At 49.6% G+C, this 56,858-nt stretch carries 62 protein-coding genes (1 of these 62 cut by a window edge); 57 read left to right on the top strand and 5 right to left on the bottom strand.

Annotated features, from left to right (window positions below):
• The 10 genes from EDC32_RS11155 to spoVM all read left to right on the top strand — a co-directional run.
• Window position 1 carries a 1-nt sliver of a Ger(x)C family spore germination protein gene (locus EDC32_RS11155; protein ID WP_132222269.1) on the top strand. Its footprint begins 1,121 nt before the window's first position, so just 1 of its 1,122 coding nucleotides falls inside the window; its start codon lies off the left edge, out of view; the stop codon is cut by the window's left edge — 1 of its three bases falls inside, at window position 1.
• A gap of 138 nt (window positions 2–139) precedes the next feature.
• Window positions 140–1,183 carry a dual-specificity RNA methyltransferase RlmN gene (gene rlmN / locus EDC32_RS11150; RefSeq protein WP_106341662.1) on the top strand — a complete coding sequence of 348 codons (1,044 nt, stop codon included), beginning with the start codon at window positions 140–142 and terminating at the stop codon, window positions 1,181–1,183.
• On the top strand, window positions 1,176–1,343 hold the full coding sequence (locus tag EDC32_RS16390) for a hypothetical protein (RefSeq protein ID WP_158283344.1): 168 nt from the start codon (window positions 1,176–1,178) through the stop codon (window positions 1,341–1,343). Before rlmN ends, EDC32_RS16390 begins: the two co-directional genes overlap by 8 nt.
• Window positions 1,327–2,073, top strand: coding sequence for a Stp1/IreP family PP2C-type Ser/Thr phosphatase (locus EDC32_RS11145; RefSeq protein WP_083465022.1), 747 nt, complete (start codon window positions 1,327–1,329; stop codon window positions 2,071–2,073). Before EDC32_RS16390 ends, EDC32_RS11145 begins: the two co-directional genes overlap by 17 nt.
• A gap of 33 nt (window positions 2,074–2,106) precedes the next feature.
• The gene (pknB, locus tag EDC32_RS11140) at window positions 2,107–3,795 is read left to right on the top strand and encodes a Stk1 family PASTA domain-containing Ser/Thr kinase (protein WP_246026953.1); all 1,689 of its coding nucleotides are present in this window, start codon (window positions 2,107–2,109) and stop codon (window positions 3,793–3,795) included.
• Window positions 3,796–3,817: 22 nt separating this feature from the next.
• A complete protein-coding gene (gene rsgA / locus EDC32_RS11135) occupies window positions 3,818–4,708 on the top strand; it encodes a ribosome small subunit-dependent GTPase A (protein ID WP_132222265.1) in 891 nt (296 codons plus the stop codon).
• 2 nt (window positions 4,709–4,710) lie between these two features.
• A complete protein-coding gene (gene rpe / locus EDC32_RS11130; RefSeq protein WP_132222263.1) occupies window positions 4,711–5,385 on the top strand; it encodes a ribulose-phosphate 3-epimerase in 675 nt (224 codons plus the stop codon).
• Window positions 5,386–5,450: 65 nt separating this feature from the next.
• Window positions 5,451–6,011 carry an energy-coupled thiamine transporter ThiT gene (thiT, locus tag EDC32_RS11125; protein ID WP_132222261.1) on the top strand — a complete coding sequence of 187 codons (561 nt, stop codon included), beginning with the start codon at window positions 5,451–5,453 and terminating at the stop codon, window positions 6,009–6,011.
• A 3-nt stretch (window positions 6,012–6,014) separates the two neighbouring features.
• On the top strand, window positions 6,015–6,680 hold the full coding sequence (locus EDC32_RS11120) for a thiamine diphosphokinase (RefSeq protein WP_132222259.1): 666 nt from the start codon (window positions 6,015–6,017) through the stop codon (window positions 6,678–6,680).
• Window positions 6,681–6,769: 89 nt separating this feature from the next.
• Complete coding sequence (gene spoVM, locus EDC32_RS11115; protein ID WP_083465010.1) at window positions 6,770–6,859, top strand: stage V sporulation protein SpoVM; 90 nt, start codon at window positions 6,770–6,772, stop codon at window positions 6,857–6,859.
• 64 nt (window positions 6,860–6,923) lie between these two features.
• On the opposite strand, the gene rpmB is transcribed toward spoVM, so the two are convergent.
• On the bottom strand, window positions 6,924–7,112 hold the full coding sequence (gene rpmB, locus EDC32_RS11110; RefSeq protein ID WP_022736392.1) for a 50S ribosomal protein L28: 189 nt from the start codon (window positions 7,110–7,112) through the stop codon (window positions 6,924–6,926).
• Window positions 7,113–7,557: 445 nt separating this feature from the next.
• Between rpmB and EDC32_RS11105 the strand changes: the two genes are divergently transcribed.
• The 10 genes from EDC32_RS11105 to coaD all read left to right on the top strand — a co-directional run bounded on the left by EDC32_RS11105 (window position 7,558) and on the right by coaD (window position 16,665).
• On the top strand, window positions 7,558–7,923 hold the full coding sequence (locus EDC32_RS11105; RefSeq protein WP_022736391.1) for an Asp23/Gls24 family envelope stress response protein: 366 nt from the start codon (window positions 7,558–7,560) through the stop codon (window positions 7,921–7,923).
• Between the two features lie 12 nt (window positions 7,924–7,935).
• On the top strand, window positions 7,936–9,615 hold the full coding sequence (locus EDC32_RS11100) for a DAK2 domain-containing protein (protein WP_170176055.1): 1,680 nt from the start codon (window positions 7,936–7,938) through the stop codon (window positions 9,613–9,615).
• 19 nt (window positions 9,616–9,634) lie between these two features.
• A complete protein-coding gene (locus EDC32_RS11095; RefSeq protein WP_132222257.1) occupies window positions 9,635–10,504 on the top strand; it encodes a DegV family protein in 870 nt (289 codons plus the stop codon).
• Window positions 10,505–10,530: 26 nt separating this feature from the next.
• Window positions 10,531–11,187 (top strand): L-serine ammonia-lyase, iron-sulfur-dependent subunit beta, encoded by a 657-nt coding sequence (gene sdaAB / locus EDC32_RS11090; RefSeq protein WP_054096012.1) that lies wholly within the window; start codon window positions 10,531–10,533, stop codon window positions 11,185–11,187.
• 209 nt (window positions 11,188–11,396) lie between these two features.
• Window positions 11,397–12,290 (top strand): L-serine ammonia-lyase, iron-sulfur-dependent, subunit alpha, encoded by an 894-nt coding sequence (sdaAA, locus tag EDC32_RS11085; RefSeq protein ID WP_029071817.1) that lies wholly within the window; start codon window positions 11,397–11,399, stop codon window positions 12,288–12,290.
• A complete protein-coding gene (gene recG / locus EDC32_RS11080) occupies window positions 12,287–14,335 on the top strand; it encodes an ATP-dependent DNA helicase RecG (RefSeq protein WP_211341926.1) in 2,049 nt (682 codons plus the stop codon). The genes sdaAA and recG overlap by 4 nt, the downstream gene beginning before the upstream one ends.
• 114 nt (window positions 14,336–14,449) lie before the next feature.
• The gene (locus tag EDC32_RS11075; RefSeq protein ID WP_022736385.1) at window positions 14,450–14,752 is read left to right on the top strand and encodes a hypothetical protein; all 303 of its coding nucleotides are present in this window, start codon (window positions 14,450–14,452) and stop codon (window positions 14,750–14,752) included.
• Between the two features lie 105 nt (window positions 14,753–14,857).
• Window positions 14,858–15,340 (top strand): hypothetical protein, encoded by a 483-nt coding sequence (locus EDC32_RS11070; RefSeq protein ID WP_132222253.1) that lies wholly within the window; start codon window positions 14,858–14,860, stop codon window positions 15,338–15,340.
• 273 nt (window positions 15,341–15,613) lie between these two features.
• On the top strand, window positions 15,614–16,186 hold the full coding sequence (gene rsmD, locus EDC32_RS11065; RefSeq protein WP_132222251.1) for a 16S rRNA (guanine(966)-N(2))-methyltransferase RsmD: 573 nt from the start codon (window positions 15,614–15,616) through the stop codon (window positions 16,184–16,186).
• Complete coding sequence (coaD, locus tag EDC32_RS11060; protein ID WP_132222249.1) at window positions 16,183–16,665, top strand: pantetheine-phosphate adenylyltransferase; 483 nt, start codon at window positions 16,183–16,185, stop codon at window positions 16,663–16,665. The genes rsmD and coaD overlap by 4 nt, the downstream gene beginning before the upstream one ends.
• A gap of 203 nt (window positions 16,666–16,868) precedes the next feature.
• Here coaD and ylbJ read toward each other — a convergent pair whose 3' ends face one another.
• The gene (ylbJ, locus tag EDC32_RS11055) at window positions 16,869–18,080 is read right to left on the bottom strand and encodes a sporulation integral membrane protein YlbJ (protein ID WP_246026932.1); all 1,212 of its coding nucleotides are present in this window, start codon (window positions 18,078–18,080) and stop codon (window positions 16,869–16,871) included.
• Between the two features lie 94 nt (window positions 18,081–18,174).
• On the opposite strand from ylbJ, the gene EDC32_RS11050 reads away from it, so the two are divergent.
• The 34 genes from EDC32_RS11050 (at window position 18,175) to EDC32_RS10885 (ending at window position 48,127) form a co-directional block, all read left to right on the top strand.
• Window positions 18,175–18,984, top strand: a complete 810-nt coding sequence (locus EDC32_RS11050) for a patatin-like phospholipase family protein (protein WP_132222247.1) — start codon at window positions 18,175–18,177, stop codon at window positions 18,982–18,984.
• Window positions 18,965–20,053 carry a SepM family pheromone-processing serine protease gene (locus tag EDC32_RS11045; protein WP_132222245.1) on the top strand — a complete coding sequence of 363 codons (1,089 nt, stop codon included), beginning with the start codon at window positions 18,965–18,967 and terminating at the stop codon, window positions 20,051–20,053. Before EDC32_RS11050 ends, EDC32_RS11045 begins: the two co-directional genes overlap by 20 nt.
• A gap of 41 nt (window positions 20,054–20,094) precedes the next feature.
• On the top strand, window positions 20,095–20,613 hold the full coding sequence (locus tag EDC32_RS11040) for a YceD family protein (protein WP_132222243.1): 519 nt from the start codon (window positions 20,095–20,097) through the stop codon (window positions 20,611–20,613).
• 56 nt (window positions 20,614–20,669) lie between these two features.
• Entirely contained in the window at window positions 20,670–20,852 is a 183-nt protein-coding gene (gene rpmF, locus EDC32_RS11035) for a 50S ribosomal protein L32 (RefSeq protein WP_083465011.1), read from the top strand.
• 128 nt (window positions 20,853–20,980) lie between these two features.
• Window positions 20,981–21,553, top strand: a complete 573-nt coding sequence (fapR, locus tag EDC32_RS11030) for a transcription factor FapR (RefSeq protein ID WP_022736377.1) — start codon at window positions 20,981–20,983, stop codon at window positions 21,551–21,553.
• A gap of 12 nt (window positions 21,554–21,565) precedes the next feature.
• Window positions 21,566–22,555: a phosphate acyltransferase PlsX gene (gene plsX, locus EDC32_RS11025; RefSeq protein WP_132222241.1), complete on the top strand. Its 990-nt coding sequence runs from the start codon at window positions 21,566–21,568 to the stop codon at window positions 22,553–22,555.
• Window positions 22,506–23,549, top strand: coding sequence for a beta-ketoacyl-ACP synthase III (locus EDC32_RS11020; RefSeq protein ID WP_132222984.1), 1,044 nt, complete (start codon window positions 22,506–22,508; stop codon window positions 23,547–23,549). Before plsX ends, EDC32_RS11020 begins: the two co-directional genes overlap by 50 nt.
• 21 nt (window positions 23,550–23,570) lie before the next feature.
• Complete coding sequence (gene fabD, locus EDC32_RS11015; RefSeq protein ID WP_132222239.1) at window positions 23,571–24,518, top strand: ACP S-malonyltransferase; 948 nt, start codon at window positions 23,571–23,573, stop codon at window positions 24,516–24,518.
• A gap of 22 nt (window positions 24,519–24,540) precedes the next feature.
• Complete coding sequence (gene fabG, locus EDC32_RS11010; protein WP_132222237.1) at window positions 24,541–25,284, top strand: 3-oxoacyl-[acyl-carrier-protein] reductase; 744 nt, start codon at window positions 24,541–24,543, stop codon at window positions 25,282–25,284.
• Between the two features lie 56 nt (window positions 25,285–25,340).
• On the top strand, window positions 25,341–25,574 hold the full coding sequence (locus EDC32_RS11005; RefSeq protein WP_022736372.1) for an acyl carrier protein: 234 nt from the start codon (window positions 25,341–25,343) through the stop codon (window positions 25,572–25,574).
• A gap of 104 nt (window positions 25,575–25,678) precedes the next feature.
• The gene (gene fabF, locus EDC32_RS11000; protein WP_132222235.1) at window positions 25,679–26,923 is read left to right on the top strand and encodes a beta-ketoacyl-ACP synthase II; all 1,245 of its coding nucleotides are present in this window, start codon (window positions 25,679–25,681) and stop codon (window positions 26,921–26,923) included.
• Between the two features lie 15 nt (window positions 26,924–26,938).
• On the top strand, window positions 26,939–27,628 hold the full coding sequence (rnc, locus tag EDC32_RS10995) for a ribonuclease III (protein WP_375163202.1): 690 nt from the start codon (window positions 26,939–26,941) through the stop codon (window positions 27,626–27,628).
• A 93-nt stretch (window positions 27,629–27,721) separates the two neighbouring features.
• Window positions 27,722–27,925, top strand: coding sequence for a hypothetical protein (locus EDC32_RS10990; RefSeq protein WP_132222233.1), 204 nt, complete (start codon window positions 27,722–27,724; stop codon window positions 27,923–27,925).
• Window positions 27,926–28,189: 264 nt separating this feature from the next.
• Window positions 28,190–28,987: an IucA/IucC family C-terminal-domain containing protein gene (locus EDC32_RS10985; RefSeq protein WP_132222982.1), complete on the top strand. Its 798-nt coding sequence runs from the start codon at window positions 28,190–28,192 to the stop codon at window positions 28,985–28,987.
• Between the two features lie 174 nt (window positions 28,988–29,161).
• Window positions 29,162–29,500 (top strand): tRNA-binding protein, encoded by a 339-nt coding sequence (locus EDC32_RS10980; RefSeq protein ID WP_132222231.1) that lies wholly within the window; start codon window positions 29,162–29,164, stop codon window positions 29,498–29,500.
• Between the two features lie 280 nt (window positions 29,501–29,780).
• Window positions 29,781–33,380 (top strand): chromosome segregation protein SMC, encoded by a 3,600-nt coding sequence (smc, locus tag EDC32_RS10975; protein ID WP_132222229.1) that lies wholly within the window; start codon window positions 29,781–29,783, stop codon window positions 33,378–33,380.
• Window position 33,381: 1 nt separating this feature from the next.
• Complete coding sequence (gene ftsY / locus EDC32_RS10970) at window positions 33,382–34,368, top strand: signal recognition particle-docking protein FtsY (protein ID WP_132222227.1); 987 nt, start codon at window positions 33,382–33,384, stop codon at window positions 34,366–34,368.
• Between the two features lie 152 nt (window positions 34,369–34,520).
• Window positions 34,521–34,853, top strand: a complete 333-nt coding sequence (ylxM, locus tag EDC32_RS10965; RefSeq protein ID WP_132222225.1) for a YlxM family DNA-binding protein — start codon at window positions 34,521–34,523, stop codon at window positions 34,851–34,853.
• A 24-nt stretch (window positions 34,854–34,877) separates the two neighbouring features.
• Window positions 34,878–36,230 (top strand): signal recognition particle protein, encoded by a 1,353-nt coding sequence (gene ffh, locus EDC32_RS10960; protein WP_132222223.1) that lies wholly within the window; start codon window positions 34,878–34,880, stop codon window positions 36,228–36,230.
• A 36-nt stretch (window positions 36,231–36,266) separates the two neighbouring features.
• A complete protein-coding gene (rpsP, locus tag EDC32_RS10955) occupies window positions 36,267–36,524 on the top strand; it encodes a 30S ribosomal protein S16 (protein ID WP_022736362.1) in 258 nt (85 codons plus the stop codon).
• Between the two features lie 44 nt (window positions 36,525–36,568).
• Window positions 36,569–36,796 carry a KH domain-containing protein gene (locus EDC32_RS10950; RefSeq protein WP_132222221.1) on the top strand — a complete coding sequence of 76 codons (228 nt, stop codon included), beginning with the start codon at window positions 36,569–36,571 and terminating at the stop codon, window positions 36,794–36,796.
• 15 nt (window positions 36,797–36,811) lie between these two features.
• Window positions 36,812–37,342, top strand: a complete 531-nt coding sequence (gene rimM / locus EDC32_RS10945) for a ribosome maturation factor RimM (protein WP_022736360.1) — start codon at window positions 36,812–36,814, stop codon at window positions 37,340–37,342.
• 10 nt (window positions 37,343–37,352) lie between these two features.
• Window positions 37,353–38,099, top strand: coding sequence for a tRNA (guanosine(37)-N1)-methyltransferase TrmD (trmD, locus tag EDC32_RS10940; protein ID WP_132222980.1), 747 nt, complete (start codon window positions 37,353–37,355; stop codon window positions 38,097–38,099).
• A 95-nt stretch (window positions 38,100–38,194) separates the two neighbouring features.
• The gene (gene rplS, locus EDC32_RS10935; protein WP_022736358.1) at window positions 38,195–38,542 is read left to right on the top strand and encodes a 50S ribosomal protein L19; all 348 of its coding nucleotides are present in this window, start codon (window positions 38,195–38,197) and stop codon (window positions 38,540–38,542) included.
• Window positions 38,543–38,633: 91 nt separating this feature from the next.
• Window positions 38,634–39,176 carry a signal peptidase I gene (gene lepB / locus EDC32_RS10930; RefSeq protein WP_246026931.1) on the top strand — a complete coding sequence of 181 codons (543 nt, stop codon included), beginning with the start codon at window positions 38,634–38,636 and terminating at the stop codon, window positions 39,174–39,176.
• Between the two features lie 88 nt (window positions 39,177–39,264).
• Window positions 39,265–40,170, top strand: coding sequence for a ribosome biogenesis GTPase YlqF (gene ylqF, locus EDC32_RS10925; RefSeq protein ID WP_246026930.1), 906 nt, complete (start codon window positions 39,265–39,267; stop codon window positions 40,168–40,170).
• On the top strand, window positions 40,145–40,960 hold the full coding sequence (locus EDC32_RS10920) for a ribonuclease HII (RefSeq protein WP_132222217.1): 816 nt from the start codon (window positions 40,145–40,147) through the stop codon (window positions 40,958–40,960). The genes ylqF and EDC32_RS10920 overlap by 26 nt, the downstream gene beginning before the upstream one ends.
• Window positions 40,960–41,325, top strand: coding sequence for a YraN family protein (locus EDC32_RS10915; RefSeq protein WP_132222216.1), 366 nt, complete (start codon window positions 40,960–40,962; stop codon window positions 41,323–41,325). The genes EDC32_RS10920 and EDC32_RS10915 overlap by 1 nt, the downstream gene beginning before the upstream one ends.
• 402 nt (window positions 41,326–41,727) lie before the next feature.
• The gene (locus tag EDC32_RS10910; protein WP_132222215.1) at window positions 41,728–42,582 is read left to right on the top strand and encodes a tyrosine-type recombinase/integrase; all 855 of its coding nucleotides are present in this window, start codon (window positions 41,728–41,730) and stop codon (window positions 42,580–42,582) included.
• 720 nt (window positions 42,583–43,302) lie between these two features.
• A complete protein-coding gene (locus EDC32_RS10905; protein WP_132222213.1) occupies window positions 43,303–44,001 on the top strand; it encodes a thermonuclease family protein in 699 nt (232 codons plus the stop codon).
• A gap of 291 nt (window positions 44,002–44,292) precedes the next feature.
• Window positions 44,293–45,243 carry a YVTN family beta-propeller repeat protein gene (locus EDC32_RS10900; RefSeq protein ID WP_132222211.1) on the top strand — a complete coding sequence of 317 codons (951 nt, stop codon included), beginning with the start codon at window positions 44,293–44,295 and terminating at the stop codon, window positions 45,241–45,243.
• A 635-nt stretch (window positions 45,244–45,878) separates the two neighbouring features.
• Entirely contained in the window at window positions 45,879–46,235 is a 357-nt protein-coding gene (locus tag EDC32_RS10895) for a hypothetical protein (RefSeq protein ID WP_132222210.1), read from the top strand.
• A gap of 222 nt (window positions 46,236–46,457) precedes the next feature.
• Complete coding sequence (locus EDC32_RS10890) at window positions 46,458–47,420, top strand: hypothetical protein (RefSeq protein WP_132222208.1); 963 nt, start codon at window positions 46,458–46,460, stop codon at window positions 47,418–47,420.
• 134 nt (window positions 47,421–47,554) lie between these two features.
• Complete coding sequence (locus EDC32_RS10885) at window positions 47,555–48,127, top strand: SMI1/KNR4 family protein (RefSeq protein WP_132222206.1); 573 nt, start codon at window positions 47,555–47,557, stop codon at window positions 48,125–48,127.
• A 352-nt stretch (window positions 48,128–48,479) separates the two neighbouring features.
• Here the strand turns inward: EDC32_RS10885 and EDC32_RS10880 are convergent, their stop codons facing one another.
• From EDC32_RS10880 to EDC32_RS10870, 3 genes are read right to left on the bottom strand one after another with little or no spacing between them, the layout of a single operon-like run.
• Window positions 48,480–49,745 carry a PTS ascorbate transporter subunit IIC gene (locus EDC32_RS10880; protein WP_022736347.1) on the bottom strand — a complete coding sequence of 422 codons (1,266 nt, stop codon included), beginning with the start codon at window positions 49,743–49,745 and terminating at the stop codon, window positions 48,480–48,482.
• Between the two features lie 32 nt (window positions 49,746–49,777).
• Entirely contained in the window at window positions 49,778–50,044 is a 267-nt protein-coding gene (locus EDC32_RS10875) for a PTS sugar transporter subunit IIB (protein ID WP_132222204.1), read from the bottom strand.
• Entirely contained in the window at window positions 50,041–52,110 is a 2,070-nt protein-coding gene (locus EDC32_RS10870) for a BglG family transcription antiterminator (RefSeq protein WP_158283343.1), read from the bottom strand. The genes EDC32_RS10875 and EDC32_RS10870 overlap by 4 nt, the downstream gene beginning before the upstream one ends.
• 812 nt (window positions 52,111–52,922) lie before the next feature.
• On the opposite strand from EDC32_RS10870, the gene EDC32_RS10865 reads away from it, so the two are divergent.
• The 3 genes from EDC32_RS10865 (at window position 52,923) to EDC32_RS10855 (ending at window position 56,829) form a co-directional block, all read left to right on the top strand.
• Complete coding sequence (locus EDC32_RS10865; protein ID WP_132222200.1) at window positions 52,923–54,449, top strand: YifB family Mg chelatase-like AAA ATPase; 1,527 nt, start codon at window positions 52,923–52,925, stop codon at window positions 54,447–54,449.
• Window positions 54,450–54,684: 235 nt separating this feature from the next.
• Window positions 54,685–56,133: a glutamate--tRNA ligase gene (gltX, locus tag EDC32_RS10860; RefSeq protein WP_132222198.1), complete on the top strand. Its 1,449-nt coding sequence runs from the start codon at window positions 54,685–54,687 to the stop codon at window positions 56,131–56,133.
• Between the two features lie 351 nt (window positions 56,134–56,484).
• Complete coding sequence (locus EDC32_RS10855) at window positions 56,485–56,829, top strand: GNAT family N-acetyltransferase (RefSeq protein WP_132222196.1); 345 nt, start codon at window positions 56,485–56,487, stop codon at window positions 56,827–56,829.
• The last annotated feature ends 29 nt before the right edge of the window (window positions 56,830–56,858 follow it).

The following is a 56,858-nucleotide window of genomic DNA, read 5'->3' as shown; positions in this document are numbered from 1 at the left end:
ATGATGGGGAGAGGAGTGAAAAAATCTTCACGTCCTGTCCCTTTTCATTCCGATGGACTATGATATAATAAGGAAAGTTTTGAATGGGACAGTCTGTTCAAAGCGTCTGGTAGTTTAAAGAAACTGGTGAGAATGAATGATGAAACCTTTTGCATATGATTTGACTTTCCCTGGATGGAAAGAGTGGATGAAAGAAAATCAGCAGCCAGCTTTCCGCGCGAAACAAGTGATGGACTGGCTTTATGTCAAACGGGTGGATGCGTTTGATGAAATGACCAATTTGCCCAAGGATTTGCGGGAGCGGTTGAATGAGACGTTCCGCTTGCAACCGTTGGACGTATTGACCACCCAAGTCTCTTCCGATGGGACAGTGAAGTTTTTGTTTGGTTTGCATGACAAACATGCCATTGAAACGGTGATCATGCGCCACCAATACGGCATCAGCGTCTGCGTGACCACGCAAGTTGGTTGCCGTGTCGGTTGCACGTTTTGCGCCTCCACGCTGGGCGGGTTAAAACGGAACCTGAGCGCAGGCGAAATCGTGGCCCAGGTGGTGCAGGCCCAGAAGTATTTGGATAAAACGGATGAGCGTGTGAAATCCGTCGTGGTGATGGGTTCAGGCGAGCCTTTTGAAAATTACGAACCAACCATGGATTTCATCCGCATCATCAATGATCCCGCCGGTTTACATATTGGACAGCGGCACATCACCGTTTCTACCAGTGGCGTCGTGCCCAACATCTATCGCTTTGCGGATGAGGATTGGCAAGTGGGCTTGGCGATCTCGCTCCATTCACCCAATACCGAGCTACGTTCCAAATTGATGCCGATCAACCGGCGGTATCCGCTGGCTGAATTATTGGACGCCTGTTGGTACTATTTAGAGAAAACGGGGCGTAGACTCACTTTTGAATACGCTTTGATCGGGGGCAAGAATGACCAGCCTGAGCATGCGCACGAGCTGGGCAAACTCTTGAAGGGGATGAATTGCCTGGTCAATCTGATACCCGTCAACTATGTGCCGGAGCGGGATTACACCCGCACGCCGAGAAAACAAGTGTTTGAGTTTAAACGCATCCTCGACTCCTATCGCGTTAACACCACCATCCGCAGAGAGCATGGCCATGATATCGATGCGGCGTGTGGACAATTGAGAGCAAAGCATAGTAATGTAAATGCGTGAGATAGATATTCTCCTGAAACCGGCATTTGCGTTGCATGCCGCGTTTACCGGCGGTTCCGGTAACCATGCAGTGACGCGTTCTCTTTGCATTGATATGGCAAGCGGACAACGAAATAAAGGGAAAGGGGTAACCGGAGATGTTGATGGCACGGCGTACTGACATTGGCCGCGTGCGCGATCTCAACGAAGACAGCACAGGTCTTTTTGTCACCGATTCCGGAACGGTGATCGCCATTGTCGCGGATGGCATGGGCGGTCATCAAGCCGGTGATGTCGCTAGCAGCGAAGCGGTGGACACCATTCAAAACGTGTTAAAGATAGAGAATTTGAACGTCTCCACCGATGAGAAAAGCGAAGTCTTGTTACATGCGGTGGGCAAAGCGAACGAACGAGTCTATACACTCGCCACCGAGAATAGTCATATGCAAGGGATGGGTACGACCACGATCGCGGCGATTGTGGATGAGCATGAAGTGGTTTTGGCCCATGTCGGCGACAGCCGCGCGTATGTGTTGCACAATGATGGGTTGTACCAGTTGACCGAAGATCATTCCTATGTGAACCTCTTGATCAAGCACGGGCAGATCACGGCGGAAGAAGCACGCAATCATCCGCAGCGCAATATGATCGTCCGCGCAGTGGGTACCAGTGAAGATGTGGAAGTGGATTTGGTCAACACGCCGTGGTCGGAGGGAGATTTCCTGCTTTTGTGTTCTGATGGGCTCACCTCCATGGTTAGCGAGCGGGAAATCGGCATCGTGTTGTCATCCACAAGCATGAGTATAGATGAGAAAGCAGATAAGTTGATCCAACTGGCATTGGAAGCTGGTGGAAATGATAACATTTCCTTAATTCTTCTACAACATACAGGAAGGTCGGCTACATCTTAATCGGGTTCAAGGAGGAACGAGGTGACCATGCAGATGGAAGGGAAGAAGCTGGGGGGACGGTACGAGATAGTGAGCCGTGTTGGCGGCGGAGGGATGGCGGTTGTATATAAAGCGAAAGACTTGCTCCTCCATCGTTATGTGGCCATTAAAGTGCTGAGCGAATCCCTTAGCAACGACTCAGAATTCATACGTCGCTTTAGTCGGGAAGCGCAAGCTGCTGCGAGTTTGTCTCACCCCAATGTAGTCAATGTTTATGATGTGGGGAAAGATGGATATACGCACTACATCGTCATGGAATTGGTTGAAGGGCCGACATTGAAGCAATACATTTTGGAGCGTGGGCCGCTGCCGGTGCAAGAGGCTGCCAACATCGCGATGCAGATCTGTGACGGTTTGGCGCACGCGCACGAAAACCAGATTGTGCACCGCGATATCAAACCGCATAATATCTTGCTGGGTTCCAATGGTCGAGCCAAAGTGACCGACTTTGGGATCGCTCGTGCAGCGAGTTCGTCTACGATCACTCAGACGGGTTCGGTGATGGGATCAGTTCATTATTTTTCGCCGGAGCAAGCGCGTGGCGGCGTGATCGGCGAAAAGTCAGACCTTTATTCATTAGGGATCGTGCTGTATGAGATGTTGACGGGGCGCCTGCCGTTTGACGGGGACTCTGCGATTTCCATCGCTTTGAAGCATTTGCAGGAACAGCCGGATGATCCGCGTCGGTTCAACGAGCAGATTCCTGATAACATGGCGGGCATCATCATGAAAGCGCTGGACAAAGATCCGAACAACCGCTTCGCTTCTGCCCGCGATATGATGCACACCCTGCAACAAGCGGTGCAAATGGGGCCACGGATGGAGTCCAATTGGAGCGCTTCGCCCAAGCCTACACAGAAGCAGATGTACCAGACGATTCCGTTGACCGATGACGACAACGACTCGCCTGTGGCCACGATGAGAGAGGAGCGGGAGCCGTCATATCGCTCACCGATCCAGCGGCCGGAGATCCGCTCCAGCACGCAGAAGCAGCCTGGCCTGGGCGACAAGACGCTGGCCAACTTGGAGCGGTTGAAAAACGTGCCCAACGGCGGTGACCAAACGATTTTCCAACGCACCGTCGTCTGGTTGGAAAATGTGCAGGCCAAACTGCCGTGGTGGCAAAAGCTCTTATTCGGACTCTTTACCGTCTTTGTGATTCTCGTCATCAGCGTCTGGGGTTTCAATCAAATCTGGGGCTTGTTTAGCGGTGGCAGTGACGAGCCAAATGTACAACAACAATCGGAATGGATTGTACCTGACAACTTGAATACAAAACAAGACGTGGAAAATTTCGTCAAGGAGAAAGGGTTGCCAGAACCGGAGTTCCGGTATGAAAAAGGCGAAGCGGATAAGGTGTTAGAAATTTCCCCCTCTCCTGGGGAGAAGTTTGATAAAAACACCCAGTTCAAGGTGAAAATAGGTGTCGAGGGCCAGCCTTTGGATAATTTTTTCGGTAAATATGAAACTGGTATGAAAAATATAGCCTATAGTTCGGACTATAAAATCGTGCTTTATCGGTGTCCTGATCCCGAGGGAGCAAGGGCCGGTTATGCCAAGATATATAAACAAGAGCCAAAGGCCGGCACATATGTGAAAAAAGGGGACACAGTAAAAGTTTATTCGTACATTACTCAGATGCCAGAATGCAGAGAAACTCCTTGGAGTCAGGTGAAAGGATAATACGGTAAAAAGGAGGTCCTATATGCCGGCAGGGCAAATCGTCAAAGCGATCAGTGGATTTTACTATGTGCGCTCGGAGACGGGGGAAGTGTTTCAATGCCGGGCGCGCGGCGTGTTCAAATTTGAAAAGAAAAAACTGACTCCGCTGGTGGGCGATTTCGTTGAGTATGACGTGACGGGGTTGGACGAAGGCGTTGTGACCTCCGTCCAACCCCGTTATTCTGAATTGACACGCCCACCCATCGCCAATGTGGATCAGGCGATCGTCGTTTGTTCCCTTCGTGAACCGCATTTTCAACAGATGCCGGTAGACCGGTTTCTGGTGCATGCGGAGCGGGAAGGATTGGACATTGTGATTGTGATGACCAAGCGGGATTTGATTGAAGATGAGAGCGAGATTGAACGAGTGAGAGAGATTTATCATGCAGCTGGATATCCGGTGGTTGCCACCAGCATTCATACCGGCGAAGGGCTGGATGAGGTTCGGGAACGGTTGGCGGGGAAAGTGTCTGTGTTTGCAGGGCAGTCGGGTGTGGGCAAATCCTCTCTGCTCAATCAGCTGTTGCCGGGTCGGCGATTGGAGACAGGTTCGGTGAGCAAGAAGCTGGGGCGGGGCCGCCATACGACGCGACAAGTGGAGCTGTTGCCGCTTGACAGCGGCGGACAGGTGGCCGACACCCCCGGATTCAGCCAATTGGCGTTTCAGGGGATGGAACCCACCGATCTGGGCGCCTGCTTCCCGGAAATGCGCGAACGGGCGGAAGCGTGTCGATTTCGGGGCTGTCTCCATCTGAACGAACCGGGGTGCGAAGTGAAAGAGGCGCTTTTAAACGGGGAGATCCATCCGGATCGTTACCAGCATTACGAAACGTTTATGAATGAGATCAAAGAAGCGCTTTTAAGGAGGTATTGAGCATGATTAAAATAGCCCCATCGATATTGTCGGCCGATTTCGCGCGGCTGGGAGATGAGGTCAGGGAAGCGGAACAGGCTGGCGCCGATTGGATTCATGTCGATGTGATGGATGGCCGGTTTGTGCCCAACATCACCTTGGGTCCGGTGGTGGTGGAGGCAATCCGGCCCCATACTCGCCTGCCACTGGATGTTCATCTGATGATTAACGATCCGGATCACTATATCGAAGCTTTTGTCAAAAGCGGTGCGGATGTGGTGTCAGTGCACCAGGAAGCTTGTCCCCATTTACATCGCACCGTATACCGCATCAAGGAGCTGGGTGCCAAGGCAGGTGTGGTTATCAATCCAGCGACGCCCGTTTCGCTCATCGAGCCGATTCTACCAGATGTGGATTTGGTCTTACTCATGACCGTCAATCCGGGGTTTGGTGGTCAGAAGTTCATCTCCAGCGTGTTGGACAAGATCGGACAAGTCCGCAGATTGCTGGTTGAGCGCAGCTTGTCTCATGTCGATGTGGAAGTGGATGGCGGAATCAATGCACAAACGGCGGCACTCGTCGCTCAAGCGGGTGCCAATGTCTTGGTCGCCGGGTCAGCGGTATTTGGACAAGCGGATCGCCAAGTAGCGATGGTTGCTATCCGGGAGGCGGGCGAGCGGGCGTACAGTCGTGGCTGACGCTTTTTTGTTTGGTTTGAGTAGGATAACCCGTCCTATGGCATAAAGAAGGAGACGGTAACAGCATGAGACAAGGACAACGTTTAGTCAGTATGGTGGAAGTGGCCATCATGGCTGCCATTGCGATTGTCTTCAACCACTTGACGCCGTTTCAATTGTGGCCCAACGGGGGATCGATTACCCTCTCAATGGTGCCCATTGTGGCGGTGGCGTTTCGTCGTGGAGTGAAACCCGGACTGATGTGCGGCCTGTTGACGGGGGCATTGTTGATCGCTTTAGGTGGAACGGTTGTCCACCCAGTGCAGGCCGCGCTCGATTATCCGATTGCGTTTGCCGCCGTTGGCCTGGCCGGGTGGGTGCGGCTTAGCGAGGGGCGTTCCCGCCAACGGCAATTATGGCTGATCGGTTTAGGCGTGTTGGTGGCTGGAGGCATTCGTTATTTGGCCCATGTCGCGTCAGGGGTCGTTTTTTTCAGCGAGTATGCGGGTAACCAGCCGGTGCTGTTGTATTCGCTTGGTTACAACGCCACGTTTATGGTACCGGAAGTGCTGATCACGCTTGCTGTTTGTGGTGGCGTGTATTGGACTGCCCCTCAGCTATTGTGGCGTCGTGAACGGAGGGGATGAGGTTTGTCTCGGCAACCGATGGTTTATGTGGTCGCGGGGGGCGAGGTGACCGAGGAAGAATTGATGGCCATCCAAGTGGAACCGGGATTTGTGATCACGGCAGATGCGGGAGCACAAGCTTTATTGCGGATGGGAATGAAACCACACTTGGCGGTGGGTGATTTTGATACGACGGGTCGCGGATTCGTGGGCGAATTGGCCCGGCTAAAGGTGCCGACAGAAGCATTGCCGGCGGAAAAAGCGGTGACCGATTTGCATTTCGCGCTGATCAAAGCCGTGGAGCGAGAACCGGATGAAGTGCGGATCTTGGGGGCGCTCGGCGGCCAGCGATATGATCACATGTTGGCCAACATCACTTTGTTGGAGTGGTTGGCGGAGCAGGGTGTCGGCGGCGTGTTGCTCCACCGCACCAACCGCATCCGCTTGTTGGTCGGACCGGGCCGACTCTCCCTCCCACGGCAAGGTTTTCAGTACGTGTCATTGATTCCGCTGACGAAAGAGGTGCAGGGCGTGCGGACGGTCGGGTTGAAATATCCGTTGCACAGCGAAACCCTGCATCGCATCGAGAGCAGGGGGATCAGCAATGAATGGAGCGACGCCGAAGCGATGGTGGCGATCCAAGCAGGGAAGCTTTTGGTGGTGGAGAGCAGGGAAGGGCTCGTCCCTTAATTCCCTGTTCTAGGTACCATTTTCACCCTATAGAATATAAATAAGTTGATGACATGTATCGCGGTCGATTCGACCGGGACGGTTAAGGGGTGAGAACGTTGCGTTTCTATACCATCAAGCTGCCCAAGTTTCTAGGCGGCGTCGTCAAAGCGATATTAGGCATGTTGAAGAAAGACTGAGCATCAACCCCCAGTTGTTGCAAAAACAAAAAAAGCACCCGGTGAGGTGCTTTTTCTTTTGGCTTTACACGCGGGTGACCAAGCCGGATTTGAGAGCACGGGTGCTCACATATACGCGTTTTGGTTTGCCATCAACGAGGATACGCACTTTTTGTACGTTTGCTCCCCATTTCTTTTTGGTTTTGCGGTTGGAGTGGCTAACTTTATTTCCGGTACGTCCTTTTTTGCCAGTAATATAACATACGCGAGCCATTCTTCTGCACCTCCTCTGTCTTTCGTGCGAAAGGCTTCCGGGGATGGATAGGATCCAGTGGGAAGCCCCAACGAAAATGGCAGGATCGTCCATCTTCCTGCGTCATGCTGATGGCCTTTCCCCATAATGGAAGACTGGGGATTCTTGAGTGACCGCTTCGATGGAAGGGCGACCCAAGCGCACTCCGCCGGCCCAGCGGTGCCACGGATTTCATTGTCATCGGAAAGGTGCCGGACTGGCAGTATAGTTTACCGCTTTGTCCAGCCGACTTCCTTCATCCGTTCGATAAGGACTAAACACCAGCACATTGTAGCATACCTCTTCTTTACTTGCAAGGTGCAGAAGAGTTCAGTATCATGAATGTGTTGTTATCCTTTAAATCATCTTGACAGTATTGTACAATTGTTCTAGTTAGCAAAGAAACCTCACTTCGGGAGGAATATGTATGAGCTTAGAAGTTTCCACGCAATATGGACAAATCGAAGTGGCCAATGAAGTGATTGCGACGGTAGCGGGCATTGCTGCGATGGATTGCTACGGTCTTGTTGGCATGGCTTCGCGCAGTCAACTGAAGGACGGAATCACTGAACTGCTGAGACGGGAAAACTTGAGCAAAGGGATTGAAGTGCGTTCGGAACACGGTGAAATCGTGATCGACATGCATATTATTGTCGGCTACGGCACCAAGATTTCGGAAGTGGCTCACAACGTTCAATCAAAAGTGAGATATACCCTTGACCAAATGATTGGACTCAAGGTGAATCAAGTCAACATCTTTGTACAGGGTGTGCGGCTGGTGAATGAGGATTAAGGAGGAACACTGTTGGGACAGCAATTTATTGACGCAACAATGTTTTTACAGATGATGCGCGCCGGTGCGCGTAGCTTGAATAATAATGTGGAAACGGTGAATGCCCTGAACGTTTTCCCTGTGCCGGATGGGGATACGGGAACCAACATGAACCTGACCATCACTTCCGGTGTGCAGGAAATGGAGAAATCTGCCACGGCTGAGACCGTGGGTAAGCTGGCGGAAGCGCTTTCTCGGGGGCTCTTGATGGGTGCGCGCGGCAACTCGGGCGTGATTTTGTCCCAGTTGTTCCGCGGCTTCTCCAAAGCAGTTGCCGATAAGGAGCGGATTAACGCCCGCCAACTGGCCGACGCGTTTCAACGTGGGGTGGAGACGGCTTACAAAGCCGTGATCAAACCCGTTGAAGGGACCATTTTGACGGTGGCGCGCGAGGCTGCCGATGCGGGGATGAAGCGGTCTTGGGGCACTGAAGATCCGTTGGTGATCTTGGAAACGGTGTTAAATGAAGCCAAGCGGACACTGGCGCGGACGCCGGACATGTTGCCCGTGCTGAAGACGACAGGGGTTGTCGACGCCGGCGGTCAGGGGCTGGTCTTTATTTATGAAGGGATGTTTGCTGCCCTTTCCGGACAAGTAACGGCTGAAGCTACCGAAGTTTCCGCGTTGCCCGATCTGGATACACTGGCTTCGATGGCGCATGAGAATTTCCAGGCCAAGATCGATCCATCGGAAATCGAACACGGCTACTGCACGGAATTTATCATTAATCTGAAAACCGACCGCCGCGAAACCAAACCGTTCGACGAAGAGGTGTTTCGCAACGAAATCGGCCAGTTTGGCGACTCGCTACTGGTTGTATCTGACGAAGAATTGGTAAAAGTACATATCCATGCGGAGTTTCCGGGGGATGCCCTCAACTGCGCCATGGCATATGGGGATTTGACACGGATCAAAATCGACAACATGCGTGAACAACACGCAGCAGCGGCCGGCGAAGCACCAGCAGCCAAACCTGCGCCAAAAGCTGCGCCGGACAAAAAGTACGGCATTGTGGCCGTGGCGGCAGGCCCGGGGATTGCTGACATCTTCCGTTCGCTGCAAGTAGATGTGGTGATTGAAGGCGGTCAGACGATGAACCCTTCGACAGAGGAGATTGTCAAAGCAATCCGCCGTATCAATGCGGAGCATGTCATCATCCTGCCCAACAACAAGAACATCATTTTGACGGCAGAGCAAGCAGGCGAAGTGGTTGACACACCAGTGACCGTGCTGCCGACGCGCACCATTCCGCAAGGCTTGTCCGCTTTATTGGCCTTTGATGCCGATGCAGAGCCGGCTGCCAATGAAGAGCGTATGCGGGAAGCGTACCAAGCGGTGCAATCGGGTGAGCTTACTTACGCCATCCGCGATTCCAAGCTGAACGGGCATGAGATCAAAAAAGGTGACTACCTTGGAATCCGCGAAGGCAAGATCGAGCTGGTCGGCCAGGAAGTGACCGAAACGGCGGTGGAATTGGTGACGCGGATGATCGGTGAAGGGGCGGATGTGGTGACGATCATCTACGGTCAAGATGTGACCGCGGACCAAGCCGAAGCCCTTCAAAAAGCGATCGCGGAGAGACATCCTGATGTGGAAGTAGAAGTCCATGAAGGCGGGCAACCGGTTTACTACTATCTCTTCGCCGTAGAATAAGCTTGTGGGAGGTCTCAGCATGGGAAATGTGAAAGTCTTTTGTGACAGCACTGCCGACATTCCGCAACATCTGATCGAGGAGCTGGATGTCACGGTCATTCCGGTCAAAGTTCAAGTGGCGGGAGAATCGTATTTGGATCGGGTGACGATCACGCCCGCTCAGTTTTATCAAAAGATGAAAAGCACGCCGGATCTGCCGATGACTTCGCAACCGTCTCCGGTTGAGATCACCGAGGCGTATCGGGAAGCGATTGAAGCCGGGGCGAAGGAGATTTTGTCGATCCATATTTCGTCCAAGATGAGCGGCACTTTCCAAACGGCGTTGTTGGCTAAATCGATGATTGAAGAGGAATACCCCGATATCCGCATCGAGGTGATTGACAGCCGGGCAGTGACATACGCGCTGGGCGTGCTCGTGGTGATGGCGGCCCGGGCGGCGAAACAGGGGCGTTCTTTGGCCGAATTGCAAGAATTGGTTCAGCGCTTGCGCGAGGAGCAATTACTTGTGGCATTGGTCGATACCTTGGAATATCTGCAAAAAGGTGGCCGGATCGGGAAGGCGTCAGCGTTAGTCGGTTCGCTCTTAAACATCAAGCCGATTATCTCAATCAATGACGAAGGCGAGATTTACGCGATCGACAAGGCGCGTGGGAAGAACAAGGCGCAAGCCAAAGCGTTTGAGATATTGAAAGAGAAGGGGCCATCCGGACCGGTTTCTGCGGCGATCCTGCATGCCGATGAAAAAGAACAAGCTGATATCTGGCTGGAAAAAGTCAAAGAGTTGTTCGATGTCAAAGAAGTGGTCGTTGTCGATCTTGGACCGGCTGTTGGAACCCACGCGGGACCAGGCACCATCGGTTGTTTGCTGGTTCCCGTGGAGGAAAGTTAACTTGCTGTCGTGATTGAGGTGGAAAAATGAAGTACCGAACTGTTTTTGATATTATAGGTCCCATTATGATTGGTCCTTCAAGTTCTCACACAGCCGGGGCGGCAAGAATCGGACGTGCGGCCAGGACGATCTTCGGACGCCAGCCCAAGCGCGCCATCATCACGCTGTACGGATCGTTTGCGAAAACCTACCGCGGGCATGGAACCGATGTTGCACTGGCAGGTGGACTGTTAGATTTTGATACTTTTGACAAACGAATGGTGCAATCGCTCGACATTGCCCGGGAAGAAGGAATGGAGATCATTTTTCGGGAATCTGAAGAGCTGACGGATCATCCCAATACGGCGCGGATCCGTTTGGAGGATGAAGAGGGCGAAGTGGAAGTGGTGGGTGTCTCGATCGGCGGCGGCAAGATGGAGATCATCGAATTGAACGGTTTTGACTTGAAGTTGTCAGGCAATGATCCTGTGCTACTCGTTTTGCACCAAGACCAGTACGGAGCGGTAGCCAGTGTGGCCACTGTATTGGCCAAACATCAAATCAACATCGGATTTATGCAAGTGTCGCGGAAAGAAAAAGGCTCCCAAGCACTGATGTCTATCGAGACAGATCAGAAAGTGGAGGAAGAAGTGCAAGCGGCAATCAGGAGCTTACCCGGCATCCATGCCGTGACGATTTTATAATCCGCCAGAGTAACCGCCGTTCCTTGTCGACCGGCGGTTTTCTTTGACGGATGATATTGGCAACCCTGCGCTGCTTTCGCATGGTTTATCATGGAGATAAAAAGGGATTTTTCCGGTTTGAATGGAAAAGGGGTGAAGCCCCGCTTGCGTTGGGAACGGGTGTGGCAATAGATCCGGAAAATTATGTGACAGAGAAGGGGATTGGAACGATGAAGTTTCGAACCGTGGCAGAATTGGTAGAGCTGGCGGAATCAGAACACCTGAAAATATCAGATGTGATGCTTGCCCACGAAGCAACGGTGTTTAATCGGCCGGAGGAAGACATCTTTGATGAGATGGGGCGCAACCTCGATGTGATGCTTGAAGCGATTAAACGGGGATTGACCGAAGACATTCGCTCGCATAGCGGTTTGACGGGCGGAGATGCCAAAAAAATACAGGAGTACAAGCGCACCGCACCGGTCTTGCTTTCAGGCGGGACAGTATTGGATGCGGTTTCACGAGCCACTGCCGTTTCGGAAGTGAATGCGGCCATGGGCACGATTGTCGCCACCCCGACAGCAGGAGCATGCGGGATTCTGCCAGGTACGATTGCTACTGCGGCGGAAAAACTGGGTTCCGATAGGGAAACGATGATCCGTGGATTGTTCACTGCGGGAGCGATTGGCTTTTGTATTGCCAACAACGCCTGTATCTCAGGTGCTGCTGGCGGATGCCAAGCTGAAGTCGGCTCTGCTACGGCGATGGCAGCAGCGGCGGTGGTGGAGATGGCCGGAGGAACGCCTTCGATGTCTGCGGAAGCGGTAGCCATCGCATTGAAAAACATGCTCGGCTTGGTGTGTGATCCGGTAGCCGGCCTGGTGGAGGCGCCCTGCGTTAAACGAAACGCGATGGGTGCTGCCATTGCGATGGTGGCAGCAGATATGGCAATGGCGGGTGTGAAAAGTGTGATCCCTACAGATGAAGTAATCGATGCCATGTACAAAATCGGCCAATCGATGCCCGTGGCTCTGCGTGAAACAGCTTTGGGCGGTTTGGCTGCTACTCCCACAGGCCGGGTGCTGGAACGGCAAATTTTTGGGACGATCGACCAGAAATCATGAATTTGAGCCAAATTCCGGTGGATGCCCTTCCCGGAGTGGGAGAGCAACGGAAACAAGATTTGGCCGAGCTGGGGATTCACACGATTGCCGATTTGTTGGCGCATTACCCTTATCGTTATGAAGATTATCGCTTAAGCGATTTGTCGCAAGCTGAACACGATGACCGAGTGACGGTGCGAGGGCAGGTTTTTGGACAGCCAAGCGTCCGCTGGTTCAATAAGAAAAAGTCACGCATGACCGTCAAACTGGATGTCGACGGTGTGATGGTGAATGTTATTTGGTTTAACCAAGCTTATTTGAAAGACAAGATCCGGGCTGGCCAAACATTGGTCGTTTCCGGCAAATGGGACCGGCATCGTCTTTCGATCAACGCCGACCGCACATTTGTGAGTCAAGCGGAACAGGAGAAGCATCTGGGTCGGTTGGAGCCGGTGTATTCTGTCACCAGTTCGATCAAAATGCATTGGTTGCGCAAATTGATTTATGAAGCATTTACGCAATATGGGCGGGAGATAGAAGAAATCTTGCCGCAGGAATTGCGTGAGCGGTATAAACTGATCCCGCGCGCCCAGGCCATGTACTACCTCCATTTTCCCAAAGGCAAAAAGGAAGGCATGCAAGCGCGACGCCGTATGGTGTATGAGGAATTGCTGTTGTATGAACTGAAGCTCATGTGGTTGAAAAAAATAACCCGCACGGAAACGGAAGGGATCGCCCATCGGTTTTCTGACGACGAGGTGGAAGCATTCATTGCTAAGCTGGCATTCCCGCTGACCGGCGCGCAACGGCGCGTGGTTGAGGAAATTTTGTCCGACATGAAGGCGCCACACCAGATGAACCGCTTGTTACAAGGAGATGTGGGTTCGGGAAAAACGGTGGTGGCCGCCATCGCCTTGTACGCCAACTATTTGAGTGGACACCAAGGGGCGCTAATGGTGCCGACGGAAATCTTGGCTGATCAGCATGCCAGCTCCATCAGCAAGCTGTTAGCACCGTTTGGGGTGAATGTCGTCCCATTGACGGGAAGCATGACAGCCAAGGAGCGGCGGGAAGCGCTGGGGCAGATCCAGATGGGCTTGGCCAATGTTGTCGTTGGCACTCACGCCTTGATTCAAGAAGCGGTGGTTTATCGTGATTTGGGTTTGGTCATCATGGATGAACAGCATCGTTTTGGCGTCAAACAACGGGCTACCTTAAGGCAAAAAGGGGGCGCACCGGATGTGTTGCATATGACAGCCACACCGATTCCACGCACATTGGCGATCACCGTGTTCGGGGAGATGGATGTGTCGACGATTGACGAAATGCCAGCTGGCCGCCAGCCGATTGACACGTATTGGGTTAAAAAAGACCTGTGGCCCCGCATCGTCAATTTTATTGCCAAGGAGTGCCAAAGTGGGCGCCAAGCTTATGTGATTTGTCCGCTGATTGAAGAGTCAGAGAAGCTGGATTTGGAAAACGCTCAGGAAGTGTTTGAACAGCTGGCTACACAGTTGGCACCGATCCGGGTCGGCTTGTTGCACGGACGGATGGCCCCGGCGGAAAAAGAAGAAGTGATGCGGTGTTATGCGGAAAATGAGGTGCAAGTGCTAGTGTCAACCACTGTGGTCGAAGTGGGTGTTAACGTGCCCAATGCGACAGTGATGGTGATTTATGACGCCGACCGCTTCGGCTTGGCGCAATTACACCAATTGCGTGGCCGGGTTGGGCGCGGTGGGGGTGCTTCCACCTGTGTGCTGGTGGCTGATCCTAAGTCGGAAATGGGCGTGGAACGGATGCGCATTATGACCGAAACGACGGATGGATTTGAAATTTCTCGCCGAGACTTGGCATTGCGCGGACCGGGTGATTTCTTGGGTGTGAAACAGAGTGGCCTCCCCGATTTCAAGTTAGCCGATTTGAATGAAGATGTCCGGGTATTGGAGGTGGCGCGCACGGATGCGGCATGGTTGGTGAATCAACCGGACTTTACCACCCGTCCCGAGTGGCGTCCCCTCGTGGAATATTTGCGTGAAAACCAATTGGAAACGCTCAAGCTCGATTAAGCCCGTCTAATTGAGACGGGCTTTTTGGTGTTTTCGGGGCTGGCTTTGCGGCGCACAGTCATGCCCGGAAGCGTATGCATAAGATGAAGCGTTGACACTACGGGGGTGAACAGTGTGAGTAAAACAGCGTTTTACCGTGAATTGGCGCAGGAGATCAACCAAACGGTTGGCAGGGAAGCGGTGACTACCGAGCAGCTAAAAGAATTGGTTCGCCAAGCGAAGATGATTCGGCGAACGCAAGGGCTGATGGGACTGCTGGCATTTGCTAACCAGTTGCCGTACCGCTTTCTCACACCGCATGAAGTGCAAATGATCCAACGTTCGCCGCGATACAGAGAGCTGTCTAGGCGCACCTTGCAAATGTTGGTGATGGAAGGGGTGATCACCCCGTTTGAAGCGAATATGGTGCGAATCTGATCGTCAGCGATTTAGGCGGCGGGCATGGGTGTCCATCCATACGGTGGTTGCCGTGGTTTCATATGGTATAGGGATTGATTTGACCACCTAAGGGAGAGGAAAGGAATGAAGAAAAAGCACCCGAAAAGAAATGTGATGAATAAGCGGGCTCTCAGAACACAAAATCTGGAAAAACCCGTTTTCGGCTTCATCGATGAATTTCCATGGGAAGAGGCCGGAGCGATGGGGGAACCGAAGCCACCGTCAAACCGGGGTTTCTCCGAGTACATGGCTGACAGCTGGGAAGAGGATTGGATTTTCGGTGGTGGATGGGAGCCGCATCACGAAATGCCCACGCCGATGGAAGTGGATAAAAAGCGCAAAGGGGACGGAAAAAAGAAGAAGTTTTCGCCTTATGCCGAATCATCTGAGCCGACGTCACGGCTGGATGAAGTGGAATGGCCCGATTTTTCCGAGCTGGCCGCGGATGACTGGGATACGCAAAACGACATGGAGGAATGTCCGCCCGGTTTTGATGAATTGTCTCAAATCCGCTTGTCACAGCGGTCCAAAAAAACGAAAGCGAGAAAAGGGAAAGCCAGATCGTAAAAAATAGGCTCGCGGATATTTCCGCGAGCCCGATGTATCTTCCACAACATCGGTGTCAGATACTTAATGGGAGAGGAGAAACCGGAGGAAGAGCTTATGGGGAAACGTAAGTCTTCTCCGCGGTTTGACAACATCATCACGACGCTGTCATCAATTAGGATTGCCGGTTTACCCTTTTTTATACATCTTGCAATCATTTTATTTTAGATCTTCTTTATGGTAGGATTAAACGTGTTATGTTCAATTGAACTAAGAGGAGCAAGGTGACAATCCATGCGAATTATTGCTGGCAACCGCAAAGGAACGCGGCTGAAAATGGTGCCTGGCCAACATGTTCGACCGACGGCTGACCGTGTGAAGGAATCGCTGTTTTCGGTGATCGGTCCGTTTTTCGACGGCGGATACGCCCTCGATTTGTTTGCCGGTACGGGTTCATTAGGTTTGGAAGCGCTTAGTCGAGGGATGGAGCGCGCTTTTTTTGTGGATCAATCTAGGACAAGTTGTGAGACGGTCAGAGCAAACGCAGCGTTGGCAAAGTTGTCGGACCAAGTGGAAATCATGCGCCGCGACGCCAGGGCGGCATTAAAAACCTTGAACGAACGGGGCATTCGATTTGACATCATTTTTCTCGATCCGCCTTACCACAAGCAATTGCTCATTCCCGCTTTGACGGAGATCGCCGAGCTTGGTTTGGTGGCGGAGGAGGGGGTAGTGGTGGCGGAGCACCCAAGCCAAATCTCCATGCCTGAAAAGGTGGGGCGACTGACCTCTTTCCGTAGCTTGTCCTATGGTGACGTGGCGATGACGTTGTATACAACGGAAGAGAAAGAAGGGGAAAACATATGAAAGTAGCCGTCTATCCAGGAAGTTTCGATCCGATTACATATGGCCATTTGGATATTATTGAGCGTGGGGCCAAGGTGTTTGACAAGATTATTGTTGCTGTATTGGTCAACTCGTCCAAAAAGCCCCTGTTCAGTGTAGAAGAACGCAAAGCGTTGATCAGTCAAGCGACGGCTCATTTGCCGATGGTGGAAGTGGACAGTTTTGACGGCTTGCTCGTCGATTACTTGCACAAGCGGCAAGCTAACGTCATTCTGCGCGGCCTCAGGGCGATTTCTGATTTCGAATATGAATTGCAACTCGCATCGACCAACCGCCAATTGCGCCCGGAAGCGGAAACCTTCTTTTTGATGACAAGCAATCAACATTCGTTTATCAGTTCCGGCATGGTGAAAGAAGTGGCCAAACACGGAGCCGATGTCAAAGAGTTGGTACCAAATCATGTGGCAATGGCATTGGCCAAAAAATTTGGCCGCGAATAATTTCCTGCACTCCAAGCGGGCTGGGCAAGTGTGTATGGATATATGGGAGGCGGTAAAACATCCGTTTCTGATGAACGCTGATGGACAAGTGCAGTGAATGAAAAAAACGGTGTTTTAGCGCTTCCCATCTCCTTTCTTCAGGGCCCTACCGCAAAAGAAACAAGAGCTCTCACACTGCCACAGCATGAGAGCTCCCCTCATTCTCAAGAGATGGAACGATGGCGTATGCGTTCACATAAAATAAAGATACAACTCAAAACCAAGATCGTGATGGAAGTCCATTCCAATCCCGTCCACAACGGCGTTCGTAGCGGATGAAACACGGACACCGCTGCGGGCATATGGTGCAAATGCTTTTGCAACAACGGATACAATAGAACAGTCAAAGCGCTGGAGATGATCGCATGTAACAAGCGGGCTACAAAGTACGGAGCGTAGCGGATATCCGTTCGGCTGATCATGCTTGCCACTTGCGCGTGGATGGAAAGCCCGTTGAAGCCGATGACTAGGCTGACGATGGTCAATTTGAACATCAGCGGAATAGCAGGCGAAGCGGCGCTAGCTAGTTGCGATCCCAATGTGATTTCAAACATGCCGGCGGTAATCGCTTCCGACAGGCTGGCCGGAAAGGATAAAAACTCCAAAACGTGCGCGATGCCCCTGTTGAATAGTGTGGTTACGCCCACATAATTGACTAAATGCGTGAGCACCGAGAACATCATGATAAATCCACCGATCAATAAGAGGGTTTGCACGGCCGAAGTGACTGCTTGGCCGATCAATTGTCCGAGTGTTCTGCCATCTTGCAGGCGGGCTCGATGCATCGCCCGCAAGGCTCGCAACAGGATGAAGCCTGTTTTTTTGACCGGCGGTTTGGAAGGTGGCGCTTTCGGCTCATGAAATCGCATGAGGAAGCCGACGGCAAACGCTCCTAAATAATGGGCGAGCGCGAGGATAATGCCGACTGAGGTGCTCTCAAAAAAACCGACGGCCACGGCTCCAAAGATAAACAGCGGTCCGGCGGTGCTGGTGAAGGAAACAAGGCGCTCCCCTTCTTCCCGTGAGATTAATCCCTGTTCTCGTAAGCGGGAGGTAAGTTTGGCGCCCATCGGATTGCCTGAAATCAATCCCACTGCCATTACAAAACCGCCTGCACCTGGTACGCGGAACAAGGGCCGCATCAAGGGTTCCAATAAAACGCCCATAAAATGGACGACTCCGAAGCCCATCATCATCTCTGCCGTGATAAAAAAAGGGAGCAATGCCGGGAACACGACATCCCACCAGATTGACAATCCCCGGATGGATGAGCGGAAGGCTTGCTCCGGATACATCAGTAGCACAACCGCGATAAAAAACGCGATGAACGCAAATGTGACCGTTTTTAATTGACTTCGGAGAAGGGGTTGCATCATATTTATTCTCTCCTCGTGGACAACTCAGACATTAACATGTCTACGTAAAACGTGCGTGATTTAGACCGTTTATTCTAAGAATGGAGGGTGGTTCATGGCACGCCCCAAAATCGGCCTGGCGTTGAGTTCAGGTGGTGCGCGAGGGATGGCGCATCTGGGTGTGGTGAAGGTATTGAAGGAAGCGGGAATCGATGTCCAATATGTGGCTGGGAGCAGCATGGGAAGCGTGGTTTCAGTCATGGTGGCCAATCGATTGAATTTGGATTTGTGCGAAAAGTTGGTTTCCGGTCTACGGGTGAAGCATTGGTTGGATCTGACGGTGCCCAAAATGGGCTTGGTTATGGGAGAGAAAGTGCAAGAACTGATCCGCCTGTTGGCTCACCGCAAACGGATCGAAGAACTGCCGATTCCTGCGAGGATCGTGGCCACTGATCTAGTCAAAGGGGAGCCGGTTGTATTCAAAGAGGGGCCGATTGATGTCGCGGTGCGTGCCAGCATTGCCATTCCCGGCATATTTGAACCGGTGCGGATCGGTGATCAGATATTGGTCGACGGGGGCGTCATTGATCGCATTCCGATATCGGTGGTGCGGGAAATGGGAGCGGATTTTGTGATTGCCGTTGATGTCATCCCCAGGGTAAACAAAGCCAAGATCAAAAATATTTTTGATGTGATTGCACAAACTTTAGTTATCATGGAGAAAGAAATAACCAGCCAGCGCTGGCCGATGGCGGATTTCCTCATCCATCCCGATGTGGCTGACATTTCGCCGACGGCGTTTAACCGGATGGATGAATGCGTCAAGCGCGGAGAAAGGGAAGCGCGAAAAGTTCTGCCCCAACTGCTGGCGTTAATTGAGAATTGGCAAGGAGAGAAATCACGAGATGAGCTTGAATCGGTCTGACCAACGGAATATTTGGGGGGTGATTGCCCTTTCCATCCTCTGTTTTTTGATCGGAGGTGCTTTTTTGATCCCCATCCCTTACTTTGCCATCGGCCCTGGCAAGGTGGTGGAAGTGGGGCCCTTGGTGACCGTTGGCAAAGAAAAGGGCAACGAGGAAGGGAGTTTTCGGCTGACCACGATATCGATGAAGCAGGGGGCTCCTGTCGACCTATTGCTGTCGCGCTGGACAAGTACTACCGAACTGGTTCCAGAAGAAAACATTTTGGCCGAGGATGAGGATAAGCAGGATTACCAGCGCAGACAAACCATCAATATGCGCTTGTCACAGAATCAGGCAATCGTGGCCGCCTTTCGCCATGCCAAACGGCCTGTTTCCCAAAAAGTGTTGGGAGTTGAAGTGGAGCGAGTGCTGAAAGAAGGAGCCTCTTCTCTTAAAGAAGGGGATGTGATCAAGCGGATTGACGGAGAGCAAGTTGATTCGACACAGCAATTGATATCCCGTCTCAGCCGCAAACGAGCGGGTGAACGTGTGGCATTAACTCTTTTGCGCGATGGCAAAGAGATGCAAATTACCGCGTTCTTGGTCCCTTTGCGGGTTGACCCGGGGTCTAAGCCGCGTGCTGGGCTGGGAATCGTGCCGGTGGAAAAAGTGGAAGTGAAAACAACACCCCCTACCCACATCGATGCCCGGGAGATCGGTGGCCCTTCCGCAGGTCTGATGTTTGCTTTGGAGGTCTTGAACCGGTTGGTTCCGGAAGATTTAACCCGAGGGTACCGGATTGCGGGAACGGGGACGATCACGGCAGAGGGGGAAGTTGGACAGATCGGGGGGATTCAGCATAAAGTAGTGGCCGCGGATAAAGCGGGCATGGATGTGTTTTTTTGCCCCAAAGACATTCGTCCCGAAGATCAAAATGAAAAAACGGCTAAGCAAACGGTGAAGCGCTTGGGAATCAAGATGAAAGTGATTCCTGTGTCCAATTTGGATGAAGCAGTTCAGGCGCTGAAAAAGTTGCCGCCGAGGGAACAGGCATCTTTCAAGTCAAAAACATTGACAGGTGTCGCTTAAGTGTCTTATAATAACCCTGTTTTTACACAAGGAGTGGAATCATGCAGATTTCCCTGCACAAGTTGAACCAAGCAAAAGACGGGCAACTCGTGATACGTGAAACGGTTGCTCTGGACACGATGCCTGGTGAAGTCCCAGGGCTGATTCGGTTAGCGCCCGTAGAGGTCGAGGCCCGTGTGACGCGGCTCGATCCACACTTGATCGAAGCAGATGTCGAAGAGGAAAGCAAGGCGACTTTCACTTGTTCGCGCTGCTTGCAAGAGTTTGAAACACCGGTTCATGTCAAGTGGACGGAGTTGTTCACGGATGAGGCGCATCGGGCCGTGGAGACAGAGGAGCAGGAGATCCACTATTTTGAAGGGAACGAGTTGGATCTTTCCCCATACATTCGGGAAGCGCTTATGCTCCAACTACCTTACATTCCGGTGTGTCGGGAAGATTGCAAAGGACTCTGTCCAAAATGTGGCGTCAATAAAAATGCTGATTCCTGCAATTGCCAAGTGGAGAAGATCGATCCACGTTTGGCGGCTTTGCAGGATTGGCTCGATCAAAACAAATAAAAGACGTGTGAAAACTTCCCGGTCTTATGTTACATTCTTATAGGGGGTGAAACAGTATGGCAGTACCATTTAGACGCACTTCTAAAACTCGTAAGCGCAAACGTCGCACCCACTTCAAACTTTCCGTACCAGGTATGGTAAATTGCCCGCAATGTGGAGCTCCAAAGCTTTCCCATCGCGTGTGCAAAGAGTGTGGGCACTACAAAGGCTCTGAAGTTGAAGGCGTAGTAAACGAGTAATAGCGAGCCAAGAGCCGACGGTGAAGTCGGCTCTTTATATTTTTTCCATTGCCCAATAAGCATTTTTTTTATATACTGACTTAGTACCTGGTATTAGAATGTGGTATTAAAGAGAGGTGGGCTCCGCTATGCGCATCCCAAAAAAAGAGAGACAAAGGATAATCGCTCAATCCTTTCAGGAAGAACCATTTTTGACAGACGAAGAAATGGCCAAGCGGTGTAATGTAAGCATCCAAACGATTCGTCTGGATCGCGTTGAATTGGGGATTCCCGAATTGCGGGAACGAATCAAGCACATGGCGGAGAACCATTTTGATCCTGTAAAATCGCTGTTGCAGGAAGAAGTGATCGGAGAGATTGTCGATTTGCAACTGGATCAAAGTGGTGTGTCCATTCTGGAGATAAACAAAGAGCATGTATTCGCCCGCAATCAGATCGCCCGGGGGCATATCCTTTTCGCCCAGGCCAACTCGCTTGCGGTGGCCATCGTCGATGCAGAGGTGGCTTTGACGGGATCAGCGGGAATTCGATTTGTGCGCCCCGTCCGATTGGGAGAGAAATGTATAGCGCACGCTAAGGTTATCAGAAAGCAAATTAACAACAGTTTGCAAGTGGATGTGAAAACCAAAGTGAATGGCGAGATTGTCTTCCAAGGAATTTTTGATGTGTACCGCTTGGAAGACGGGCGTGTATCCATGTGAGGAGGAACAACAATGCGGATTGCGATAGACGCGCATGGTGGAGACCATGCCCCTCAAGCGGTGATCGAAGGGGTTAAAATGGCGTCGCGAGAGTGGCCCGACACCACCATCATTCTTGTGGGATGCGATGAGAGCGTCTTGCCGGAGCCGCTGCCGGGAGTGGTCTTTAAAAAAGTAACAGAAGTCATTGAACCAGACGACGAACCCGTACGGTCGGTCCGCCGGAAAAAAGATTCCTCCATTGTCGTTGGATGCCGGATGGTGAAAGAGAAAGAAGCCGACGCTTTTATCAGTGGCGGAAATACGGGTGCGCTGATGGCTGCGGGCCTGTTTTACACGGGACGTTTGCCTGGGGTCGATCGGCCTGCGCTAGCACCGGTTTTGCCGACCTTGTCAGGGAAAGGGATTTTGGTGCTGGATGTAGGGGCTAACCCCGAGGCACGTGCCGAACATTTGCACCAATACGCCAAATTGGGCAGTGTGTATGCCGAAAGGGTGTTGGGATTTGAAGCCCCGCGCGTGGGCCTGCTTAACATCGGGACAGAAGAGGGCAAAGGGACGGAATTGAACAAGGCGGCGTTCGCTTTGTTCCAAGAAGACGAATCCCTTCGCTTTCTGGGAAATGTTGAAGCGCGTGAAGTGTTGTATGGGCCGTGTGAAGTGTTGGTCTGCGACGGATACAGCGGCAACATCCTGTTGAAGAACACGGAAGGAGTTGCTAAAGCCGTTTTTGATCGCCTGAAACAGGAGCTTACACAAAATCTGCTCACCAAACTGGCGGGTGCCATCTTGAAGCCGGGATTGAAGCGTTTCGCCAAAGAGATGGATTACAAAGAACATGGCGGCGCTCCGTTGCTGGGACTGGCCGGTCCGATCATCAAAGCTCATGGATCGTCTGACGCCACCGCGTTTTTCAATGCGATACGGCAGGCGCGCCGATTTGTTGAAAACAATGTCATGGTTCAACTGGAAGCGGAATTTTCGCGTGGGAGAGGAGAGTGACGGCGTGGGCGCAGTTGGAATTCTTGGGACAGGTGCATATGTACCCGAAAAAGTGCTAACCAATGCCGATTTGGAGAAGATGGTCGACACCAATGATGAGTGGATCGTATCGAGAACGGGGATTCGTGAGCGGCGTATCGCCGCCCCGGACCAAGCGTCCTCTGATTTGGCTGTCATAGCAGCTGAGCGGGCTTTGGCCCATGCGGGATTGACAGCTGACCAGCTGGATTTGATCATTGTGGCGACAGTGACTCCGGATATGTCGTTTCCAGCGACAGCCTGTTTGGTGCAAGACAAACTCGGTGCGACCAAGGCGGCAACGTTCGACCTTTCCGCAGCGTGCACTGGGTTTTTGTACGGGGTGTCTACCGCAGCCCAATTTATCCAGAACGGCATGTATAAGTACGCGTTGGTGATTGGGGTGGAATGCCTGTCCCGCATCGTGGATTGGTCAGACCGTAACACCTGCGTCCTGTTTGGGGATGGCGCAGGGGCGGCTGTGCTTGGCCCGGTTGAAGACGGATACGGTTTCCTCTCTTACGAATTGGGAGGGGACGGCTCAGGGAAGGACTTGCTGAAGCTGGAAGCGGGCGGCTCACGTAAGCCGGCATCTCAACAGACATTGGATGAACGCTTGCATTTCATTTATATGAACGGCAGAGAGGTGTTCAAATTTGCTGTCCGTGTGCTGGGCAATGCGACAGAAGAAGCACTTGCTAAAGCTGGTCTTGGCAGAGAGGACATCGATTTCCTGATCCCACACCAAGCCAACATCCGCATCATCGAATCGGCGGTCAAGCGGTTCGGTCTAACTGAGGACAAGGTGGTTGTCAACTTGGATCGTTATGGCAACATGTCTTCGGCATCTGTGCCGGTGGCTTTGGATGAAGCAGTGAAATCAGGCAAGATCAAAAAAGGAGACACACTGGCCTTGTGCGGGTTTGGCGGAGGACTCACCTGGGGTGCCACCATACTCAAATGGGCGCTTGATTAAGTGCAATGGGGGGGAGACATGATGGGTAAAATCGCTTTGATCTTTCCGGGACAAGGATCGCAAACAGTGGGAATGGGGCAGGACATTTGCGAACACAGCGAGACGGCGAAGCAGATTTTTGAAGAAGCGGACGCCACATTGGGCTATGCATTGTCGGAGCTTTGTTTTCACGGCCCGGAAGAGGAGTTGCGCTTGACGGCCAACACGCAGCCCGCCATTTTGACCACCAGTGTCGCGTTGTATGCCGCGTTGCGGGAAAAATTACCACTCACGCCGGATTTTGTGGCAGGACACAGCCTTGGAGAATACTCCGCGCTGGTAGCGGCGGGAGCGATGAGTTTCCGCGATGCGGTGACGACCGTGCGCAAGCGGGGGATCTACATGGAAGAAGCAGTGCCGGCGGGTGTCGGGGCCATGTCCGCAATTATGAATCTGGAGCGCAACAAGTTGGATGAGGTTTGCCGGAGCGTGTCCAAAGTGGGGCATGTGGTTGAGCCAGCCAATTACAATTCACCGGCCCAGATCGTCATCTCCGGACATGCCGCCGCAGTAGTTGAAGCAGGTGAACAGGCGGCAGAAGCGGGAGCGAGACGGGTTATTCCTCTGTCGGTCAGTGGTCCATTCCACTCCTCTCTGATGCAACCAGCGGCCGAACGGCTTAAAGCGGCACTGAGTCAAGTGACTGTACACGACGCCTCCGTGCCGGTCGTGGCCAACGTGACGGCGGAAGCTGTTTCGAGTTCGGCGGAAATCGTGGAATTGTTGGTTAAGCAAGTCGCTTCGCCCGTGTTGTGGGAGGATAGCGTGAGATACATGCTGAATCAAGGGGTGACCACTTTTGTGGAAGTGGGTGCCGGCAGTGTACTCACTGGTCTGGTGAGAAAGGTTGACCGCAAAGTGAAGGCGATTTCCATCCAGGATACACAAACGCTGGAGCAAGCGATTGAACAGCTTCAAACTCTCAGCTAGATGAACAGGAGGGAAACCGGGTATGTTAAACGGTAAGACGGCAGTGGTAACGGGCGGATCGCGGGGGATTGGGCGCGCGATTGCCATTACATTGGCAGAAGCCGGCGCCGATATCGTCATTTTCTACGCCGGGAATCATGCGGCTGCAGAAGAAACGATTCAATCTGTGCGGGAAAAGGGCCGGCAAGGCTTAGCCTTGAAAGTGGACGTATCTGACAAGGAGCAAGTTGATGCGGCGATGAAAGAGGTGGTGTCCACCTTTGGGCGCGTCGATATTTTGGTGAACAATGCGGGCATTACGCGTGACAATCTGCTGATGCGCATGAAGGAAGACGAGTGGGATCAAGTGATTGCCACCAATCTCAAGGGCGCCTTCCTCTGCACCAAAGCAGTGATCCGACCCATGCTCAAGCAAAAAGGCGGACGCATCATCAACATCAGCTCCGTCGTCGGCGTGGCGGGAAATCAAGGACAAGCCAACTATGTGGCGGCCAAAGCAGGTTTGATTGGACTTACCAAAACCACGGCCAAAGAATTGGCAAGCCGTGGTATCACCGTGAATGCCATTGCGCCTGGGTTTATTGAGACGGACATGACGTCTGTGTTGGACGAAGCCTTGAAGGAGCAAATGCGTTCCGAGATACCGCTTGGGTATTATGGTACCCCGCAAGACATCGCTGAGGCTGTTAAGTTTTTGGCTTCAGACTCCGCGCGTTACATCACCGGACAAACAATTCATGTCGATGGTGGCATGGTGATGCAATAAGATGACATTGCTTGTGGGGAAGTTGTCCCGTATAATACTGAGGGGAGGTGAAAGATATGGCAGATACGTTAGAACGTGTAAAAAAGATCATCGTTGAGCGTCTGGATGTGGATGAGGCGGAAGTGACGCTGGAAGCGTCCATCAAAGAAGATTTGGGTGCCGACTCACTCGACGTAGTGGATCTCATCATGGAATTGGAAGATGAGTTCGAATTGGAGATCGGCGATGATGAAGCTGCTAAAATCTCCACGGTTGGAGATATTGTAGAATATATCAACAAACATAATTAATCGCTACTTCATACTTACTGTATAAAGTCCCGCTCTTGTTGCGGGACTTTATACACAACGTACTAAAAAGCGTATCAGCTATGTTGAGAAAGGCGGTGGATCAGGTGAATAAGAGGGTTGTGATCACCGGTCTTGGAATAATTTCTCCCCTTGGTAACGATGTAAACACATTCTGGAATCATCTGATCGCAGGCAAGTCCGGGGTGGGGAACATCACCCATTTCGACACAACGGACTATGCAGTGAAGATTGCCGCAGAGGTCAAGGATTTTGACCCGCTGAATTATATAGATAAAAAAGAAGCACGCCGCATGGATCGATTTGTGCAATTTGCGGTGGCGGCGGCCAAAGAAGCACTGAAGCACGCTGAATTGGACATGAACAAAGTGGACGCCAACCGTGTAGGGGTTTATGTGGGCTCCGGGATCGGCGGACTGTCGACTTTGGAAAACCAACATCGCGTGTTGATGGAGCGAGGACCGCGCCGGGTTAGCCCATTCTTTGTGCCGATGATGATTGCTAACATGTCTTCGGGCATGGTGTCCATCCACACTGGCGCCAAAGGGCCCAACAGCGCGGCGATCTCGGCTTGCGCGACCGGCACGCACTGCGTCGGCGACTCGTTCAAGATGTTGCAACGCGGCGATGCCGATGTGATGTTGGCAGGTGGCACGGAAGCAACCATTTTGCCAATGGCCATAGCTGGTTTTTCGGCGATGGGTGCCTTGTCCAGCCGCAATGATGATCCGCAAAAGGCTAGCCGTCCGTTTGACCGTGACCGTGACGGATTTGTCATGGGTGAAGGAGCGGCAGTGTTGGTGTTGGAAACGCTGGAGCATGCACAAAAACGCGGTGCCAACATCATCGCTGAAGTTGTGGGATATGGGATGACGGCTGACGCCTATCACATCACCAGCCCCGACCCACAAGGAGATGGCGCGAAACGAAGCATGGAGATGGCGCTGTCCGATGCCGGTCTGAAACCGGAGGACATCGATTACATCAACGCCCATGGTACATCAACCGATATTAACGACAAATTTGAGACGATGGCGATCAAAGCTGCTTTCGGTGAACATGCGCATAAGTTGGCGATTAGCTCAACCAAATCCATGATGGGGCACTTGCTGGGTGCGGCGGGAGCGATTGAAGCGGCAGTGCTGGCGCTTACGCTCAAAGAGCAAATCATTCCGCCGACAATCAATTTGGAAAATCCGGATCCCGAATGTGATTTGGACTATGTGCCGAATGAATCGCGTAAGGCGCGCGTCCGGGCCGCCATTTCGAACTCACTCGGTTTTGGCGGGCACAATGCCACCATCTGCATCAAAGAGTTTGCGGAAGCGTAAGGGGATGAACACATGATGGATTTATCTGAGTTGGAACGGTCCATCGGCTTGACCTTGAAAAACAAAAAATTGTTCCAACAAGCTTTTACTCACACTTCATTTGCCCATGAACGGAAAAACAGCGGGAAGTTCCCAGACAATGAGCGATTGGAGTTCTTGGGAGACGCGGTGCTTGAATTGGCAGTGTCGGAATACTTGTTTCACCGTTATCCGCAGATGAGCGAAGGTGAATTGACACGCACACGGGCACGTGTGGTGTGTGAAGCATCCCTTGCTTCTTTTGCCAAAGAGCTTGATTTTGGGCGCTTTGTGCGATTGGGAAAAGGAGAGGAGATGACGGGAGGCCGCACCCGTCCTTCCCTCTTGGCCGATGTGTTTGAAGCTTTTATCGGAGCCTTGTTTTTGGATCAGGGCTTGGATGAGGTGCGGCGGTTTTTGACCAGATTGGTCTTTCCGAAAATCAATGATGAATGGCTGGCCAACATGTTGGATGCCAAAAGCCAGTTGCAAGAGCTGGTTCAACAAGAGAGATTGGGTGCCTTGGAATATCGGATTGTGGATATGCAAGGCCCTGCGCATGATCGCCACTTTGTGGCTGAAGTGTATCTTGAAGACCGATGCTTGGGACAAGGCGCGGGCCGTTCCAAAAAAGAAGCAGAACAACAAGCGGCGCTCATCGCCCTTAAAACTTGGAAAGCAAGATAATGTGCAAACCACCGCCTGCTGGGAATCGGTGGTTTTTCTTATTGTCCATGAGGGAATAGACAGTTGAGCATATCTTCAGAGAGGGGGCGAAATATGGCTGACATCCAATTAGGGACGATGCTTTTCATGCTTCTCCAGCTCGTTGAGTTTCTAGCGTTAGCGTTTTTTTTCTTGTTGCCGGGTGTTTTGGTCATCAACAGCTGGAAGCGTTTGAAACGGATCGAACAGCAGAATGAAACCATCATCCGTCTGTTGCGGGAACGTTCGGTGGAAGCAGAGCGAAGAGACACAGAATAGCGGAGGGATTTATTGTATTTGATCTAATCTCACTGCGATGGTGCCAACTTTTCCTTGCCGTCAAGCCCCCCTTTTTTCGAATCTTGGAAAGAATGTTATCAGAATTATATTATTAAATTAATAGATAATTTATTGTATAATCACCCTCCTTTTCATTTCTATAGAAATTTTTTTCAATACCTGTGGATATGTCTGTGCAAATCCGATATAATGAGAATAAATATCATTATCGAATGGGTGAATCGGTGAAAGGAGAGGGAAGGCATGATGGCATTGGAACGGTTGGAAAATAGAGAACGGGTGTTGTTGGAAAACCAGTTTCAAGTCGCTCCGTCGTTCACGCCTGCCTCGCCTTTGTCTTTTACGGCGTTGGAATTGTTGGATGGGCAAAAGTGCCATGATATGATAGCAAGGCTTGCTGAAACGATCGGTGGTGCACCGATGGTGGCGGTGGCGTCCCAGTTCAGCAAAAAATATACGTTTATGGTGATTGTGCCGGCTCTTTTTACGATGAGTGTGCTGAACAAAGGGTTGGACTTATCCCTTGGCAATGTGGTGATCGACCTGGAACAGCCGGGCGAAAAATCTCCTTTTGCAGCCAAGCTCAAACGGTGGACGGTCACCAAGCCTGGTTCCCGGCGCGAAGCTTGGCGCGAACGGCTGGTCTCCCAGTTGATCGGACGACATGTGGTGCCGCTGTGGCATCAGCTCCATGAATCGACCGGTGTTCCGCTCGCCATTTTATGGGAAAACTTTGCTCTGTACGTATATTGGTTGTATGAAACAAAGTTGGTGGGATTGGAAGGGGAAGAACGGAATCGAGTTGAAACTGATTTTCATTATTTGCTCAATGAAACACCCGCTTCCCTGTATGCAGAAAAAATACAGCCGTTGGCGCGTTTTCACAGTCCCAAATGTTGGCCTGCCCATGCGCCTGAACCGGTGCGGATTCGCAAAACCTGTTGCCTCTATTACCAAGTGGGCGACAAGACCTGCAAAACTTGCCCGCGAAATTGTTTCACTATTACCGAACCTTGTCGTGATACGCCGCTTGAAGGCTGACTTCTCACCCGAGAGTCGGCTTTTTTGTTTGCTCTCCTTTCATGCAGGATGAGCGGGGAGAAAGAGAGAAGTATTTCATGCCGGGGAGGTTTGTACAAGCAATAGCGACCGGGCGTAAACCCGGGCCGGATGAGCTCCCGCAAGCAACAGAGATAACTGAAAGGGATGAAGTTGATGAAGAGTATCAGTTATGACGACTTTTTGAAAGTGGATCTCAGAATCGGTCAAATCATCCGGGCAGAGGTGTTTGAGAAAGCGCGAAAGCCGGCGTACAAGCTATGGATTGACTTCGGTGAGGAGCTGGGGGTCAAACGAAGCAGTGCGCAAATCACGCAACTTTACCACATTGATGAGTTGGTTGGCAAACGAGTGGTGGCTGTTACCAATTTCCCACCGAAACAGATTGCTGACTTTATGTCTGAAGTGTTGGTGTTGGGGGTTGATTCCAAGGTGGGTGGTGTCACCCTGTTGGGAGTAGACCATGAAGCCCCACTGGGCACGCGGGTGTATTGAGCAAGCACATTCCCTGAATCCTCACCAGGGAATGTTTTTTTATGCTAAAATAGATCAGTTCATTTGATTGAAACGCGCCACTTGCAGACTTGTTCTGTGGCCGTTCTTTTGGATGGACTGGTGCGTGTCTGATGCATAGACCAGCGGCTCCAAAACCATTTTCTCATTTGCTGCCGCGCGTGGCGGAGGCGTTCTCGAGAAAAGGTTGTTCTGCCGCTTTTTTCCACCAATGTGATTTGCCAGACACATCCTGGTGAATGATGAAGAGAGGAGGGGGCTTATGTATCTTAAACGGTTAGAGATGAGTGGTTTCAAATCGTTCGCCGATCGCACAGAGCTGGAGTTTGTTCCGGGTGTGACCGCCGTTGTTGGGCCCAATGGCAGTGGCAAGAGCAATGTCACCGACGGCATTCGTTGGGTGTTGGGGGAACAGAGTGCCAAATCGTTGCGCGGAAATAAGATGGAAGATGTTATTTTCGCAGGAAGTGATACACGCAAACCGGTCGGTTATTGCGAAGTCTCCATGACCTTTGATAATTCGGAGCGGCGTCTGCCCGTCGATTATGAGGAAGTCACAGTGACGCGGCGGGTATACCGATCCGGAGAAAGCGAATATTTCCTCAATAAGCAATCCTGCCGCCTCAAAGACATTCATGAGCTGTTCATGGATACAGGTATAGGTAAAGATGCATATTCCATGATCGGACAAGGCAAAATTGACGAAATCCTCAGTTCCAAATCGGAAGATCGGCGAGCCATCTTCGAAGAGGCGGCGGGGATTGTCAAATACAAAGCCCGTAAAAAAGAAGCAGAGAAAAAGCTGGAAGGAACGGAGCAAAACCTTTCCCGTATCCACGATCTCATCCATGAAATCAAAGGGCAAGTGGAACCGCTTGCGGAACAGGCCGAGCGAGCGAATCGCTTCAAAGAATTGAAGGCGGAATTGCAAGAAGTGGAAATCGGCTTGTATGTACATAAAATTGAAACGCTACATGAAGAATGGCAAGAAGCTTCCCAAGCGGTAAAAAGCCTGTCCCAAGAGCAGGTCAGCTTGGCCGCTGCTGTCAGTGGACGTGAAGCACAGCTGGAAGAGCTGAAAGCGAAACTGCTTGAACAAGAACAAAACTGGGAGCAGGTTCAGACGGCGTTGCTGTCGGTGAGTGAAGAGTTGGAAAAGGCGGAGGGACAACGGGAAGTGCGGCTGGAGCGGGTGAAGAACCGAACGGAAACCCAGCAGCAATTGTCTGAACGCATCCGCGAGCTGGAGGCAGAGTGCGCGCGTCTAAAGACAGAAGAAGAGCAGACCGGCGATCTTCTTGCACAAAAGCGCGCCGAACTGGCTGAGCTGGAACAGCAACTTGAGAAGTTGGAGTTACAACTCTCTCTGTCATCGGCTGATGACGCCGACCAACTGGATGAGTTGTCCAAAAAAATCCAACAACATGGCAACCGGTTGGCGGCACTCTCCAGTGAAAAACAATACATGACTGAACAACTGGCCGAGCTGGTGGAGCGAATCAAGGATTTTGCCGAGCAAAAACAGGCTCTCTTGCAAGCCAAAGAGGCCCAAGCGGGACGATCCGATGAGATCGCCGACCAATTGAAGCAGGTAGAGGGCGAGCTACGGGAGGCGGCCGAACAGGTTCGCGTCTTGGCAGAGCAACGCGGTCAAATCGAGCAGGAGGAGAAAGCCCTCGCTGACCGTAGCCGCAAAGTGGAACAACAGCTCAACCGCCTACGTTCCCAGTATGAATGGATCAAAGAGACAGAAGCCGAGCACCAAGGGTTTATGCAAGGCGTGAAAGAGGTGCTTAAGGCTCGCGACCGGGGCATTTCATCGTTAGCTGGAGTCCATGGCGCGGTGGCGCAGTTGATTCAAGTGCCGCGAGAGATGGAAGCAGCGATTGAGACCGCACTTGGTGGCGCGCTACAACATGTGGTGGTCGAAGATGAGAAGACCGGTCGCCAAGGTATTCAATACCTGAAGGAAAAACGGTTGGGCCGGGCCACCTTTTTGCCGCTCGATGTATTGAAAAGCCGGATGTTGCCGCAACAAGAAATAGCCAAATGCGAGTCGCAGCCTGGATTTGTAGGGATTGCGGCCAATTTGGTCAAAACGGAGCCCCGCTATCGCCGGTTGATTGAGCATTTGCTCGGGCTGGTCGTGGTTACTGAGAACATGGAACAAGCCAACCGAATGGCCCGCAGTTTGAGTTACCGTTACCGGGTGGTTACTCTAGACGGCGACGTGGTTAATCCGGGTGGATCGATGACCGGGGGTAGCCGCCATCAGTCCAAAAGCAATCTCTTGGGTCGGTCACGCCAACTGGAAGAATGTGAGAAGGAGCTCAAACGGGCGGAAGCCGCTTGGCGCCAAGTGGAGCAGGAGTTTGAAGCTTTGCACCTGCGCAAACAAGCACTTGAGCAGGAGTGGGAAGCAGTGCGGGTGCGCGGGGAAGAGCGGCGCTTGAAAGAACAAGAGCTGCGCGGCAAAGAGCGGGAGTTGCAGGTGGAAGAGCGTGCTTTGGACGAACAATTGCGCACACTCAACCAAGAGCATGAAAAGTCTCTCAAAAGAAAAGATGAACTCCAAGAGCAGTTGGCGCGGACAGAGCAGAGCATCGTCGAATTGGAGCGGGAGAAGGAGCTTCTGGGCGTGCTCATCAGTGAATCACAAGAGCGGGTCAAGCAGCAAGCCAATGTGAAAGAAGAAGTTGGCGCGCAAATGACCGAATTTAAGGTGCGCCGCGCCCGCTTGCATCAAGAAGTGACCAACCTGGAAGAAAACTTGGGCCGACTCCGGCAAGAGTGGGCACGGCTGGACAAACAGAAACAGGCCGCACAAGCGGAATTGCGTAGCCTGGATGAGGCGCGCGAGTTCAACACACAAGAAATGCAATCACTGGAGGAACGTATCGCCGAGCTGCGCGCTCGCAAGGAAGAAGTGCAACAACAGCTGGGCGAAACAAGGAGTTTGCGGGAACAGATGATCTCAGACCGCGAGGTACAGGAAAAGGAATTACGTTCCACCCAGCAAAAATTGCGCAAGCTGGGCAATAAGTTGCATGAACAAGAAGTGCGTGCCAATCGTCTGGACGTGGAGCTTAATCACTTGTTGCAGAAGCTGGCTGAAGAATACGAAATGAGTTACGAACGCGCCAAACAAACCCACCCCGTTCCCGAACAGCCGGCGGAGGCTGAACGACGGGTACGTTCATTGAAGGAGCAGATCGCGGCGTTGGGCGAAGTAAACCTGGGTGCGATCGAGGAATATGCTCGTCTGAAAGAGCGACTCAGCTTTTTGGAGGAGCAGGAGGCCGACTTGCTTGAAGCCAAACAAAAGCTGTATGAGATTATCAGCCAATTGGTCGAAGAGATGGGACGGCGCTTCGGAGAGGCGTTTGATATGATCCGAACGGAATTCCAGCAGGTGTTTGTACAGATGTTTGGCGGCGGCCGCGCCGATTTGAAGCTGAGCGATCCGGACAATCTCTTGGAGACAGGGATTGAGATTGTGGCTCAGCCTCCAGGCAAAAAGTTGCAAAACCTCAATCTGCTGTCGGGTGGAGAACGCGCATTGGCTGCGCTTGCCCTGCTTTATTCGGTGTTGCGCATCAAGCCGGTGCCGTTCTGTGTGCTGGATGAAGTGGATGCGGCTCTCGATGAGGCCAACTTGACTCGTTATACGCGTTATATGCGGGAGTTTGCCAACCGGACGCAGTTTATTATCATCACCCACCGCAAGCACACCATGGAGGCATGTGACGTGCTGTATGGAATTACCATGCAAGAATCAGGTGTGTCGAAGCTGGTATCTGTGAAGCTGGAAGAGTATGATGGATTTAGCGAAGTTGCCGCTAGCAAGAAACAGGAGGAGTAGCATGAGTTTTTTCAAACGCTTGCGCGAAAGCGTCGCGCAAAAGACCGAAGCGGTTACACAAAAATTTATTACTGGACTCAGCAAGACCAGCAACAATCTGGTCGGTGCGATCAACGAATTGTTCACCGGTCGTTCTAAAATTGATGAAGAGCTGTATGAAGAATTGGAGGAGATTCTCATCACGGCGGATGTCGGCGTTGAGACGACAATGGAATTGGTCGAACGTTTGCGTGCCGAGGTGAAACAGCAAAAGATCAAAGAACCGCAACATCTGCAACCCATTTTGTCCGAGCTTATCGGTGAGATGATGGACGGTGCGGGTGAGGAAGGATTGCGGATCAAAGAAAATGAATTGACAGTTATCCTGTTTGTCGGTGTAAATGGTGTGGGGAAAACGACCACCATCGGCAAGTTGGCGCACCGCTTTAAAAACGAAGGCAAAAAAGTGGTGCTGGCCGCGGGCGATACCTTTCGCGCCGGGGCGATTGACCAGTTGGAGACATGGGGACAACGCGTTGGCGTAGACGTGATTAAGCACCAGGCGGGAGCGGACCCGGCAGCGGTCATCTATGATGGCATTCAGGCGGCCAAATCCCGCCGTGCCGACATTCTCTTGTGCGACACAGCCGGCCGACTGCAAAACAAAGTGAATTTGATGGAAGAGCTGAAGAAGGTATTCCGCGTGATCCGGCGCGAAGTACCTGACGGCCCCCATGAAGTATTGCTGGTGCTGGACGCTACAACTGGACAAAATGCGTTGCTCCAAGCCAAACAGTTCGGTGAAGCGGTCGACGTGTCTGGTATTGTCCTGACCAAACTGGACGGCACGGCCAAAGGCGGCATTGTCATCGCCATCAGCAACGAATTGAAGATTCCGGTGAAGCTGGTCGGCTTGGGCGAAAAAGCGGATGACTTGCAAGACTTTGACAAGGAGCAGTTTTTGCATGCGCTGTTCAAAGAGATGATCGACAAGAACGAGACGGATTAATCTGAACGGCGGGCGACGTACCTTCATCGGCTCAGTGAATATTGCGACTTTCATCTTCATCAAGGAAAAAACCTTGACAAGAGGTAGCGGGCTCCGCTATAGTATACTCCTGTAAAGGTTGACGCCTTGACGGTGTAAATGAGGTGACTCCGATGCTGGAGCAAACCACAGAGATGAACCTGTTGTATGATTTTTACGGTTCACTCTTGAGAGACAAACAGCGCACCTTGTTGGAAATGTATTACCATGAAGACTGGTCGCTCGGTGAAATCGCGGAACACCAAGGCGTATCACGACAAGCGGTGTTTGAGGCGATCAAGCGGGCCCAGACGACGCTGACTGAACTTGAAGAGAAGCTGGGCTTGGTGCAAAAACACTTGGAGCGGCAAAAGCTCGCCCAAGAGATCCTGGCCCGATTGGAAGAAGTGCCGGAAGCGCGTCTGAAGGTCGAATCGCTCGTCAAACAGATGGTTGACCTCGATTAATCAGCGATTGAAGGAGGGGGAACCATGGCGTTTGAAGGCTTGTCAGAACGATTGCAGTCCGTCATGAAGAAGTTGCGCGGTAAAGGAAAAGTGACCGAAGCTGATGTGAAAGAGGCCATGCGAGAAGTACGCTTGGCTTTGCTGGAGGCGGACGTCAACTTCAAAGTGGTCAAAACCTTTATCGACCGGGTCAAAGAGCGCGCGGTCGGACAAGAGGTATTGCAGAGCTTGACCCCCGGGCAGCAAGTGATCAAAGTGGTCAATGAAGAGCTGCAGGAGCTGATGGGTGGGGAGCAAAGCGAATTGGCCCAAGCCAATAAGCCGCCAACCAAAATCATGATGGTCGGTTTGCAAGGTGCCGGTAAAACGACGACTTCTGGCAAATTGGTTCGTTATTTGCAAAAGCAAAACCGACGCACCCTGCTTGTAGCCGCGGACGTATACCGCCCTGCGGCGATCAAGCAATTGGAAGTGTTGGGTGCGGATTTAAATACACCCGTATTCTCGCTCGGAGATCAGGCCAACCCTGTGGACATCGCAGAGCAGGGAGTGGCTAAAGCTTCGGCGGAGGGCTTTGACTATGTGATCATCGACACCGCAGGCCGCCTGCATATCGATGAACAGATGATGGACGAACTGAAGCAGATTCGTGAACAGATTCGTCCCGATGAGATTCTGCTCGTCGTTGATGCGATGACGGGGCAAGATGCGGTGAACGTGGCTGATCACTTTAACAAACAATTAGGGCTGACCGGCGTGGTGCTCACCAAGTTGGATGGGGACACCCGCGGTGGGGCAGCCTTGTCGGTCAAGTCGGTGACCGATTGCCCGATCAAGTTTGTCGGGATGGGTGAGAAGACGGATGCCTTGGAGCCCTTTCATCCCGACCGGATGGCTTCTCGCATCTTGGGGATGGGCGATGTGCTCAGCCTGATCGAAAAGGCGCAATCCGCCGTCGATAAGGAGAAAGCCAAGGATTTAGAGCGGAAAATGCGAACGCTCAGCTTCACGTTTGATGATTTCTTGGACCAGTTGCAACAAGTGCGCAAGATGGGTCCACTGGAAGACATGCTGTCTATGCTCCCTGGCGCTGGCCAGATAAAGGGGTTGAAAAACATCCAGGTGGATGAAAAACAGCTGTCGCGTGTAGAGGCGATCATCAAGTCGATGACGCCGAAGGAGAAAGAGCACCCGGAAATCATCAACGCCAGCCGTCGCAAACGTATTGCGGCGGGAAGCGGGACGACGGTCCAAGACGTAAACCGGCTGTTGAAGCAATTTGAAGACATGAAGAAGATGATGAAGCAGTTTTCCAATATGGCCAAAGGCATGAAGAAGAAAAAACGGGGCGGTTTCCGCTTTCCGTTTATGCCATGACGGCCCATTATACCCTGTTTAGGAGGTGAATTGACAATGGCAGTGAAAATCCGTTTGAGACGCATGGGTGCCAAAAAAGCGCCTTTCTACCGTGTGGTTGTTGCTGACTCCCGCGCGCCGCGTGACGGTCGTTCCATCGATGAGATCGGGTACTACAATCCATTGACTGAACCGGCTACGGTGAAGATCGATGCAGAGAAAGCCCAAAAATGGCTGGCTGAAGGTGCCCAACCATCTGATACCGTCCGCAATCTGTTCCGCCGTGAAGGTATCCTGAAAAGCGACAAAGAGTAATTTCAGAGCCGTTTCTGGTGCGGAAGACCGGAGGGTCATCATATATGAAAGAACTGATTGAATGGATTGCGGTCTCCTTGGTGGATCATCCTGATCAAGTGATGGTGACGGAACGGAAGACCGAAGAGCGGGTCGTCTACGAATTGTCCGTCGCTAAAGAGGATCTGGGCAAGGTCATTGGCCGACAAGGGCGGATCGCCAAAGCGATTCGCACGGTGGTCAATGTTGCGCATGGGAAGGAGAAGCGGCGTGTGTGGGTGGAAATCAAGTGAAGGAGAAGATGCGGCATGAACACAGCTGAATACCTTAATGTCGGTCGTCTGGTCGGTACGCATGGCGTTCGCGGTGAAGTGCGCGTTTACTCGGACACGGATTTCCCCGATGTGCGTTTTGCCCAAGGCAGTTCGCTTCTCCTCGTTCATCCCAGCCTGAAGGAACCGCTCCCATTGACGGTGGAAAAGGGCCGTCCCCATAAATCGGTGTGGCTGGTCAAGTTTAAGGAGTGGGACAACATCAATCAAGCTGAGCCTTACAAGGGCGGCAAGTTGGTGGTATTGAAAGAGGATCTCGCGCCAGTAAACGAAGAAGAGGGGGAGTTCTACTTCCACCAAATCATCGGCTGCACCGTTGTGACGACAGATGGGAATGAGTTGGGCAAAGTGCGGGAGATCTTGCCTTTGCCGGCCAATGATGTGTGGGTGGTGAAGCCCGACGGCAAAGGGAAAGAAATGTTGCTCCCATATATTGCGGATGTGGTAAAAGACGTGAACATCAAGGAGCGGCGGATCACGATCGAGTGGATGGAGGGGCTGGACTGACGTGCCACAGATACGATTTGATGTGTTAACCCTTTTTCCGGAGATGTTTTCGGGATTTTTGCATTCCAGTATTATCAAAAAGGCTCATGAAAAAGGGCTGGTTGAAACACACCTCATCAATTTTCGCGATTACGCCACGGACAAACACCGTATGGTGGATGACATGCCCTATGGTGGCGGCGGTGGCATGGTGCTCAAACCCGAACCGATCTTCTCGGCGGTCGACGAGTTGCTGTCCGGTACCGACGAACGTCCGCCCATCCTGCTGATGTCTCCGCAAGGTGTGCCATTCACGCAGAAGAAGGCTGAAGAGCTCGCCCAGCATTCCCGTCTCATCTTCCTTTGCGGCCATTATGAAGGATATGATGAACGGATTCGCCAACACTTGGTCACAGAGGAGATCTCCATCGGAGACTATGTCCTCACAGGAGGCGAATTGCCCGCCATGGTCATCATGGATAGCGTAAGCCGGCTGGTGCCGGGGGTGCTGGGCAATGAATCTTCCGCGGTGACGGATTCCTTTTCCACCGGGCTTCTTGAGTATCCGCAATATACGCGGCCGGCAGAGTACCGTGGATTCAAAGTGCCAGATGTCCTGCTTTCGGGACATCACGCGCGGATTGAACAATGGCGGCGCCAAGAATCGCTCCGGCGCACATGGGAGCGGCGGCCTGACCTGCTTGAGACCGCTCCGCTCACTGATGAAGATCGCCGGTTCCTACAGGAGTTGGCCAAGGATGCGCGCCAAGGCGAGTAATTGTTTTCAATCAGGTCGTATGATACAATATTCTCCGTTCACAGGCAAACGGAGCCAATGTTTGGATTTTGGTTATGGAAAGGAGGTTGGCTGACATGCGTCCAATCATTCGTGAAATCACCGAAGGACAACTTCGTCAAGATATCCCTCAATTCCGTGCGGGTGACACCCTGCGCGTGCACGTGAAAGTAAAAGAGGGTCAACGCGAGCGTATCCAGATCTTTGAAGGCGTTGTAATCCAACGTCGTGGTGGTGGCGTTTCCGAAACGTTCACTGTTCGCAAAATCTCTTACGGTGTGGGTGTTGAGCGTACTTTCCCATTGCACTCCCCACGCATTGAGAAAATCGAAGTGACCCGTCGCGGTAAAGTACGTCGTGCGAAACTGTACTACCTGCGCAACTTGCGCGGCAAAGCGGCTCGCATTAAAGAACTGCACCGCTAAGCGTTTCATAGAAAAGGGCTTGGATATTCAAGCCCTTTTCTCTCATTTATTTCCTTTTCCAAGTAAGGCAGGCAAATGGGGGAACATGATCATGACACTGCCGATGTCTCGCTCGGAGCGACTGCGGAGACAAAAAAGAATCAGGGCGAGAGAATGGATGGTTGCGGTTTTGCTGGCTGTCTCGTTGGCGATCGTGATCCGTATCTTTGTGTTTGAACCTTTTAATGTCGTTGGACCCTCTATGAAAACGACATTGGAAACAGGGAATCTGATATTGGTAAACAAGTTGGTCTACCGTTTCGAAGAACCGGAACGGGGAGAAGTGATCGTGTTTCATGCGCCACAACGCAAGGAATATGTGAAACGGGTTATCGCGTTGCCGGGTGAAACAGTGGAGGCCAAAAACAATAAAATCCTGATCAACGGCAAGATTATGGAAGAGCCCTATCTTGCGACCGATATGCGCACACGCGATTTTGACCTCGTGCGAGTGCCGTCGGGCAAAGTGTTTGTGTTGGGAGATAATCGGCTGGATAGTACAGACAGCCGTGTCATCGGACCTGTTGGCATGTCCGAAATCGTCGGCCGTGTGGAAATGGTTTATTGGCCGTTCCAGATGTGGAAACTACTTTAATAGCTGACAACCAAAGGGCTTGAGTTGATCAAGCTCTTTTACATATCATGAACAGTGAGAAAATAAGGGTCAGGAAAGGATTCGCACAATGATGAACACGATTCAATGGTTCCCCGGGCATATGGCCAAAGCCCGGCGCCAAGTGACGGAAAAACTACATCTGGTCGATATCGTTATTGAGCTGCTTGACGCGCGGTTGCCGCTGTCTAGTCGCAATCCGATGATGAATGAGATCGTGAAGGACAAGCCGCGGTTGATCTTGTTGACCAAAAGCGATTTGGCGGACGAGCAGGTCACCAAAGAGTGGAAAGCATATTTTAGCGAGCAAGGCATTCGCGTTTTGCCGATCGACGCCCAATCAGGCAAGGGAGTTAATCAGATTGTGCCGCAGTGTGAACGGGTGTTGGCACCTTTGTTCGCTGCCCGTGAGAAAAAAGGCATCAAATCGCGTAAGTTTCGCGTGATGGTGGTGGGAATTCCCAATGTAGGCAAATCGACTATCATCAACCGCTTAGCCAAACGAAACGCTACCGTCACCGGTGATCGACCTGGCGTTACCAAAGCGCAGCAGTGGATTCGGGTGGGCCAAACGATGGAAATCTTGGACACCCCCGGCATTTTGTGGCCCAAATTTGATGATCCCACCGTGGGGATGCGGTTGGCTGTCAGTGGCGCGATCAAAGGGGAAATCCTGCCTATTGATGAAGTGGCCCTCTATGCGTTGACGTTTCTCGCCGAGCGTTATCCCACCGCCTTGATGGAACGGTATAAGTTGAAAGATGTGGCATCGCTCGACCGGGTGGAGCTGATGGAGGAGATCGGCAAAAAGCGCGGTTGCCTCATCCGCGGTGGGGAAGTCGATTATGAAAAAGTAGCGGAGATTATTCTAACCGATTTTCGTTCGGGCAGAATCGGGCGCATCACATTAGAAAAACCGGAGGATTGGTTAAAGGAAGAGGGGAATGCGGATGAAACGGACCATTCCCGAGATTAAAGCTTGGTTGCAGGCAGTGGATACTTTGTCGCCTGAAGAGTTGCAAGAGCTGTTGACCGATGACAGGGTTGGTGTCCGCAAATTGGCGGAGAGTTATCAAAGGGAACAGGCGCGCAAGCAAAAAGAGCGGGAACGCGTGGCCAAGATGTGGCAGTATGAGCAGGAGTGTTGGTCGAAGGGTCTGACTCTTGTGGCAGGGGTCGATGAAGCAGGGCGCGGCCCTTTGGCCGGACCAGTTGTCGCCGCTGCGGTCATTTTGCCGCCCACCTTTGATGCGACGGGGCTAAACGACTCCAAGCAACTGTCAGAAGAGATGCGCACAGTTCTGAAACAGCGCATTGAGCAGGAAGCGTTGGCAGTAGGGGTGGGGATTGTGGATGCGGCGCACATCGACAAGTACAATATCTTGCAAGCCACATATCATGCGATGCGGATCGCCTTGTCCCAATTGACACCCACACCCCAAGCGATCTTGGCAGATGCAGTAAAGATTCCAGACGTGGACATACCACAGCAAGGAATTATCAAAGGTGACAGCTTGAGCCATTCTATCGCCGCCGCTTCCATCATTGCCAAAACCACCCGGGATGAATGGATGAAGCAGGCAGCGCAGACGTATCCCGCATACGGATTTGACCAACATATGGGTTACGGTACCCCCGAGCACCTTGAGGCCTTGCGCCGATATGGTCCCACACCCTTGCATCGACGCAGTTTTGCTCCAGTGAGGGAAGTGATTGAAAACAGCGGGGTTCAAGGGACGCTGTTTGCCGAAGGGAGTATCCGTTAATGAACAGGGACCGGCGTCAAACGGTTGGGCGTATAGGCGAAGAAGCAGCTGCCCGCCTGTTGATGAAGAAGGGCTATCGCATTTTGGATCGCAATTGGCGAAGCAAGCTGGGTGAAATTGATATTGTTGCCAGCCAAGGTGAGTTGCTGGTCATTGTAGAAGTGCGGACGACGACTGGCAACCACTTTGGCGCAGGTATGGAGTCAGTCGACTATCGCAAGCAACAAAAAGTCCGAAGATTGGCAACACAATATGCGCAAAAGCATCACCGACTGGGTTGCCCGCAACGGATCGATGTGATATCGGTCTTATTGTCCCGCGATTTGACACCGGTGCGGATCGACCATATCGAGGGGGCCTTTTGAGGTTTTAAGTTATAAAAGATAAACAAAGCTGTTGGCAAAAGCCAATAGCTTTTGTTATGAAGCTCATCACTTGTTAGCCGCTTGTGCGCCACGGCGGTTGTTTTCGATGAACGTGTTGCCCTTCGTCAAGGCTTTTGAATCCTTCATTTTTGGATGGTGGAAAAATGTACGAACGCATCTTGCTTCCATGGTCCATGTCGTAAGAATTTTCTGGAATAAGGAGGTCAGAAGTATTGAAGAGAGAATCCACTTGCTTGTCTGAAAAATACGGGGTGCCCTTGAAATACGTATGCTCATTGCTCAGAGCCAGTTTCAAAAACTTGCTAATGCAAAACAACCAATGAGTTGTCCTTCATTTGTTCAATTCGTATAATAAAGAATACATTCGAGGGGGTGATATTCATGGATTTTAGTGTATTTGCAGACTTCATTGATGAATTTACTAAATGGTTGGCAGAGGCGGGCAGAAAACAGCGGACAATTGACGAATATTTAACGGCTGTCTTCATATTCTACACTTGGTTAAGCCATAAATATAAAATCGATTTCCGGCCGGATCAGGTAATGTCTGCACATATCATTGAATGGCAGAATGAAATGCTGCATTTGGAGAAACTGTCCCCTTCCACTGTTCACAAACGAATGGCCTCATTAAAGTCTTATTGGAATTTTTTAACTGAGAATAACATTGTTGACCATAATCCTTTGTCTGAGATCAGCGCACCCAAAATACAATCCAATCACCCTTCACATTCGTGGTTAACAACGGAAGAAGAAAAAAAGTTGCTTGAAAGAGTAAAATCTGAAAAAAACGATTGGAAACGGCATCGTAATCTTTGTATTGTGTATTTAATGATGAAGGCGGGCTTTACGGTTTCAGAAACTGTCCTGTTGAATTGGGATCAAGTTTTTTGGAAAGATGGATTAATCTTGATTAAAAATGAGCACAAAATGACGAGAACGGTACCGATGAACGAGTTGCTCACTCAGTCACTGATCGAATGGATTCCCTATGTAAAAAAGAAGCAAGACAGGCCGGTTGTCATTTCCCAACTCAATGAAAGAATGACGAGACAAGGTATTCATTATTTAATCAAGAAGTTTTTTCAGGATATCGGGTTGGAGCAATATTCAGCACAAACTTTGCGGCATACATTTTGCCGCAGGCTCATTGAAGCCAACATGGATTTAAAAGAGGTATCCAAGTTGGCGGGTTATGCCAGCATTGAAACAACAAAGAGATATTTAAACGGGTAGGCAACACTGTTTGCATCCCTCATTAAACTGCCAAAGCAATGGCTGTTTAATGGGGGATTTTTGTTATGCCATTTAATAGTGTTGCTCCTACTTGATCTTTAGATATTAAAGGAGTTAAGTAAAGTTGTTTCACTTTATCAAAGATATAACCTGTATCAATTAATGTGTCTTCCTTGCAAAGTAATTCCAAGCTCTAAACATTCGTAGAAGGTGTATCCCGATTCGTATGAAAGGATAAAAAATTGGAGTCGCTACCAAAACAAGTGGCGAAATAGGGGAAGGGTGTCTACTTTTTATAGGCATGATACTCTTTTTCCAGCAAGTAGGGGGGGAGAAAATTTTGTACACCTGCTCTGGTTCAAGTCGTTGACGCACAACAATGGCGTCAATGCCTGTGCTGATCAAAGTAAAGCTTCGTGGCAGAGGTCATTAAGTATAATGTGGTAAGTTTTCTTCCTCTGTCACTACGTGATTTCCCCTGATTTTAATTCTATATATTCCATTCTATTGAATTCGGTAAAAAAAAACAAGCGATCTTCGGTAAAGAAAAAAAGTCGATTTTAAGACATATGAATAGCAAAAGTAACTTAGGCTCGGATTTTCGAGCTTAATTTTCTTTACCGAATTTGATTTTTGAATTTCAGTGTGATAAGTTTAATTTCGAAAAAAATTCAATTGGAAATAAATGCACCTTGACATTATGAAAAGGAGAGAGAAGTAGTGGCCAGTTTGAGAAAAGCAGTTGTACCGTTCCTGTTGATGGGGCTGTTGGTTACCGCAGGTTGTGGTAATGAGGAAAGAATTGAAGTACCAAAACAATCGGTGTCAGTGGTGGATGGAGACACGATTAAAGTCAAAATGAAGAAAAAAGAGGAAACAGTCCGGTTATTGTTTGTGGATACACCAGAAATCAATCACCCGAATTTCGGAAAGCAACCGCTTGGAGATGAAGCAAAAGACTTTACTCAGAAATTGATCAATGAAGCGAAAAAAATTGAGTTGGAAAAAGAAGAGACGAAGAGAGATAAATATGGCCGATTCCTTGCCTATCTGCATGTGGATGGGAAGTTATTGCAGGAAGAGCTGGTGAAGGAAGGATTTGCTCGCATTGCTTATGTGGAACAACCAGACGCCAAATATCTGGAAGAGCTAAGAGACGCGGAACAAGAGGCGAAACGCAAAAAGATTGGAATTTGGCAATGGGACAATTACACAAAAAAAGATGGTTTCCATGTTGAAGCGCTAAAAAATGAGAAGAATATTTTTGTTGCGAGCAAGAATAGCGATGTATACCATCCGATCGGCTGTCATGTTGTGAAAGAGATTAAACCGGAAAACCTCATGTACTTTTATTCGGAGCAAGAAGCCATGAGAACAAACCGGCACCGCAGTGAAGTGAAAGGATGTTGGGACAATTAGTAAGTTGGCTGCTGAGTATATCCTGTTCAAACCAATTGCCGTGCAAACATATGTCCGACATCAGGCAAAGAGATGATAGTCAAACTTCGCGAATAAAAAAGGTCGAAGTATCTTAGTAGGGTGCGTTAACCTTAATATAACCGGATTATATGCATTCATTTTAATTGAAGTGAACGGAATCTACCGTAAGGGATAATAAGAAATTTAGTGAAATGTTGATGCACAACATCCCTTACAATTTACTTCCCTTCTGCATTTCTTATAGTAGAACGTGCAGAAAGGAAGTGTGAAATGGCCAGAGCTTATGTGACAAACTATGATTCTTCTGAGGTCACCGTCATCGATACGCAAACACGTCAAGTCATCGCCAACATCGGCGTTGGGGAGCGTCCGTCTGGGGTGGCGGCCTTACCCAATGGAAGTCGCGTTTATGTCACAAATGCAGACTCTAACAACGTTTCTGTTATTAATACCTTAACAAATAGGGTAGTTGCTACGATATCTGTACAATCAAGGCCTATTGCGGTGGTAGCCTCACCTGACGGAAGCCGAGTCTATGTAGCGAATCAATCATCTCATACTGTTTCCGTCATTGATACGCAATCAAACCAAGTGACTGGGATGATACCCGTTGGACAAAATCCGTCAGGAATCACAGCCTCACCTAATGGAACACGCTTGTATGTTACGAATTTTGGAAGTGAAACGGTTTCTGTTATCAATACACAAACAACTCGGGTGATTGGCGAGGTATCCGTTGGACAGTCACCAATCGGGATCGCGGTGACCCCCAACGGCAGGCGCGTCTATGTGGTGAACTCTAGAAGTAACAGCGTTTCCGTCATCAATACGCAAACAAATGAAGTTATCACTTCGATATCTGTCGGTTCAACACCAGCCATGGTAGCAATCACTCCTAACGGAAGCCGTGCTTATGTTTCGAATCAATATTCTAATAACATGTCCATCATCAATACACAAACAAATCAAGTGATTGAGACGATCCCTGTTGAACGACAGCCATTCGGACTGGCGGTAACCCCTGATGGTAGATACATCTATGTGGCTAATTCGGACATAAATAACGTTTCCGTGATCGACGCTCAAACGAACCAGATAGTCGATATGATACCCGTCGTGTTAACCCCTTTTGGGATAGCGATCACGAACATCCCAAATAACCGTGGCAGTCGTTTGAAAAGATCCGTGGCGAAGCGCCGCAAGCGCAGATCCAATAGGTAAAGACAAATGGTCACAGTGAGTTCTCACGTGGGACTGAAGGGCATGAATGACCTCTTCTATTCGGGAGTGGCCAAGTTATAATAGGTAAGCAACCCATATATAGTCTAGGATAAGAAGTCATTTTGCTTAGGGTGAGTTTGGTGAATCAAGTTGGTAGGGAAAGGAAAAACCATTTCTCCAGGAGCGCCGATGCACAAGTGAAGCGAATGTGAAAATGGTATTGAGTCGCTGGCCTATTCAGCAGACACGGTAAAAAGGAAAGGTTCCCCTTGGTAAACAAGGTTGGAACCTTTCCTTATTTTGAGCTTACTTGGTTAACTGAGGCGTCCTTTTTATATAGATCGGTACCTTCCAAAACGGGTTGTAGAAATAATTATTAAAGAACAACAATAGTTAAATAAATTCCTACAAAGTAAAGATAAACCAGATGTGTTTTAAAACACATAGATGAAATATTTAGTATTTAGTAATATTAAATTGATAATAGAATATACACCCTTGGAGTCCATTGAATTCGTGAGAAAACAGTGATGGAGATCATGGTCGTAGTGCCGAACATGCTTGGTGTGCCAGTGGCTGCAAGATTGCAGTCCATTTGACTAATTATAAAATATCCTTGGAAAGGAGATTGTAATATGAAAAAATGGCTAAGTGTGATCGCTGTGATGATGATTTTTACTATTGCGATGATTAAACCCAGCATCACATATGCTGCAATATCTGGAACCCTTTATCCTGCTGAATGGACAGGGACACAAATGTTTACACATTATAAGCATCTGGGTGCCACAAAATTAGTTACACTATGTAGTGGCGGTGATTCGGAATTAGTAATGATGTTAAGATGGGAAAATGGAAGTTCTACCTTAGTAGGAACTCGAACCATTCCTTGTGATGGAGTAAAATACACAACCAGTTGGTGGGCAGAAACCGGGACGTATCAGTTTGTCGTTGCTAACAATTATCATACTATCCAGTATACTATCTACTAAAATGGTTAAAAAGGAGCGGTTTATTCCGCTCTTTTTTATGTAATAAAAGATGGACCCTAACCGCAATGTCTGGTAGAACAGCCACTGTTAAGTAGAAGGTATAAGGGGATATTTAATTGAAAAAAAGGTGATTGAAATGTTAATAATGTATCCATTTTATATTCTATTTTCAGGTCATTGAATGATTACGTCTAAGACAATCATAAAAAGGAGGAAGCTCAAGTGAATATCAATGAAGAAGATCAAGCCATCTTTGAAAATGCCCATCGCCTTTTAGATGATGTAAGTGATGTTGTGGAAGGACCGCAAAATTTTACTGTTGGCTTTTCGTTTCATGCAGATAAAAAATGGATCGATTCAATAAATGTTCAAGGAGAAAAATTTGAATTCCTGAACAATGCTAATCATGAACACGAGCTAACGGGGAAATTGATGTTCGATAACGTGACAAAGAAAGATATTCCCTATACATTGATTGTATTGCAAGGGAATAAAGCAACAAAAATAAAAACGAAAAATAGCGGATGGAAATCAAGCATACATGTAATTGCAAAAAGAAATGCTACCATTGAGGTACCCATATCGATTCAATGGAATCCAAAAGATGCTGAGGAATTAACTTTCTTTCCTATTGAATTGACAAAAAGCATGGAGTATCAACGATACGATGGATTTAATCTTAGTTTGATTCGGCTTTTCGTCCAAAACGAGAAAAGCATGACACTTGATCCACCGATGATAGAAAAGCAGTCTTTTCAAATTGATAGTAACTTTCAAGAGAGAGGCCTATCATTATACCCAACTCCCTCGTTGATCGACGAAAATCATAAACCTAGTAAATTAATACCGAAAAACAATCAGTTTTATGTGAAAAGCAAAGTGGGAGGATTACATATTGCGCCTATTCCTTATGAAACAAATATAAGTTTAATCTGGGTCGATGAAGATGGAAATACGAGAATGGTAGCTAAAAATATTCCGATAAGAAAAGAAAAGGAAACCATCGTTCCTTTTGAACTATCATTAATCGAAAGCATGAGTAAACACCGTAAGCGTCAGTTTATTATCGTATTATCCAATCGTAATAGACAAATTTTAGCGGATGCAGTGGCACTTCAGCAAAAAAGAAAAATGGGATTAACTACTTGGCAAAATGTAATTGAAATTTATCCAGTAGCTAAATAAAACAACAATTCATTGTATTAGTTGTTATCTAGACATTTGGGGAGTTAAAAAAGAGATGGCTTTTTGTCATCTCTTTTTATTCGTTATAGGCTATTTTTAAGTTGATAAATATTTATTAGGGCGGTGCCAAGTCGATGGAAAAAGTTTTGCATAGATGGAAAAAGGTCATGACGGAATGTGGTTTTGCAGTCGGGCCGACAGATGAACATGAAATGAAAGAGATTCAAAGATCATTAGATCCAGGTGAAAAGTTACTTAAGTGGTATAAAGATTATGCACCCAGAATGGGAGAATTGGATTTTGGGGGAAATCCGATTCAATTGTATGAGCCAGAAGAGATGATCGAAGTTCAGGTGAATTTTAGTCATGACTTGGCAAGTATGCAAAGTAATCGAGAATGGAGAAATGATTGGATTGTAATTGCAGATAAAGGGTTAGATCCTTTTATTTTAGATAAGAAAGAGGGGAATCTTTATCATGCATGGCACGGCCAAGTGTCTATTAACTTAAGAGAAATCGCACCAAGTCTAGATGGATTTATTGAGACATTAACTGTGCTATGTGAGGTGTGTTACTTAAAATATGAGGGTCAATTTTTGAATGATGAATGGGAATTTGATAAAAAAATCCTACGAGAAATTGAGAATAGGTTAAGAGCTATTCTGCCTTACGATTCTGTGGAAAATTGGCTCTCGATGTTGGAGTAGGATACAGAAGAGGTATGACGATGACGATTTGAATAAGGCGTTATTTAAAACAACAAATGACTCCTTATTTTTCATTGTAGAACTATGTGTATCCATCACAAGCAAGTACTAATAATATTTTCTCTCTTACTGGGACTAATAGATTTAAAATATTGATTAATTAATTATTCCGCAATGATACATAGACAGGTCAGATGGCTCAAATGCTCTCTCGTCAAGTAGACATCAGGCAGAAAAAGCCGATTTTTATGAACAAAAAAGGCGCTTACAATGTGTGCAATGTGAATGTTTCACACACTGTAAGAGCCTTTCGCACGAGTGCGAATCATTTGAGCAATGACTGCACGCGGGCTTAAAACCATTGTAACAAATAACTGAGAATGAGTCCTACCACGCCAAAGTCGGCGTCACCGAATGTCGTGCCTTCGAATCCCAATGATCCCAATGCCGGAAGAAGCAACGCCGGCAAAAAACTGATGATCAATCCATTGGCGAACGAACCGAAAAACGCACCGCGACGACCGCCAGTTGCATTCCCAAACACGCCCGCAGTGGCTCCCGTGAAAAAGTGGGGCACAAGACCGGGCACAATCACTTTCAAACCAAGCATTGGAAGAAGAAACATGCTGGTCAACCCGGCCAAAAAGCTGGACAAGAACCCAATGATCACGGCATTCGGGGAAAACGGGAATACGGTTGGGCAATCAAGTGCCGGTTTGGCTTGGGGCACGATTTTTTCGGCGATTCCCTTGAACGCTGGCACAATTTCCGCGATGAGCATGCGCACTCCGTTTAATACCACGTAGACGCCGGCTGCAAACGTGATGGCTTGAATGATGGAATAAACCAAATAGTTTTGGCCACCGGACAATTTCGCCTGAATATAGGCCGGCCCGGCAAAGCAAGCCACGATGACGAACAGGATGGCCATGGTCAAGGAAACGGCTACGGAGGTGTCACGGAGAAAACTTAATTGTTTCGGGACTTTGATCGTTTCCGTGGACTTCTCCTTGTTTCCGAACCATTTGCCCACCCATCCGGAAACGAAATAGCCGATCGAACCGAAGTGTCCGACCGCAAACTGGTCGGAGCCTGTGATCTGGCGGACAAACGGTTGCAATATTGCAGGAGACAGGACCATGAGTGCCCCCAAAATGATGGACCCGGTAAAGACCAATGCCACTCCACTCACACCGTTGGTCGTTAAAATCACCGCGATAAGACAAGCCATGAACAACGTGTGGTGCCCCGTCAAAAAGATGTATTTCAATGGCGTAAAACGTGCCAAAATCAAGTTGACCACCATGCCGAACACCATGATCAAGGCCGTCGCCGCGCCGAATTTGTTTTGCGCCACGGCGACAATCGCTTCATTGTTGGGAATCACTCCGTTGATGGCAAACGCCTGGTTGAACATCTTCCCGAACACATCGAGCGACCGCACGATGATCTCCGCTCCGGCGCTGACCAGGATGAACCCCAACACCGTTTTCAAGGTGCCGGACACAATCTCCCCAATCCCCTTCTTCTGCAACAAAAGGCCGATCAGGGCAAAAATCCCAATCAAGATCGCAGGGGTCCCTAAAATATCATTCATCATGATTTGCAAGATGTGCATTGGCTTCCCTACTTTCTCCAGATACTATTCGGTTATTGCAGATGCTGAGACAATTTGGCTTTGATTTCTTCCAGATCCATGATGTTTTCCAAGCCAACGATCTTCCGCACGCCGTTATCCAGTTGGGAAATAATATCATTGGCCCCCAGATAAAGATCTGCGCTTTCAGTGTGGGCCGTCGTCAAGTCAGTGTGTTCCACTTCTGCTTCCTTGTTCAACTCTTTCAGGGCTTTTTTCACATTTAGCTCCATGATGAAACTGCTCCCCAGCCCATTTCCACAAACAACTAGGATTTTCATGCTTCCATTTCTCCTTTCGAATACTTGTCCATCAAGTCCAACACGTTTTCCTTTGTTTCCGCGTCGATGAGGGATTGGATTTCCTCGGGCTGCGCCAGTAATTCGGACAATTGGGACAGCGCCCGCAAATGGGATTCGTTGTCCGAGGCGGCAAGCACAAACAAGAGTCGCACGGGTTTGTTTTGCGGAAAGGAAACTTCTTCGTTCAACTGCATAAAGCTCATCGATAATTGGTTGACTCCTTGTTCGGGGCGCGCGTGGGGGATCGCCACCTTAGGTGCGATCACTACATAAGGCCCTAACTCATGAATCGAGGCAATCATTGCCTCTGCATAACCCGGTTCGACAGAACCGTTGTCTACCAAAGGTTTAGCTGCCAATCGAATTGCCTCTTCCCAATTTCTTGCCTTTTTCCGCAATTGGACGGTATCTCGTGTAATCAGTTCATTTAACACGGGTTTTTCATCCTCTTTTCTGACTGGAAGGGGGGATTGAAGGGACTTCAAAAGTCCCGATAACGCTTGAGTAAGCCCTTTACGGTCATGAACATCCGCATATTGTTCGATCACATGCAACAAAAATGGCACATTGGCCGCATGATCAGCGATGCCATACAGTTCTTTCGACACATCGTATCGCAGGCGCTCTTTCTCCTCGTGGGATAAAATCGGTTTCACCACGAACAGCTTTCGGTCTGTCCTCAGGAAGACCGTGGAGAAAACCAATTCATGATCCATGGGATAAGAAGAAAATTCCCGAACCGTCAATGCATCCAAAAACAAAATGTCCGGAAACAGTTCGCGCAACGTACGTATGAGCAGATGGGAGACGGCAATCCCCTTTGGGCAAACGACAACGGCTTTTGGACGTTGGGCAAGCTCCACCCCTTGGCGCCGCAAACAAGCGCCAAAATGGATGGTTAAATAAGCTGTTTCTTCTTCCGGAATGTCGACGCCCACCCGCCGGGCAAAAGGGGAGACGCATTTTTTAACGAGATGGTGCAGTTCCGGATGTTCCAGCAAAATGGAGGAGGCAAGGGGATTTTTTAATTCCAGCCCATACTTGATCCGGTAATAAGCCGGAGTTAAGTGCATGGCCAAGAGATCGGTCAAGAGTTCCTTTTCGGCGAGGTTGACACAAGCCACATTTTCAAACCGATCGACCATCGATAAGGCTACCTCCCGCATCACTTTTCCTTTTTCCGGGGTGGATACGTTGGTGGCGAGAAGCAACAAGGCCAGGTAAGCCTGCTCGCGGCAACGGTGTTCCGGAGCCAAGTCTTCCACCAAATCATCCAATAATGTACTACTTGCCTCATACTCGGGCGTATGGATGATTTCTTGCAGATCTTTTTCCTTGATGCCGATCCACTTTGCCTGTTTGATCCGTTGTCCGATCAGGAGGCACTCATAGGTGAGTTGCACCAGGCGTTCATCCGTGTAACGGACCCCGAGTTGCCGTTCGACGGTTTCCAACCGACGGTACAAGGAATCGAACGAAATGGTTTGCATTTGCTTGATCGCTTCCCTTAACACCATCTCTCCATTTTCTTGTTCCAAGGCGGTGAAGACCAATCGATGTAGCAGGCTACGAAGATTCCTTTCTTTTCCCACCAAATGATAGCCGTTGTCCCGTGAATATTTGAGTTGTACGCCAACTTCACCAGCAAGCGCATTAGCCTCTTTCAAATCGGCCAATGCTGTATTGCGGCTTACCTGAAGCAAGCTGCAGGCGTGGACGAGTGACCAATATTCTGTCACACCAAGAAGGGATAAGAGAATCAAGCGAACTCTTTCCTCTGCCGACCAGACATACTGGTGTTTGCTCTCAGCCAAAGGAAGGTGTGTCAACTTCTCCCTGATGCCAGGCGGACAAGTGAATCCCGCTTGACGTTGGTATTTCACCGGCTCCAGATGTTGGCTTGCCAACCATGCGTTGATTTTCTCCAGGTCGTAATTGATTTGCCTGCGTGACAGGAGGAGTCGTTGTTCCAATTGCTTCATTGTGCAATGCGGTTGGAAAATGATTTCTTTAAGCAGACTCAAGCTTCTATCATCTAGTTGCATTGAACATCCCCTCTTTGCCTTCATTATAGTGAGATTTTTTTATATCTAGAAAGCGTTTTCGTTGCAAATGTTGTAAATTATATTGTACAACATTGGGATGAATCCTTGCGTTTAAACAACAGTGGAACTTGGAATCAGGGATACGCATGCGACAGTGAGGAGGGATCGACACCTCGTCCAGTGGTTCAGGTTGGTGTTTGGGTGTTATTTTCAGAATCAAAGTGATTGGATAAATATGATTAATCCTTGAAGGAGGAAAGAATATAATGAGTTCGGCTATGAGAAGACGAGGGAGGACCTTTGCCGGGTGTTGGCTAAATCGAATTGGGTATTTAGTGAGATAAACATGTTATGCTAAGCACAGACAGTATCAGAGAATTTATATCAAAAGTCTGTGAACCTACCGGGATTTGTACATGATCGGAGGTTATGATGAATCTGGTTGATATAACTGATGTTCACATACGGGTTTAGTTGCCACCATGGAGGTATTGAAAGGGAGTAAGTAAATAATAGTTGCCCTTTCCAGACTGAATGTTCTTAAGATGTTGTGCTTATTGTAGAATTTCTAATACGGAGTGATTATCAAAAGGGATAGCCAGAGTTCCAAAACTGTTTTCTCATTCGCTTCACTTGTTCATTGGCGCTCCTTGAGAAAAGGTTTCCTCTAATACATCTCAGTATCTAAATTCAAAGTAAGAGTCTTTTTATTTTGTACACAGGAATATTAGCTTGAAATAGGCACAGACAGGAAAATTGTCGATTGATCTAGAAAAATATGGGAAAAGCTACTTATTTCCGGGGGAATATGAGTGTACACCAAACTATACAGCGCCAGTGTCTTGGGAATTGACGGACGATTGGTTGAAGTAGAAGTGGATATCAGCAACGGCTTGCCGTCGTTTGATATTGTCGGCTTGCCCGATTCGGCGGTGCGAGAAGCCAAAGACCGCGTCCGGGCAGCTATCAAAAACAGCGAAGCCCACTTTCCGTTGCAGCGTATCACCACCAACTTGGCACCGGCTGATGTGAAAAAAGAAGGGTCCGGTTTTGATTTGGCCATCGCCTTGGGAGTGTTGATTGCTAGCGGCCAGTTGACTGCCGATTCGCTTCAGCGCACCCTTTTTATCGGCGAACTGGCTTTGGACGGAAGCTTGCGCCCATTAAGTGGTGTGTTGGCCATGGTGATGGCGGCCCGGGAAGCGGGATTGGAGGAAGTGGTTCTTCCAGCGGCCAATGCGGCGGAAGGAGCATTGGTGGACGGCTTGCGGCTGGTTCCGGTTGTTTCATTGGCACAGGCAGTTGCCTATTTCCGAGGGGAATGGCGACCCACTGGCGGCCCAACTGAGCAAATGTGTGAGGAATCAGTCTTTTCGGTTGATTTCGCCGATGTGCAAGGGCAGAGCCATGTGAAACGGGCCATGGAAGTGGCTGCCGCGGGCCAACACAACTTGTTGCTGATCGGTCCGCCTGGCTCGGGCAAAACGATGTTGGCCAGAAGGATTCCCACCATTTTGCCCAAGATGAGTTTGCAAGAGTCGTTGGAAGTGACCAAGATCTGCAGCATTGCAGGATTAATCAAAGAGCGGGGCCGCCTGATCACCGAACGCCCTTTTCGTTCACCTCATCACACCATCTCCACTGCCGGCTTGGTGGGCGGGGGAACCGTGCCAAAGCCGGGGGAAGTGAGTTTGGCTCATCGTGGCGTGCTGTTCCTTGATGAACTGCCAGAGTTCTCTAAAACCGTGCTGGAAGTGCTTCGCCAGCCCTTGGAAGACCGTGAAGTCACCCTTGGCCGGGCCCGTGCTGTCCTGACATTTCCTGCCGAACTGATGCTGGTAGCGAGCATGAACCCTTGCCCGTGCGGTTACTTCGGGTACGAAGAAGACCGCTCCTGTACATGTACGCCGCATCAAGTGAGCCGCTACCGTTCTAAAATCTCCGGCCCGTTGCTGGACCGCATTGACATCCACATCGAAGTCCCCAAAGTGGATTTCAAGACATTGAGTGGCGCAGAAACAGGGGAATCCTCGTCTGCCATCCGCGAACGGGTCAACCGCGCTCGCGAGCGACAAGCCCGCCGTTTCCAAGGGAAAGAACACAGCACCAACAGTACCATGAGCACGGCCGACATCCGCGAACACTGCTCCCTGGACAAAGAATCACGCCAATTGATGAAGCAAGCCTTTGACACCCTGGGCTTAAGCGCCCGTGCCCACGACCGCATCTTGAAAGTGGCACGCACCATCGCCGACCTCGACGGAGCGGAGCAGATCAGCGCTTCCCACATCGCCGAGGCAATTCGCTACCGTGCGCTGGATCGGAAGTTTTGGGAGTGATGGGAAGCTTATGTTCTTCAAGCTATAAACAACTATAAAGAAGGAAATTGGTTCGATTCCTATGGTTGGAGTTAAGGGTAGAGCTACATACAAAAAAGCGGCTAAATTTTTTAAGAGGATTGGTTAAAATGATTCAATATAGTTATAATAAAGGGAATAATTGATTAGATTTTGCGAGTATCTTCAAATTAAGTGAATTATGTAGTTCCAGTACTAGGAGAAGGAGGGATAGATCATGGTTCGATTGCGATTTGCTCCCAGCCCTACAGGTCATTTACACATTGGAGGAGCAAGAACCGCTCTTTTCAACTTTTTGTATGCAAAAAAGTTTGGTGGGGATTTTATTTTACGGATCGAAAATACTGATCAAGCTAGAAATGTAGAAAGCGCTACTGAGAAGTTTCTCGAAGGATTTAAATGGCTTGGTTTGGATTGGGACGAGGGTCCAGATGTCGGAGGCGCCTATGGACCATATATACAAATGGATCGTTTGTCCATTTATCAAAATTACATCGAGCGATTGGTAAGAGAGGGGAAGGCATATTATTGTTACTGCACAAAAGAAGAGGAAGATTTGGAACGAGAAAGGCTCAAAGCATTGGGCAAGGTTTATCATTACTCAGGCAAATGCCGCTATTTGGATGAGAAAACACAAAAGCAATATGAGAAAGAAGGTCGTTCCTATACGATTCGTTTTCGGGTTCCTGATGATCGAGATGTTTTATTCACGGATTTAGTGCGTGGTGACATGAAGTTTAACACGAATGATATCGGTGATTTCATTATTGTTAAATCAAATGGAGTTCCAGTATATAACTTTGCTGTCACTGTGGATGATGCACTAATGCAAATCACCCATGTGATTCGTGGTGAGGAACACTTGTCTAATACCCCTTGCCAAATCTTGTTGTACGAAGCCCTTGGATGGAAGACTCCTGAGTTTGGGCATCTTCCGTTGATCTTGAATCCGAATGGTAAAAAGCTTTCAAAGCGTGATGAGTCAATCATTCAGTTCATTGAGCAATATAAGGACTTAGGATATCTGCCGGAAGCGCTTGTCAACTATTTGGCTTTGCTAGGTTGGTCGCCCAGTGGTGAATTAAGTGAAGAAGAGATTTTTTCGTTAGACGAACTGATCCAACATTTTTCTATTGATCGAGTAAGCAAAGCGGGTGCGATTTTTGATGTGGAAAAGTTGGCTTGGATCAACGGTCAATACATCAAAAAAGCAGACTTAGACCGCATTGTTGATATGGCCATCCCATACTTGCAAAAGGAAGGGTATATTGGGGAGAATTTTGATCGTGAGTGGTTAACACACCTGGTTAGTCTCTTCCAATCGGGTATGAGTGCAGTAAGTGAAATCACTCAACTGGCAAAACAGTTTTTTGTCGATGATGTTTCATATGATGAGGAAGCGAACCAGATCCTTGCAGGAGAATCCGTTTCCGTGGTACTGTCTGCATTCCAAGCGAAAGTGAACACGTTAGAAGAGTACACACCAGATAACATCAAAGCTTTGCTAAAAGAAGTACAAAAGGAAACGGGTTATAAAGGTAAGCAGTTGTTTATGCCGGTCCGTGTAGCGGCAACAGGTCAGAATCATGGACCAGACCTGAATAAGACCTTATACCTTTTAGGAAAAGAAAAAGTACTTGAACGTATTAATCAGATACTTAGTTAATAGGAATGCACCTTCTTAAACTAAAGAAGGTGCATTTTTCTTGGTGTTATTTAGGCGACCAGCGATGACCACAAACGTCACATTCGTATCGGTAGCCTTCTGTGATGGTAACGTCACTGCTCTTACACTTTGGACAATCCTCTTTTTCCTGTGTCCATGAATGCTTGAAAAAGTCAGTATGAATGGAGATATCTACACGTCTAAATTTTGGTTTCATTAGCCATGCACCTCCATTCCGTTTTTATATGCGTTTGTCCAGTACATATTTACTTTGAGATATAATTTTCAGAAGGTGTAAAAAATAATGATTCATTGCTATATATATTATAACATTAATTAATTTCAGAATAAATGTTCGATGGGCGTAACAAGCCGCATCGTCTGTTTTATGTAGTTGTTGATGAAGACGGCATTGTTGGTTATGGGGAATTAGTAGAAAGAGGTAATGCTGAGTATGAATTAACTCGGATTTATCTTCTTCCAGAATTTCAAGGCAAAGGGATAGGTAAACGTCTTTTGAGACAATTGATCAACGATGTATCTCCTCTTCGTCGGATGTTTGCTTGGGTGGAAAAGGAGAATGGTGGTGGACGCTCCTTTTATGAATCGATGCAGTTTCACGTGGAGGAAGAAATAGAAGATCATTTTTTTGGTACGGTGACTCATTTGTTGAAATATGTTAGAAAGTGGGAGTAAGAAGTGATACAGAGATCTAAAGGGCAAAA

This window comes from Laceyella sacchari, from assembly GCF_004343255.1.
In the GTDB taxonomy this organism is placed as follows: Bacteria; Bacillota; Bacilli; order Thermoactinomycetales; family Thermoactinomycetaceae; genus Laceyella; species Laceyella sacchari.
Note: the sequence above shows the minus strand (reverse complement) of the source record. Positions and strands in the feature narration are given on the sequence as shown.

Excerpts from the sequence above, each read along its gene's own strand:
- rlmN (WP_106341662.1), top strand. The coding sequence starts at position 140 with ATGAAACCTTTTGCATATGATTTGACTTTCCCTGGATGGAAAGAGTGG.
- EDC32_RS16390 (WP_158283344.1), top strand. The coding sequence starts at position 1,176 with ATGCGTGAGATAGATATTCTCCTGAAACCGGCATTTGCGTTGCATGCC.
- EDC32_RS11145 (WP_083465022.1), top strand. The coding sequence starts at position 1,327 with ATGGCACGGCGTACTGACATTGGCCGCGTGCGCGATCTCAACGAAGAC.
- pknB (WP_246026953.1), top strand. The coding sequence starts at position 2,107 with ATGGAAGGGAAGAAGCTGGGGGGACGGTACGAGATAGTGAGCCGTGTT.
- rsgA (WP_132222265.1), top strand. The coding sequence starts at position 3,818 with ATGCCGGCAGGGCAAATCGTCAAAGCGATCAGTGGATTTTACTATGTG.
- rpe (WP_132222263.1), top strand. The coding sequence starts at position 4,711 with ATGATTAAAATAGCCCCATCGATATTGTCGGCCGATTTCGCGCGGCTG.
- thiT (WP_132222261.1), top strand. The coding sequence starts at position 5,451 with ATGAGACAAGGACAACGTTTAGTCAGTATGGTGGAAGTGGCCATCATG.
- rpmB (WP_022736392.1), bottom strand. The coding sequence starts at position 7,112 with ATGGCTCGCGTATGTTATATTACTGGCAAAAAAGGACGTACCGGAAAT.
- EDC32_RS11105 (WP_022736391.1), top strand. The coding sequence starts at position 7,558 with ATGAGCTTAGAAGTTTCCACGCAATATGGACAAATCGAAGTGGCCAAT.
- EDC32_RS11095 (WP_132222257.1), top strand. The coding sequence starts at position 9,635 with ATGGGAAATGTGAAAGTCTTTTGTGACAGCACTGCCGACATTCCGCAA.
- sdaAB (WP_054096012.1), top strand. The coding sequence starts at position 10,531 with ATGAAGTACCGAACTGTTTTTGATATTATAGGTCCCATTATGATTGGT.
- sdaAA (WP_029071817.1), top strand. The coding sequence starts at position 11,397 with ATGAAGTTTCGAACCGTGGCAGAATTGGTAGAGCTGGCGGAATCAGAA.
- recG (WP_211341926.1), top strand. The coding sequence starts at position 12,287 with ATGAATTTGAGCCAAATTCCGGTGGATGCCCTTCCCGGAGTGGGAGAG.
- EDC32_RS11070 (WP_132222253.1), top strand. The coding sequence starts at position 14,858 with ATGAAGAAAAAGCACCCGAAAAGAAATGTGATGAATAAGCGGGCTCTC.
- rsmD (WP_132222251.1), top strand. The coding sequence starts at position 15,614 with ATGCGAATTATTGCTGGCAACCGCAAAGGAACGCGGCTGAAAATGGTG.
- coaD (WP_132222249.1), top strand. The coding sequence starts at position 16,183 with ATGAAAGTAGCCGTCTATCCAGGAAGTTTCGATCCGATTACATATGGC.
- ylbJ (WP_246026932.1), bottom strand. The coding sequence starts at position 18,080 with ATGATGCAACCCCTTCTCCGAAGTCAATTAAAAACGGTCACATTTGCG.
- EDC32_RS11050 (WP_132222247.1), top strand. The coding sequence starts at position 18,175 with ATGGCACGCCCCAAAATCGGCCTGGCGTTGAGTTCAGGTGGTGCGCGA.
- EDC32_RS11045 (WP_132222245.1), top strand. The coding sequence starts at position 18,965 with ATGAGCTTGAATCGGTCTGACCAACGGAATATTTGGGGGGTGATTGCC.
- EDC32_RS11040 (WP_132222243.1), top strand. The coding sequence starts at position 20,095 with ATGCAGATTTCCCTGCACAAGTTGAACCAAGCAAAAGACGGGCAACTC.
- rpmF (WP_083465011.1), top strand. The coding sequence starts at position 20,670 with ATGGCAGTACCATTTAGACGCACTTCTAAAACTCGTAAGCGCAAACGT.
- fapR (WP_022736377.1), top strand. The coding sequence starts at position 20,981 with ATGCGCATCCCAAAAAAAGAGAGACAAAGGATAATCGCTCAATCCTTT.
- plsX (WP_132222241.1), top strand. The coding sequence starts at position 21,566 with ATGCGGATTGCGATAGACGCGCATGGTGGAGACCATGCCCCTCAAGCG.
- EDC32_RS11020 (WP_132222984.1), top strand. The coding sequence starts at position 22,506 with ATGTCATGGTTCAACTGGAAGCGGAATTTTCGCGTGGGAGAGGAGAGT.
- fabD (WP_132222239.1), top strand. The coding sequence starts at position 23,571 with ATGGGTAAAATCGCTTTGATCTTTCCGGGACAAGGATCGCAAACAGTG.
- fabG (WP_132222237.1), top strand. The coding sequence starts at position 24,541 with ATGTTAAACGGTAAGACGGCAGTGGTAACGGGCGGATCGCGGGGGATT.
- EDC32_RS11005 (WP_022736372.1), top strand. The coding sequence starts at position 25,341 with ATGGCAGATACGTTAGAACGTGTAAAAAAGATCATCGTTGAGCGTCTG.
- rnc (WP_375163202.1), top strand. The coding sequence starts at position 26,939 with ATGGATTTATCTGAGTTGGAACGGTCCATCGGCTTGACCTTGAAAAAC.
- EDC32_RS10990 (WP_132222233.1), top strand. The coding sequence starts at position 27,722 with ATGGCTGACATCCAATTAGGGACGATGCTTTTCATGCTTCTCCAGCTC.
- EDC32_RS10985 (WP_132222982.1), top strand. The coding sequence starts at position 28,190 with ATGATGGCATTGGAACGGTTGGAAAATAGAGAACGGGTGTTGTTGGAA.
- EDC32_RS10980 (WP_132222231.1), top strand. The coding sequence starts at position 29,162 with ATGAAGAGTATCAGTTATGACGACTTTTTGAAAGTGGATCTCAGAATC.
- smc (WP_132222229.1), top strand. The coding sequence starts at position 29,781 with ATGTATCTTAAACGGTTAGAGATGAGTGGTTTCAAATCGTTCGCCGAT.
- ftsY (WP_132222227.1), top strand. The coding sequence starts at position 33,382 with ATGAGTTTTTTCAAACGCTTGCGCGAAAGCGTCGCGCAAAAGACCGAA.
- ylxM (WP_132222225.1), top strand. The coding sequence starts at position 34,521 with ATGCTGGAGCAAACCACAGAGATGAACCTGTTGTATGATTTTTACGGT.
- ffh (WP_132222223.1), top strand. The coding sequence starts at position 34,878 with ATGGCGTTTGAAGGCTTGTCAGAACGATTGCAGTCCGTCATGAAGAAG.
- rpsP (WP_022736362.1), top strand. The coding sequence starts at position 36,267 with ATGGCAGTGAAAATCCGTTTGAGACGCATGGGTGCCAAAAAAGCGCCT.
- EDC32_RS10950 (WP_132222221.1), top strand. The coding sequence starts at position 36,569 with ATGAAAGAACTGATTGAATGGATTGCGGTCTCCTTGGTGGATCATCCT.
- rimM (WP_022736360.1), top strand. The coding sequence starts at position 36,812 with ATGAACACAGCTGAATACCTTAATGTCGGTCGTCTGGTCGGTACGCAT.
- rplS (WP_022736358.1), top strand. The coding sequence starts at position 38,195 with ATGCGTCCAATCATTCGTGAAATCACCGAAGGACAACTTCGTCAAGAT.
- lepB (WP_246026931.1), top strand. The coding sequence starts at position 38,634 with ATGACACTGCCGATGTCTCGCTCGGAGCGACTGCGGAGACAAAAAAGA.
- ylqF (WP_246026930.1), top strand. The coding sequence starts at position 39,265 with ATGATGAACACGATTCAATGGTTCCCCGGGCATATGGCCAAAGCCCGG.
- EDC32_RS10920 (WP_132222217.1), top strand. The coding sequence starts at position 40,145 with ATGAAACGGACCATTCCCGAGATTAAAGCTTGGTTGCAGGCAGTGGAT.
- EDC32_RS10915 (WP_132222216.1), top strand. The coding sequence starts at position 40,960 with ATGAACAGGGACCGGCGTCAAACGGTTGGGCGTATAGGCGAAGAAGCA.
- EDC32_RS10910 (WP_132222215.1), top strand. The coding sequence starts at position 41,728 with ATGGATTTTAGTGTATTTGCAGACTTCATTGATGAATTTACTAAATGG.
- EDC32_RS10900 (WP_132222211.1), top strand. The coding sequence starts at position 44,293 with ATGGCCAGAGCTTATGTGACAAACTATGATTCTTCTGAGGTCACCGTC.
- EDC32_RS10895 (WP_132222210.1), top strand. The coding sequence starts at position 45,879 with ATGAAAAAATGGCTAAGTGTGATCGCTGTGATGATGATTTTTACTATT.
- EDC32_RS10885 (WP_132222206.1), top strand. The coding sequence starts at position 47,555 with ATGGAAAAAGTTTTGCATAGATGGAAAAAGGTCATGACGGAATGTGGT.
- EDC32_RS10880 (WP_022736347.1), bottom strand. The coding sequence starts at position 49,745 with ATGCACATCTTGCAAATCATGATGAATGATATTTTAGGGACCCCTGCG.
- EDC32_RS10875 (WP_132222204.1), bottom strand. The coding sequence starts at position 50,044 with ATGAAAATCCTAGTTGTTTGTGGAAATGGGCTGGGGAGCAGTTTCATC.
- EDC32_RS10870 (WP_158283343.1), bottom strand. The coding sequence starts at position 52,110 with ATGCAACTAGATGATAGAAGCTTGAGTCTGCTTAAAGAAATCATTTTC.
- gltX (WP_132222198.1), top strand. The coding sequence starts at position 54,685 with ATGGTTCGATTGCGATTTGCTCCCAGCCCTACAGGTCATTTACACATT.
- EDC32_RS10855 (WP_132222196.1), top strand. The coding sequence starts at position 56,485 with ATGTTCGATGGGCGTAACAAGCCGCATCGTCTGTTTTATGTAGTTGTT.